Below are 57,671 nucleotides of genomic sequence, written 5' to 3' on the forward strand. Positions count from 1 at the left end.
ATAATGCTGACTCATTGCAACTTTTGCGTTTTGTTTATTAAACTATTTTGTGAATAACTGCGTTCTTTTTATCAGCTTCCCGAAGTATTTTTCCTAAATATTTTTTGTAAATTCTTTGTGCTTTTAATGGTATAGCTATTACACAAAGTGACACAAAGAAAACACAAAGTTGCACAAGGATTTTATCGTGGCACAACAAAAAATGAAGTAGCCTTGATTTCCACAATCAGTGTTTAACCCCTTTACCTGAAAGAACCGAAATAAATGTGAGGCTGATGATTTTAAGATCGAACCAAATTGATTTGTAATCAAGATATTCTTTTTTCATAGCTACTTAGTCGACTTAGGATATTTCATCCCTGCCATTGATTTTTGTCCAGCCGGTGATGTGGTTCATTAAAAATTCTTTATACCTGTTAACACTTCATCAATAATTCTTTCTGCCGTTTTCACCGGAAAGGCCGTAAGTTTTGCTACATGGATGCAATCTTTTATATCCGGCTTTCCTTTTCCATTGATGGTTGTTGTGTGGTTATTATTGAATCCGGAGGAAGGCAAGAGGTCATAAGCCGGAGAGAGTTTCCAGGTGTTGGCATGGTATGTAAAGGAAAAGTTTTTAGCATGGTCATCTTTATTTCCAATTGCGACATTAAATACCATCAGTCTGAACATTTTTTCCACTTCGTTGAAATCTCTGGTTAAGGCCATTGTAGCTTTGAGGAGGTCAGTATAATCGAGTGCCGGTAAGCGGTGACTGGCGTATAGTAGTCCTGAGGCGGTATGCACATGGATTCGTGTGCCGGCAATGCGGTCGAATCGCTGCACACCAAAGTACTTTCCATCAAACAAGCGGGTTTCAGGCATTTCGATACCACATTTGCCGGCCATTTGTGCATGCTGGTATTCAATCATTCCTACCTCTTGTGGATCGGTACTTGCTTTAAATTTGATTAGCCAATCCGTTCCGTCAATCTTCAAAAGCACTTTTGGCCTTGCGCCACCCGAGGAACCTGCTTTATCAAAAATTTCTTCCAACGCAGCCGAAGCATCTGCCTGAAGAATTTTTGCAATCTCGTTGGCATAGTAAACAAGCTGATGGTTTGATTCGTCTTCGGGAATATGCTGAGCCGGTTGATATGAAAGTGCTCCCATCCCATGATGGCCCACGAGGCTGAGCCGATCAATGACCGTAAATTCGGACGGATTATACCCTTTGGTACTCAACCATCGATCGGTAAGCAGTGTACCCCAGCCATCAGAAAGGCTGTCATTAAAAACACCAAACAGCCCATTGAAAGGTTCTGACCTGGCTGTAAAAACACCACTTTTCAGGGGCAGATAGAAGGGGGATATGGAAAAGCCATTACTGAACCATCCGGATTCGTATTCAAACACACAACGCCTGTCGGGGGCAAGTGCCAACCTTCCTACCTTTTGTGATTGATAGTAAACATTCAGTGAAGTATGATGCTCAATCATTCCGTCTGCCTCTTTCACGCTTTTTTACGTTTGACAATTTCAAGACTTCTTCGATGCTTTCGTATTGCCTTTTGGTAAACAACAGCGCAAATTCCTCGGTGGCATCCATAACTACAGCAATCATTAAAAGGTGTTTAAGCGATATTTCATGACTGTTTTCAAAACGTTTGAGTGTCCCCAAACTCACACCGGCTTTACTTGCAAGTCCTTTTTGTGTGAGGTTGAGTTCGAGCCGGCGAGCACGCATCCGAACCACTATCCCTTTAACGATGGAAACCGGGTTAAAAGTATCAAGGGTAAAATTATTATCGGCTATCATATTAGATATTAATGTTAATTATCTTGATTGAAGCTAAAATAGTAGCTAATACAAAAGTAATCATTATTGTTAATGAATAAGTTGTTATGCAGGTATTTATTTTAGTAACCGGGAAACAAGGCGAGGGGGCGTCTTGGCGTGAACTTGTTTCTTGCAGCTAACACGTACCCTGAATATTCGGGGTTTCTCTTTGAGATCAGAGATCAGAGATCAGAGATCAGAGGTCAGAGGTCAGAGGTACGACTTCTGACTTCTGATGTCCGATGTCAGGTTTTGGATGATTTTTTGATTAAAAAAGGATTCGGATTATTTAACATCGCGCCCAACATTCTTCCAATCGACTCATTTTTTTCATTTAATTTCTTTTTGTCTTCTAGCGTAATATAACCACAATCGTATGCAAAATTGATGGATGAGTTTGTTTCACTGTTCTCTCCGTCACAATCGGTTAATTTACTGATGAAATGCGCTTCATAGCGTCTTTTTGCCCAGGCCTCACGAAGATTAAGACAAACTGATCTGGACGACCTTCTTATTTGACTTGTAAGCGCATACTTTTCTTCCGGTGGGAATGCTTTGGAAAGTACAAATATCTCCATAGCCAGAGAATACGCCTTTTTATAAGCCTCAAGTTCCTTTGCCGAATCAATTCTCATTCTATTTTAATTTAACCAATTTCCCTTTCCAACTTCCGTCTTCCGGCTTCCGACCTTCTACTCCCTCTATCTCGCAGCAGCACGTACCCTGAATATTCGGGGTTTCTCTTTGGGATCAGAGGTCAGAGAGCAGAGATCAGAGATCAGAGATCAGAGATCAGAGGTCAGAGATCAGAGGTCAGAGGTCAGAGATCAGAGGTCCGACCTCTGACCTCCGACCTCCGATATTCACCCATCAGACAGATCTTGCCCATTCGAAAAAAGGCAACACCTTGATTGTATTTTTATCAAGCCTAAACGTATCTGTTTGATTCACTGTTATAATCAATCCCTCGTTCAAACCAAAATACGCCATAGCCTCTGTTAAACCTGCCAATTCTCTATTTGTGTTTTCCTCATCGAGTTGCCAGCAAACCTGACACAGGGTTTTAACTTTTTTCTTTTCAAATATTACAAAGTCGCATTCATTTTTTTCTGAAAAATAGTAGATCTCCTTAGCGGTTCTTCGCAAGTGCAGAAAAACCATATTTTCGAATAACCTGCCATTATCGTCACTAAACGACACCGAATTGGTTTTAATAAACCCATTATCTATGCAATATATTTTTTTGGGATTTACGAGCTGTACTTTACCGGAATAGCTAAAACGTGGAATAAAGAAAAACAGGTATGCGTCAGAAAAGTAAGACAGGTACTCCATGATGCTCGCTGAGGAGCCAATTTGAAATAGCTTTCGCAGACTGTTGCCGGTAAACAGTTTACAGCAGTTTGATACCAGCCAAACGGCAAGTTGTTGCAAAAGTGTAGTGTTTTTAATATTGTACCTCAGGGCTATGTCCCTGATGATAATATCGTTGAAGGTTTGCATCAGGACTTCTGGAAGGCCGGTTTTCAGAAACTCCGGAAAACCACCACTGTTCAGGTAGTTTTTCGATGATTCATCACCAGGCTGCTGATTGGTAAATGAAAGAAACTCCTGATATGAAAAAGGGAAAAGCTCTTTTGAGATGTGCCTGCCGGTTAATTTGGTGCCCAATTCTTTGCTTAACATATTTGCGTTTGAACCACTGATATAAATCCGGTAGCCTTCATCCAGCCGGAAACGCACAAAATTTTCCCATTGCTTAACCAGTTGTATTTCATCGAAGAAAAACGATTCAATACTGTTATTTTCAGCGATTTCCTGCAAACGGTTAAAGTCACTTAGATCAAAGCCCGACAAACGGGGATCTTCAAAATTAAGATAGATAGATGCTTTATCCATATTGCTGTTCATCTGTTGCAGCAAAGTGCTTTTGCCGCAGCGTCTTATACCGGTTACAATAAAGGCGTGTGAAGAAAGGTTTTGAAAACCGGTTACACTGCGTGGCAATCCGGTATTCACTTTTAAAAGCCGCTCCTTTTGAGAATCAACAATATTTTCTATGGTAAGTTTCGATAACATACAATAAGGTTTTCGTTAGCGAAGATAACTATTTTTTGCTGACAACAAAAACTATCTTTTGTCAACACTCCCGCCCGAACGTTCCGTTCGGACCGGGCGGGCATCACTCATCTCTCATAACCCATAACCCATAACCCATAACTCATAACTCATAACTCATAACTCATAACTCATAACTCATAACTCATAACTCATAACCCATAACTCATCTCTTAACTCTTTCTAATCCTATCCCCGAATCCCTTTCCGAATACCGTAAGGAAAATGAATTTGAAATAGCTCACGGTATTGAACCCTTTAATCATCCTGGCATCTGTTTCTGCCAGTAAATGTGGGGTAGACATGTCAATTTTATTGATTTGAGCTAATCCTGTAATTCCGGGGCGAACTGAATAAACGCCTCGGGAATCTCTTTCCTGAATCAATTCTTCCTGGTTGAACAAATTGGGACGGGGTCCCACCAAACTCATGTCTCCAAGGAGCACATTCCATAATTGAGGTAATTCATCCAACTTTGACCTACGCAAGAAACCACCAAAAGGTGTGATTAATGAAGCATCAGCCAGATGCGTGGCCACTGATTGGGCATTGACATTCATGGAACGGAATTTAGTCAGGTAAAAAGGCATCTTGCCCTTTCCTACCCGTTCCTGGCGAAAAATTGGAGATCCTGTGTCAAAAAACCCAATGATAATTAATACTATTATGATCGGGCTCAATACCAGCAATCCGATGAATGAAAAAACGATGTCAAATAGTCGTGTCATAGTTTGTTGAATGATTCAAATGTTTTTAACAGACCCTCTTTGCTGGATACGGGTAGTGGCTTACCAAGTGTATTTATAATCTTCTCATTGCTCACGACATATGACTCTGTCAGCTTCTGAAGTCGTTCTGAATTCAACGGTAAGTGGAAAACATCACCCACTTTAGAAATTGTTCTGATCAACTTGTGAGATACATTCCAAATCAGGGCTTTCCGATTCTGAGATTCTGCAATTAATCGAATAATATCATTCGTAGATATGCTCTCATCATCACAAATATTATATACCCCAGATGGGATGTTGTCGCGATGAATTAGTTCCCTAATGATCATGTTTAAATTATCGATGCTGCAAAATGATCGTTGATTATCAAATTTACCTAGAGGCCACGGGATTCTTTTTGAAACCATTTTGTAAAGTAAATTAAGGTTCCCCTTATTTCCCGGACCGTGGATCATACAAGGACGGAGGATATAAAGAGTGCGAAGTTCGGAGTTCGGAGTTCGAAGTTGGGAGTTTGGAGATGGAAAACAATTGAGAATGTAGTTTTCCGCCGCTAACTTACTTTCTCCATAAGGACCTTTGGGAGAAGGGACAACATCTTCGGTTAGGATATCCCCATCTAACTGATCCGCAACTGCTTTTACAGAACTAAAGAAAATAAACTTGCGGGCATCAGATTGCAAAAAATAATCAAATATCTTTTGGGTAAGCCCCAGGTTGATGTCAAAATATTCCTGTTTCGATACCGTATTCCTGATATCGTGTGCTTTTCCGGCCAAATGAATAACAGCATCCACCGATGGTATTTGTTCCAAATCATTCCACCCAAAAGAGCTTACGACACCTTCTTTTTGTGGCGAAACAATGTCTAATCCGTAAATCGTATGTTGCGCTTTTAAAGCAGCAACTAAGTTGCTTCCAACAAAACCATGGATGCCTGTGATGAGTAAGTTCATAATAATTGTAATTCAATAATTTTATTCGTGAGACTCAAATTTCAGGAGTAAGCGAACTGAAATTTGCAAGACGAACAATCCCGACGAAGTCGGAGGGTAATACCCCTCAACTCTGCTGCGGAATTAGTTTCTCACGAATTCTCGGGACTTTGGGGTTTCATACCCGTGATTGAATACAGAAACATGCATAGTGAGGTATTGATTTTATACCGTTTTCAAAATCAAAATTTTTGGATGAGATCCTGATTGAATAAGCTTCTTTTCTATCTTACGTTCCATAAAGTTTGTATGTAATCACATTATACGTTCTTTAAAATTTAAATATAATACATTATTATGAATGAATGAAAAACGCCCAGCACCTGACTGAGGTGGACAAAAAGTTCAACGACTCGAGGAGTGGTTAAGTAGTTGAGTAGGTGAGTGGGTCCTGAAACTTGGAATCTGGAACCTGAAACCTGAAACGAAACAACCAATTCACCAATTTACGAATCCACAAATTTACCAGCACTTATTACCATTGAATGTCAACCGAATGTTCATGAATGTTGATTTTTGATAGATTAAGGCTAAGGTTGAAAGTTGCATCAGATTTTAAAACCCAATCATGTATTTTTTGCGTTAGGCCGGTATTCATTTCAAAACAAGCTTCTGTATTGTTTTGTTTTTTTGATCAAGATGGCATTTGTTCCAACTCATTCCACCCAAAAGTATCTTATACCTATATGCTAAAAGTATAAGTATTACATTTTTTGATCCAGGTTTTTTCCTGTCTCAACATGATCAAAGTTAGGTAAGTATTGCTTAAGAATTTTCACAATAGATATTTTCGTTACATCCTTTGAATTAAACAATGTAATGAGTTGATCAATAATAATTTTTATCTCCTGAATGCTTCGCTTTTTTGAATTTTTGATAACACCTAGGTTTATAAATGAATCCAAGTCTAAAATTTCCTTTTCAGTATAAAATTCTTCAAATGTTTTTTCTCCTGAAGTATCAGAACCAAAGAAATAAATTGGATATGATTTTGACATAGGTGTCAATAAAAGTGCTTTTTGTCTTGCTTCCTCTTCACATTGACATATATCAGGTTCATATCCCAATTCATGTAATAAATTTTTTGCAATGACATCGAAAAGCATCATGTCCTTTTTTTCATTAAGTTTTGGAAAGAAAATATCACCGGAATCTCCCATGACAGTGGTAATCAAACACAATTCCCCAGATTCTTCCGGTGAAATAAAGAAACGCCGAATTCCTAGCGGGCAGGACCAAGGCTGTTTTTTGTTTAAGCGCTCCAAAAAACCCAATGGAAGACTTCCGGTTGAGAATGCTACATTGGCAAAGCGCGCTGTTGTGATATGAATTCTGGAGGAATAGGCCATTATTAACTCTTCCATCAATTTCTTGCTGGCGCCCATAATATTTATTGGATTGGCTGCCTTATCTGTTGATACACAGAAAAAGTGTTCGGGTGGGAATTCTAATAACAAATCCAGTAGTTTACAGGCTCGAAACACATTATTTTCAATCATGGCCTGAATCGAAAAAACATCTTTCTCACTACGTACGTGTTTATGAGCTGCAAAATTAGCCACTATCTCGAATGGTCCATGGTGCATAAAAATTTTTTCAAATACCTGATCACCGAAACTTACCGGATAAGTAATAAATTCATTCGGAATATTATAACCTGTTGAACTACGTATATCCCGAACTAATTCAGTAAGCCCATTTTCATTAATATCAACAACTACCAATTTTTTAATTTTGAATTTTAGTATGGCTTTGATGTAGGAGGAGCCAATAGATCCTGCACCTCCAATAATTAATATTGATTTGTTATTAATACGATTTTTCAGCTCCTTATCATATTTCAAAAAATCAGCATTTAACAAGCTGTCCTTTCGGTTAGTTACAAATTTTTTTATGAAACCTTCAATGTTAAACTCGAAGTGCATATTTTGGGGTTTTTAATATAAAATCCAATTTGGTACGATTAAATTTAATCATACTATAGGGTATTTTTTATGCAGTCAATTGTTCTTATTGACATTTTTTTGATTCTCGTTTTTTAGTTTATTAAGATGACTTACCATTCTTACACTCCAAAATTCAAAAAACCCCGTTATATGGATATTCAATAACGAGAAATCTTTAATTTATTTATTATTTTTTTTAATTTCCTCAAGATAAAGACCTGGGATTAAGACGATATAGGATAATAGTCTGCGAATTAATTTTTTGGGTTCATTAAATAGTCTATTTAGCCAAATAAACCGCAAACCTCCAATTTTAAAACGCGGAACATTCAAATCTCCAATGTAAAAATTGAAAGCAGCTCCAATTCCAAACAATACACCGTGATTAAGCAAAGGTACAAGTTTATACATGAAGATTTCCTGTTTTGGGGCACCAAGCGAGACCCAAATGATATCATGTTCAATATTATTTATTTCGTTGGCAATTGACTGATAATCAAAACATTCAACAGGTACAAAGGGTAACGAAATAGTTTGAAGATTTAAAGCATTCATTTTTTTGCATATTAAAACTTCTTTTATCCGATCTGTTATTTTAGGAGTGCTTCCTAAAAGTAAATGTTTAAAATCTTTTTCAATATAATACTCAAAAATTTCTGGACCATTTAACGCCTTAAACTTTTGATGATGAGCCCAACCTGCTAATACGGCAATTGAACTACCATCACAAGTATTGATAAGGGAATTATTTAATATTTGTTGATAAGATAAATTCTTCTGAGCCATTGTTAAAACATTGGCATCAACGACACAAACGTAACCTTTGTTTCTATTTTTAATAGACTCTTCAATAAATCCATAAAACACACTATGGTTAAACTCTAAGAATACGTTAAAGTACTTTTGCATTAGAATTTGGTAAAAAAATATAATAAGACATCTTCACAATTTTCAAATGATAACATTTTTTATTCAGAAAATTAATGTGCAGGCTTGCTAAGAATTTTCATTAATTACCTGTCTATATATAGAAATTAATTGGTCATAATGAATTTCTGGAGAATATTTTTCTATAAGCTTCTGATAACCGTTTTCACCAAGTTGAAAACACAAATCCTTATTCAAAGACAGGATTTTGATTTTATGGGCAAGATCTATATAATCACCGGGACTAAATAGCAAACCGTTTACTCCATCTTCGATTATTTCAGAGTAAGCCCCTAATCTGGGGGCAATGACCGGCAAATGGTGTTTCATAGCTTCAAAAAAAACCATAGGCGCACCCTCATATGATCGACTGGTGAAAACTAAGAATCGAGCATTATGATAAATACTATCCATTTCTTTTTTGGGCACTATTCCTTTAAGTTGGATGCTTTCTGGAATTTTAAACTGGTTAATGAATGCTGAATCAATTTGTCCGGCTACCAAAATGGGAAGAACTTTATTTTGTGAATATTCTGTCTCTAAAAAATCCATTGCCATAATAATTAAATCGAACCCTTTTTGATTGTTAACACGACCTGAAAAGACGATATAACTTTTTGATGGTATAACACAATCTTCTTTAAACTTTGCATCTAAAAAATTTGAAAGAACAGTCATCTTCTTTTTACCGAAACCGTTTTTAATAAGTTTTTCTTTCTGAAAGTTAGTTAAACAGATGAATCTGGAAATATTTGAAGAAAAAAAATGCCTTTTCCGGGCATAAAAATTGCGTAATGCATAGCCCGAGCTTTTTGCAAATGAACCTTCGCAATTTCTTATGATACAGTTCCATTCATTTCCACCAGCACACCTCTCACAGATTTTTCCCTTAGTAAAAAAAAGTCCATTAGGACAAATTAAACGATAATTATGAACGGTCATAACTATGGGTGTGTTTTGTCTTTGAATAGTTAATAGAACTGTTGGAGAAATAAAAGGATAGAGATTATGAATATGGACAATATCAGGTTTGAAAATTAAAAGAAGTTTTTTAATTTCTAAAATAGATCTGTAATTATAAAACCCCGAAACGAATGCATTAACTTTTCCCCAGAACCCACCTATCTCTTCACTGCTTCTAGAATAGAGCAGAACTTCATTGCCTTTTTTTTCTAACAGTAATTTCTCTGCTTCAAGAACGGATTCTTCGCCGCTGAATTTTCCGTATTTATTGTGAATTTGTAGAATCCTCATAAAATTTGGTTAAATAAGGTTTATTCTACTGGTGTTAAATGAGATGAAATTAATTTTTTGGCCATTAAATTTAAAGACCAGGAAAGCCCAATAAGAAAAAAAACAACCGGATATGGAATAAAATCCGTGATACCTAGTAAAAGAAACCCAACTATAAGACCCATTAAGGCAACAGACCATGTTCTTATCTGTTGATAATCTTTAAGATGAATATATTTATTTGTCAAATGAATAGTTTTGTGTAAAAGATATATACAATGAATCATCACTCCTACAAGAAAGATTAAAAAAGGGATACCCCATTCCAGGGCAACCACCAAATAAAAACTATGTGCACTTTGAACAACCATTATTGATTTTCCGCCTTCATAAGAATATGAAACGCCTTCGATTAGCATCGAAACATATCCACCGGGCCTTAGTCCCACGTAAGGCGAAGCAAGAACGATAGGAATTCCAGTTGTATAAATTAAATCCCGACCTGACAAATTCAAGCTAGAAGAACTATCTGAAGAAACACTGCGTAAGACTAATTTATCAACAGCACCGCTAAAAATCAAGAATGAAATAACAATAAATAAAAATAATGACCCCTTTAGCATTATTCGAATTCTAAAATTATACAATACTATAACAATCATAACGATGACTGTAGAGGCCACAATTATACGACTGAAAGTTATAAAAAGAGAAATAATTATAAAAAAAAGAAGATATGCATCCCTACCTGATTTTTGTTTCGAAATTAGATAAGAAAAGATGAATGCTAAAGGTATTAGTAATGTTTTGCCATAGCCTATTGAGTCAGGATTCATGAATCCACTTAGCCTAAAACCATCATTACGAATAGATGCGATATAACCTTGCGGAATAAACTCAATTTGCGTAATGTATCTGATGAGTGAGCCAACAACAATTATCCATGTAAATACTTTAAGAATTTTATATAAATTCCCAAAATCAGTTCTATAGCTAAATGATTTTACTACTGCTATTGACAACACAGGGCCAATTATCATAGGTAATGCAAAACCAAGCATATGAGAATTTCTGTGATTGCTAATATAATTCTCCTCCGGTCCGGTAAATATTCCCCAATTTAAATACGTCTCAATTGGAATTGGTAAGTAAATTAATAGTGTAACAACAACAATGACAAACAGAACATACCTTTGCCAGGGCTTAACAATGATAAAGGAGTTTCTTTTTTTGAATGACATATACATCAGGGAAAAGATTGAAAAAACATAAATGGCCTTTTCAAGCCAAACAGTCTGACCAATGAAAGATATAGGGTATGGTACTAAGAATAAAAAAATATATGGAATAATAGACGATGTTTTTAAATAATAATTGTAAGATAGATATAAAAGACATGAATAGAAAACGAAAAATTGTATATTACCTGATGATAAAGATACCAATGCTAAAAAGATACTAAATAGCTTCATATTATTAGAAAAAATGTCTGATAAAACCTTGAAAACGTGTATGAAATGAAGTTATAATGAGTATTACTTGTTGCTATTCTAAAATATCTTCTATAAAATGTGTTGATGATTGGTGGCCCTTGTAATATGGACTTAAGAAATACCTTGGTTTCATATAAAGTTCATGAGGATTATAAATATCAAAAAACTTGGTTAAATCATTACGAATAAAAAAAGCGTTTACCCCATTTGAATTACAACATAATAGGGTATAGCTGTTTTTTAATAAGTTAATATACGATTGAAGGCTGGTACCAAAATAGTCATCTCCCTTCCAGAAATGGATTTCATTATATTTAACAATAATTTCCAAAGGCAATGGAAATTTTGCATTATATTCAACACAAATTAAGGAGGGATTTACTCCTAAGTTGATTATTTCACATAAAATATGATAATCATTACCATCTAAATCAATTGATAAAAAATCTAAACCTTGTTTATCGATTTGCAAGAATTCTAAACTCTTTTTAATTAGTTCATGGGTATTATCTTTTGTTACATATTCATCTAAAATCATTAAGTTTGATCTAGGTTCTTGACAATACTTTCTTTTAAATGCAGTTATGGCTTTGTCAATCCAAACACCCCTACTACCCTTTAATAAAAGGAGGCTGGTGTTATTCTCATTAGTTTCGACTCCAAACTCGATAAAATTAACTTTTTCTTTACCGATTTTCTTAAAAATAATTTGAATGATGCCATCCTCGTCATTTTGAGAGTAAACAGAGTAACCATAGTGAAGAAGTGAATTTGGCATCGATATCCTTAAGTCACTTAAAAAAATCGTCAATATAATTAATACAAGCAATTTCCTTTAACTGCTCGATATGATTAAACATTGTTTTTAGTCGATTTATAAGCGAAATAAATGATTTGTATCTCTTCATTATGCTTTTTGTACTTAATTGAATAAATGATATTTTTAGTTGTAATCTTAAATCTTTCCAAACACACTAATTTACAAAATATAAAAAGTATCCCCTGCTTTTTTAATATCTAAGGCTCTTCAAGATGTTCTTTAGTGATGCAACTATTATGTTTTTATTTCTTTATGCTTGCATGGTTCTAAAATATGTATCCAGTTTATGTTTCTTTAATATAACGAACTACTCTTTATCTTCTGGAGAGACATTTCTTCTAGAACCAATGGTGTTAATTACAATACTGATAGTTTAAGTATGAGCGGGATTTCATGAAAACATTTTTGAATCATTCAACTTATAACTAAATACATTTTCATTGTATAAGTAAGGATTTTTTATGAAAAATTAGGAGAAAAATCAATAGACTTTTAGAATGTATAGAAATTTATCGTCTCTGATCTTGCATAACTCATCTCTTTCTTTATTCCGATAATCATATTTATCCCCTTCTTTACCCAATTTTTTTTTGATCTTTGATACTAGAATTTTTTTTCTTATTCATCTAGTTGAATAGTTGTTGGATAACATTTTCTAAATTAAATAATCTGAATAATGATTATCAATATAGTCTCTCAGTGAAATCCTCCAGTTACACATCAAATTAAGATTACGAATATTAAGTTTTCTTGAAACTAATCTTTCTGATAATGGTCTAGGCGCATAATAGGTATCCTTAAAATAATCTGATGAAACAGGTATTAGTTTTATTTCCCGACTGAGATCCAATATTTTTAATAATTCTGTTGCAACCTCTATACGCGTTGTTTGACCTTCACAAACCATGTTGTATAAGCCCCAATATTCCTTTTCTATCAATGTCTTTACATTTCTTGCAAAATCGTAAGTATAAGTCGGGGTCCCGTCCTTGTCATCTACAATAAATAATTCTTTTCTGCCATTCTTTAATTGCTCCATGATTTTTTGAATGAATTTTTTGTCTTTTGTTGGTCCTGCACCCATCATCCAACCTGCTCGACAAACCAAATAGCGTTTTGCATTTTCAACTACAAATCGTTCACCCATATATTTAGATCTAGCATAAACACCTAATGGATTAGGTTGATCCCAATCATCATACAATGCCTTCTTACCATCAAAAATACCTGCTGAAGAGATGTAAAGCAATGGAATATTTAATTTATTTGCAATGTTTACAGCAGTTTCTACCGATATAGTATTCGTCGCATAGGTGTCATCTTCATTCTGCTCACAGAATTCCAGGTCTGTGTAGGCTCCTAAATGAAAAAGATAGTCGGGTTTAAATTCGATTACTTGTTTCATGTATTCATCTGAATCCCGAAAATCCAGAAAATTTAACCATACTGAATTTACATCTTTATCTGTGCATTTCAAATCATATTCGTTATTATATTCCCTATAAAAAGCTTCTCCAAGCATTCCGCCACATCCTGTAATAAATATTTTTTTCTTCACCATTAGTATTTATAGATTAGATTTTTAAAATTCTGAAATGAAAAAAGATTCATTAATAATTGTATATTGAATATTTTTGAGTTGAAAAAAATTAAGATTCTTTTTTTGAGAGGAATATTATTTTTATGAAAGCACACAATTATCCAGTATATTAAAATTACTTTACGAAGGCTATTTTCAGAAAGACTTTTTTCCCTCCTGTTAATCATTAGAAGCTTTAGGTACCATTTTTCTATGGCGTGAATATCAAACAAGCTAATATTTTTCGTAATGGGGAGTAAATTATGAATGCTTTTTTCTTCTTCGCTCAATTCAATTGAAAATGCCTGCTCTACTATCTTATGTCTTATTTTTTTAAATATTTCATTTTGAATATTTTCATTCAAATGACTAACATTACTGTTATGCCATCGAATTAAGAGTAAAGCATTAGGCAAATTTGCCAATTTGGCTTTTGTTGAAATTTTAAACCACAGATAATAATCTTCTGCAGGATAATAAGACAAGTCATATTTCATACTATTATCTTCTAAAAGCAAACTCCTCCTAATCATGACAGATGAATGAATGAAAGGATTTCGAATAATCATATTTGCCCTTATATCCTGATCATTTAATGGCATAGAAGTATGCCAATGTTTCTTGCCGAAAAATATTGCATTTGTACCACAAATTCCGACATCTAAATTGTTTTCCATATACCGAACCTGCAACATCAATCTATCAGGCAGTGATATGTCATCATGATCCTGTCTTGCGATGTATTCTCCTTTTGAATGTGTAATTAATTGATTGAGAGAATGAACATACCCTTGGTTAATTTTATTTTTAAAAACTTTTATACGGCCATCTTTGTAGCTTGAAATAATTTTATGGGATTTATCATTACTACAATCATCGATAATTAAAAATTCAAAATCAATAAATTTTTGATTTAAAATACTGTCCAGGGTCTTACAAATAAACTTTTCAGCGTTGTAAACAGACATTATAACAGACACTTTGGGATTACTCATATACTATTTTTTGTAATCATTAAATCGAGTAATTCAAGGTCACTCCTTTTAATTTGTAAAAGAATGAACTTATTATGCAGATTTTGATGGGGAGAAAATAACTTTGCATTTTCCAACAGGTATTGTTGAGAATTTTGAAATGGTTTTTCCAAAAACTTGCTTGACAATGGAACTTTATCGCAAAGGGATTTGTAGGAATTTTTTAAAAATTCTTTCTGACCGGATCTAAGGTGACCTCTATTATAATAAATTGCAATGAATAACATATGGATAATATCATAGCCCCAATACTCTGCTTCGGATTTATGGAAATGCTCCCAATCAATTAAATAAATAACTCCTCTATTAATTATTATGTTACTTATAACCAAATCCCCATGAATGGCAATTCTACCTTCTTCCATCTTCCATAAATTCTTGTAAAGGTCAATAACACTTTCAAAAATTCCTTCATTTCCTTTGATGCCACTTTCTGATTTTTTATTCCATCCATTATAATACGGAATTTTTATTTTGCAATAATAATCATTGTCAAAAGAAATGTTATTAACCCACCCATTTCTAGAATAATACCATTCATACCCATTCAATTCATTCTTTATGAAAGTGTTCCCAATTTCAGATACCGCAACCTTTAAATAGTATTTAATGGATGTGTCAAAGCATCTGAAAATAGCGATACCATTGTTATGATGATTAACATTTACTAATTCGTAATTCATGCTTGTGATTTTATTGGACTTAACACAGTACTAACAATAAATGTGAAACCAATTATTAAAGATCTCTGAATCTTTAACTATTACTGTTTTTTTTATAGGCAATTATGATAAATGCGGGTGCCAATGAGAAGATTTTTAATTTTTTAAATATTATAAAATCCATTATTTTTATTATTTTAAAAACAATTTTTGCCCATAAGTCAGTTCTCTTTTTCCAATAAAAAACTGTTTTAAAGTGGTCAAAATATTTTTTTTCAGCCGGAATAATTTTAAGAGGGAAATGGTAATCAGGGAAAGCGACAGAAAACTTGTATCGATCAAACCCCGCCTCACTCAACAATTTTTTTAATTCTTTAATTGAATATATATAATTGACATATGGCCGACCGTACCAAATATTTGAAATAATATTCGCAAAAAATCTTGGCAAAATAGTAGTAAAATAAAGATTTGAATGCGGATCTCTTTTCCATAAAAAATGTTTATAATCGTATCTGTTTTCTATAGCCAAGTAAAGCCTGCCATTACTTTTTAGGGTTTTATTCACATTTTTTAAAAATGCCAATTGCTCTAATCGGGGATTTGTTTCAGGAGTAACAAATTTTATTCTTTTCTTTTTGAAATGATCTTTTAGGTCGACTGCTTCCTGTTGAGGTATCCATTCCAAGACCCCGTTGACAATTGAAAAATCAAATACTCCTTCAATATTCAATCCATTTCTCAAGTTTGCATTCAACAAATAACAATTATTTATTTTTTCCTCTTCTATTCTTTTCTTCAAAAACTTTAATGAATCAATTGTTTGATCAACACCCAGCATCGCCTTACATTGACGAGCTGCAACCAGCATTAGATTTCCCCACATACACCCATAATCAATTCCTATTTCATTTTTTTGTATCTCAAGAAGCTGCAACCCAACAGCTCTTGTCTGATCAAATATCATATTATAATACTGAGAAAAATTCTCTTCTATTGCTTCTTTTGTTGATTTAGTCTCTAAACTTAAGAATAGAGTTTCTTGATCTTTTTGAGAAAAATTACTCCAATACCCTTCAGTAGATGATTGGTGATAAATTGCATTATAATAGTCGAATTTTGACATCAACATATCTCTTAATTCATTCATATTTAAATGATTTATGATATTAAATCGTGGAAATTATATGCCATTTTTAGAGCATTGAATTTTTGGATATGTTCTTTTGCTTTATATGCCATTTTAGAATATTTTGTGGGATTATTATAGAAATCAATAATGGCCTCACAAATCATATCTGGAGATTCTGGTGAAATTATTCTGGCGATGTCAGAATTATAATACTCAGGAATAGCTCCAACATTAGTAATAATAGTAGGAATCCCTATACTCATCGCTTCAGCAATTGTATAGTTAAACGCTTCAAAATCTTTTGTCAACATTAATAAGACATCAAAGCAATTTATTATTTCATCCGATTTGTTTTCAATAAATCCAGTAAAAATAACCCGATCTTGCAAATCATATTTTTTAACCAGAGACTTAAGTCTAAAAATCTCTTTCTTATTACCTCCGCCAACAATTAAGACTTTAAATTTTATCTTTATTTCTTTCGGTAAACGGGATAGGGCAATGATTATATCTTCCTGCCCTTTGTACCTTTCGACTCTGCTAATAATTCCAAGAATAAACTCATCCTTTGTTATGTTATATCTTTCTCTTAAATTAATATCAGCAAGCCCTAAACCGTTTATTAAATTAATGCCGTTGGGTATTACACGTATCGGATTTATCATGGTATTGAAATGTCTTCTTTCCACCAGGGTGGTTCTTGTAGCCAAAGAAACAGTTACCAAATCAGTGGCACATTTTTGTAATCCAATAATTTTAATAGAGTCCAACAATATAAATATTGGAATTCTCGGCATCGCTGCATGATGGATCAGCAAAACACGTTTAGGGATTTTTAAAAAAGTTGAGCTAAAAATAATTGTAGTACAGCTCCTGGCACCAGGAAATCCACCATTATCAGATATTAAGACATCGAATTCCCCATGAATTTTTAATAAAAAAACCCCTCTTATAAACTCATAGAAAAAAATGAGCCAAGCAAAAAAGAAAGAAAATAAATAAAATCTGTCCCAATTAAATCGTTTATATTGAACCAACTTTAAGTTTTGAATTCTTTTTAAATACACAATGTTTTTTTTAACCCCATCATTATCATGATTGTAAAAAAGAATAAATTGGTCCTCTTTATCTGGCCAGTTTTGGAGTAAACATAATAGATGAGTGTCAACACCGCCATGTTCTTTAGAATCTAAATATATTGCAATTTTCATAAGATTATTTTCTAAATATTGTATTAAATAACAAAAACTTAAATCGTTTTTTATATCTCGTAGTTATGGAGTTATTATCAGAAAACCATCCAAAAAGACGACTTTTAATTTGAAAGAAGTTTCCTGTTAAAGAAATTAAATAACCCAATTTCTCAAAAAAAACATTGTTAAAAAGAAAAACTCTTATAGAACCTAACTTCGTGTATTTATAAATACAATCCTTTATTGTTTTTTTTTCTTCTGAGCTCAAATTCGAATCCGGATGCAATGCAAATTCCAAAGCCAAATCAAATTGTCCATAGGCGCACAAAATCAATACAATTTTCCAAATCTTTGTATGCTTAATTTGATCTTCTAATTTTTTATTATAAAAATGATCAATAGAAATGATAAAAAATGTGTCTGCGAACATTATTTGACCTCGGGTTGAGTTGGATATAGGTAAGTTTTTCTGTTTTGCATAATAATTACATACATCTATTAATACAAAGCCATTTTCATACATTAGGTTATAAATTTCCGGAAAAAAATGTTCCCCCTTATACATCTCATTGTATTCAACTTCAATCTCAAAAAACAAACTATCAGAAATAAATTCATTGCCCATTCCTATTAATACCTGAAAAGCCAATCCTTGAACATCAATTTTTACAATGTCAGGTAAAATATTATTGGTAACTAATATTTTCTTTAAGGGAATCGTTTGAATTTTTATTTGCTTTTCGACTTCCCACCTCTCAGATAAATAGAATTTTGAAAGAAACTCATTGTTGGGACAAAGGATTGAAGAACATCCTGGCTCATTTGTTAAATATAAGCTAGACTCACCTTCAATATCAGATATGGCAATTGGGAAGTAGGTAATATTTTTAGTAGTGTTTTTATTTAATAAGGCACACTCTTCTTTATCTGGCTCAAAACCATAATAGATTATAAATTCGCTATCAACTCCATCCCAAGGTGGGTTTACACCCCATCTAGCACCAATATCAATCAGCGTGATTTTTTCACTTTTAGGGAATGGCAATGATTTTAGTAATTTTTTCATCTAGCACCTTAAAAATTTTGGAATGTACTATTTTAAAGATATTAACTTAATAATTATTTTTTTGCTTGTTCAATAAGGAAATCTACAATTCGCTCACCTGATTTACCGTCTATTTGACCAATATACTTATTGCCATATTTTTCTAAAAAATTGGTTAAAAAACCTGTTAATTCAGAGGCGTCATTAATATTGCGAAGAACTATATCCAATAGCTCTTCACCTTTGCTAAGCCTTATAACCTCGTCCCAGTTTAATCCAGAATATGGTAAACATAATGAACCCTCTATTAAATTTGGTTCAAAGAATATTGTTGGAATTCCGGCTGCCTGGGCTTCAAAAAAACAAGATGAGACATTACAAACCAACAAATCCATAGTACCAATAATTTCAGAGAAAGGGATTGAAAAGAAGCTATTGAATTTTAGGCTATTTTCTTTAACTCCCACAAATTCAAATATGTATTTGAAATATTCAGCGGATTCATTGTGAGGTCTAAAATAAACTTCAATACCTTTCTTAGCTAATTGTGGGAATAAGGGGATGATTTCTGCTAAATATTTTTCGCGAAATGCAAAACGATCCATGCGGGCAAAATGGTTATCTTCAAATGAGAGAAACAATACCCTATGAATTTTTTTAATCTCCTTTTTGGAAGTTTTGAAATAAGGATCGATACAAGGAGAACCAGTAACGCAATGAATGTCATTTTTATTGTAGGGATCATATGATCCTGCTAAAAAACGGATATCATAATCAGGTATTTGTGCTATTGAGCTACTCGCACGAAAACCCTGAATTCCATGATCAACAAAAGCATATAAAATATCATTTCTTTTGCAGATATCCTTTCTAAGTTGTGCATTTTCACCTTCAGACTCAATGTCTATCATTATTTTAATTTTATTTTTAATTAATGCCCATTCTAATTTATTACGTGATAACAGCAAATTAGGAATCTCATTACTTGTTAGTTGTATAGCAACACGCTGATAGAAAGGAGAATAGTCAATACCATGATAGCAATATGAATTGTTTGATTTGTTTTTAATTCTTGCACTTAAGGCAGTTAAAAATTGATCATCAAATTTAGAAAGAGGAGTCTTGGTCGTTTCAAGATTTATAAAAGACGTGTGAAAATGATTAATCAATTTTTTTACATACAGATTGGGTATAAATAGGTGAGCCTTTTGATTTTCAATTAGTGATATTAGGTTTGGATAATTATTAATAAAGATTCTAGTTTTGCCACGATGTCGTAAAATATTTATTTTATTGATGGTATATTCTAAAAAGGTTATCAAAATTTTTCGAATTAATTGTTGGATTATTCTTTTTACAGAAGTTTTTGATTTTATTTGTAATTTTTGATTTGCAATTATCCCAGAGGGAATAACCTGATTGCAAGGAATAAAGGTTAAGGTAATATCTAGCTGTTTGCAAACCAATTCTGCAAGTTCAACTTTGCTAAAGATTCGTTCCACATCATTACCATTCTTGTAAAAAGTGTTTTCATTATCTGAAAAGTCACAAAATACATGTTCCGGTTTGAATTGAGATACCGCCCAGCGTATAACCTCTCCGTATTTAACCAAGATATTTAATAAATAACTTTTATTAATCAAGATACGTGATATCTCCCCAAAAGAAAAACCATTATACTGTGAAATATCACCTTCGGGTTTATTATACCAATAAGAAGTAAACTCATCTGTAATTTCTTGTAGATTTGAGAAATCTTTACCTGAAAATAGATCATCAATGAAAAAGACTTCTTTACATTGCTCGCTCTTACTCAAAGATAAGTATGGGAGATAATTAAAACAAATAACAACATCATTGTTGTGTAGTAGCTTAGCTATAACACTTTTATCGTTCTCTATTAGAAAAACATTCATTAAACTTAAGCGCTGAAATTCATTAAGAATAACTTATTGTTAATTTGTTAAATAATAACTGGAAAGTAGAGATTTTTTGTTCTTTCCTCTCATTTTATTTGTTCACTACCTTCTGGTAGTATCTTAATCCGAATTAATTCCTCAATGAAATCTAATAAAATATAATCATCCCATTTTCTAGAAATGAATTGTACACCGAAAGGCATGTTTTCCGGACAACGAAATTTTGGAGCCGAAACTGCAGGAATGTGTGCCATTGTCCATATAAGTGATGGATCTGAAAGCTCTAAACTACCCCTTTCAGGTGCTGAGCTCGAAGTTGAAAGAGAAATTCCAACATCAAAAGGGGTTAGTAATTGATCTACCTCAGCAATTATTCTCTGTTGTTGGGAAAGAGCATGTTTGAAAGTGTCTAACGAAATCTCCTTTCCTCTCTCAATCATTTCATACATAATAGGCGAAATCTCAGTGGCTCCTTGATTAATCTCATTTTGAAAATAATATGATAATGATTTGGAATAAATTATTTCATGTATAAAGTGTGTTTCTGATAGACTGGATGGCCAGTTAATCTCTGTTACATTTATGTCGTGTTTGCTATCAAGTTGGTTGACAAAGTTTTGTAGCGATAATTTAGCATAATCTTTTGCTGAATCCCAAGTGTGAGTTTTAATTAATGCAACTTCCCAATGTTCCTTTCTCTTGTTTTCAGCGAGTTTTTTATCAATATTTTGAAATACAAACGGATAATTAGGACCTTTGACTCGTAATTGATTATATATAGGCCGAATGCTCATGCCATTAGCAGACAGAAAGCCTACTGTATCTAGGGTATCCGTAGTTTTTAGAATTCCCGTTCTTGGTATTGTGCCAAAAGAGGGTTTAAACCCCCAGATTCCACAAAAACTTGCAGGTCGCATAATCGATCCTGCTGTTTGGGTACCCAGCGCAAAAGGTACCATTCCGCAAGCAACTGCTGCAGCTGATCCACTTGATGATGTTCCGGGTGTTTTTGAATTATTATGTGGATTAAGTGTCTGGTTTAATTGATGAACCGCAAACTCAGCAGTCACAGTTTTACCAGCCACGATACCTCCACTATTACAAATCGAATCAACAACTCTGGCATTGTTGCCAGGAGTAAATCCTTTCCATAAAACCGAACCCATCTGTGTTGGATACTCACGGGTATTGAAAATATCTTTAACTCCAAATGGAATTCCTTCAAGTTCGAGAGCATGACCACGACGTTTATAAATTGAAGCGGCAATTTCACTGGCTTGAATAAGCCTGTCGGGGTCGAATACCTCCCATGCTAAGCATTTTTTCTCATGGATAGAGAAAGCATCAATTGTTTCATTTATCAACTCAGTATGAGAGAGACTATGATCCTTGATTTTATCAACGAGCTCTGAAATTGAGTAATTAAGGAAAAGTGAATTCATTTTGAGTTATTTTCTTTTTCGATTAAACGTGGATCGGGAGTATTTAAATGTTTTGCTATAATTTGTTCTACAAAAGGAATAATTACTTCGGCATTTTTTCCAGATTTTTTAAGTATAGGTAGTAAGGTCTCTTTTAATTGTTCTAATTTCATGCCATTCAGGATATTAAAAAATTCATTTTCATCCAGGCCCGTAATTTTTAAATAGTAATCAAGGGCTTCAGGTCTCTCCCGATCATGTTTGCTTATTAGTTTAAATCCTTCGTCTCTTGTGAGTAGGCCGTTTCGAATATCAACTGAAGCCTGCCATGTTGATCTTCCAAAGCCACGTTTTAGATAGCAAGTGAAATCATGCATGCCAGCCATTATACATTCGGCACTTTTATAACCCTTGTATGCATTTTCCATTTCTGTTTCCCTCCATCCATAGGTGTCCCTTATCCACTCCGTTTGGCGCTCGTCATCCCAGAAAATGTAATCACCAAGGTGAATTCCCCAAACACCGGTCTCTTCAATTTCTTCATAAGAAGGAAGTTTGAAACCGTTCAAATCTTTTAAACTTAATCCATCACCAATCATTTCTTCCGGCGTTTTCTTCGCGGATACTTTCGTAAAGTAATCTCGATCAAATTTGTGAACCGGACATTGATAGGTGGCTCGGCCATCATTTTCAGCTATAGACTCTCCCCATACTAACAGAGGTATTTTGAACTTCGTTGCAATCTGCAATGGGAAAGCTCCAACACCTGAGTGACAGTGCCAGCAAGAATCCCCGATAGCTCCAATTGATTTTCTTGCCAGTTTATTTACGGTCCCTCTTGCTGGAGTAAATTGAATATGATCAAGATTAAAAACCTCCAGACATCTTTGTAAATTGTAAAATCCTGTCTCAGAGAACCAATTATGACTAAAAGTCACAGCTAGTGGTCTTAATCCATAAATCTTAACTAATACATGAGCTTGAAAAAAACTATCTTTTCCTCCTGAAATGGGCAAAACACAGTCATAACCATCTCCGGCCTTTTGTTTAGCATCACTCAAAATTTTTTGCAGTTGCTCTTCGCGTACCTGCCAATTTATATGCATCTTTTCTTCAGAAGAACGGCAAGCTGTGCAAACTCCCAATTCATCGAAACTGACTCCTTCCTGAGTCTCCGGTGTACAGCATCTGATACAGTACCTAATTCCAGGAATTTGATGGTCGTTTTGTTGCATAAAATAATTATTCTATTAGTTTGATAAAATTATATTGCTTTAAAAATATTGACCGGGTAATAGGATGCAGCAACAAGCCCGACTTGCTTATTCTCATAAACAAATCGATTTGGTAAAATTGCATCAATTTTCATCCCGGAACGATTCATGAGTTTAATCATCGGTATATTAGTTTCCATTGTTCCGGCAGTAACAAGTCTAATGCCTAGTTCTTGTACCAAAACATTCATTACCAGAGCCCATGCCCGACTTGCAGCACCTGATCCCCAAACGCTTTTCTCTCCAATCATTATTGATACATCTGCTTTATTATTAAACAGATCAACTTCTACACCCATATTTCCAATGTGCAATATTTTTGAGTCAACTAACTCGATAGCCAGAAAATAGTTTGGAGACCTTTTTTGAGACTCAAAGTACTCGATACAGGTAGCTAAAGTGTGTTTGTGATGACGTTGTTCAGAATACCGAACAACTACCGGATCATTGAGCCAGCCTACATATAGCTCTGTTAAATGTCTTTCAGAGAATTCCACGATTCTGACCTTATCATCATTACATTCAGGAAATCTCGGTTTATTCGGCAATGATTCTAGTAAAGACATATATTAAATTCTTTTAATGTTATTCCATACTTTCCGAAACGCCTGCACGATTAAATCTACATCTCCATCGGTAAGTTCATAACTGCAGATCTCAATACCAAAGTAACTTTCATCATGGAACTTTTCAGCAACCGGACAAATTCCTTTAGCGTAATCGACCTCGCGGTGGCAGATGTCGGATGACCATGGAAATCCTTTTGAGCCGTAAGCAATCTTCTTTTGATAAATTGGCAACAAATGCACGTTAGCATAGCCAGATGCCAAACCGATTACTCCTTCGGATTCAAGTGCTGCTTGAATGCGCTCTCTGGATACACCAATTTGTGCAATATCCAGTACCATAGGGTAAATATAATAGGCATGAGTGCAGTCGGAATTAACAATTGGTGTTTGTAGTCCAGGAAGATCTTTAAGACCAGTTGTTAAACGTTCAGCAGAATGTTGTCTTTCAGATACTAATCTCTTTAGCTTTTTCAATTGCTCAATGCCGATTGCCGATTCTATTTCACCTAACCTAAAATTGTGCCCTATCATATTGACAAGATTTGTCACACCCTTGTCACTCACTACGGCCTCAGCATGGTTACGAATTAGTTGCAAACGTTCAAAAATGTCATCATCGTTAGTAACAAGAATTCCACCCTCACCCGTGTGAATATGCTTGTGATAATTTAGGCTATACCCACCTACATGGGAAGATGTTCCCGTAATTCTTCCTTTATAGAAAGTGCCTGGTGCCTGAGCAGTATCTGTGATTACTTTTAAATTATAACGGGCTGCAATGTCCATCAGAGCATCGATATCGCAGGAATGCCCAAATATATCAACTGCCATAATTGCTTTAGTGAAAGGTGTAATATTTGCCTCTACTGATTTTGGATCTATATTGAAGGTTCTAGGCTCGATATCGGCAAAAACAGGTATAGCATTCCAATGCAGGATGGCAGTGGCACTGGCGCACATGGTCCAGGGCGTGACAATTATTTCATCACCAGGCTCAATACCAATGGCACCAACCGCTGTAATGAGTCCGGATGTCCAGGAATTGACAGTAACAGCGTGTTTTACTCCTAAGTATTCTTCGCATTGACGCTCAAAAGCTTGTACTTTTGGACCTCCATAAAAATCAGGGTCCCAACAGCCCAGAAATTTGGAAAGTACCCCAGATTCCATGACTTCTCTTACAGCTTGAATCTCTTCATTTCCAATTGGATTATAACGTTTAAAAGACTTTGTAATCGTCTTGGGACCTCCATTAATAGCTAATTTTTCATATCTCATATTAAAACTATTTTATTTAATAGACTATTAATCAATTATTTCATGCATCGTTTTAATTGTATCAAATGCTTCATGACCACTGCACAATGAGGCTTCCTTACCTTCTAATGCCCGTGCAAGTTGATCAGCAACATGGTATTGATATTGGTACATTCCATTTTGAATAATTTCAGGATTCGGATTCAAGATGGTGTAACCGATAAAGTGCGGATCGATAATAGTGGACTGCCATTGAATGAGTTCTCCTCCGCGATCATAATGCAAACGACCTGTTTGACTGACAAGTTCAACTGTATAATGGGAATAATATTCTTCCCAGGCAGCAAGAAAAACGATATGACCATGTTCAAATTCGACATAGACATCAGGCTCCGGATCAATGTTATTCCAAAGACGACCTTTGCTGATAATGGAATGCCGTTGATATGATCCCAGCCAGAATTGGATGAGATTAAAAAGATGTGATCCGTTATGTAAAAACCCCTTTGAATACCAAACTGTTCCTTTAATTGGATTCGCAATACTTCCAGTCATGATTCTTTTTTTAACCTCGATTGCCCCTGGATCGGATCGGCGCATATAATTTACATACAACATTACACCGCAACTATCACAAGATTGAACTATTTCTTTGGCTTCTGCCAGATCATAGGCCAAAGGCTTTTCACACAGTATAGCTAAGGGCTTTGAAAGTGATAACACAATTCGTACATGCATACTATGAAAGGCTGTAGGGCTGGAAATCACAACTACATCGAACTTAAGTCCCTTGATAGCAGAAGGAATATCACTAAAAGCCGGTTTCCTAAAAAGTTTCTCAAATGTGGAACGCTGCGCTGCAGAAGGATCAACGGCACCCACTATTTCGAACGAGAGATGTACAGAGAAAGCTTTTGAATGTGTAAAAATCTCGTTTTTAGGTGAATTTAGATCATAACTCATACCGATCTGTCCAAGCCCAATTATTAAGCAACTATATTGCATGATTCATTTCTGTATTTTGTGATACAATATTTTGAAGGTGTTCGATCTCTTTTTGAGGTAAGCTGCAGGCTCTTCCTCCTGGAGGAATGCTGCTGATAACTCTTTTCTTTGCAATTAAGCCAATGACCATTGCCATGGATTCGCAACCAACAATTATGTCGGCTTCAGAAATCTCCTCTATTAAAGTTTGATTTCCATCACTGACAACAATCAAATCAGAATAGTCTCTGGTCCAATCATATTTGTCTCTTTTCTCCGAAGGATGCGGACGAATTGTAATCTTGTGAACAGGATATTCCAGCAATCCTCTGTTTTTTAAGAAGAAATTCAAAGCTTCCTCTTCTGTGTATCCCCAGTACCTTTCGTCTCCGTGCTGCAGCAATGCATGCGCACGGATGGGCTCGCAAACGTAGAGAATTGACTTTTGATGCAATGAATTTATCAGAGGTTTGGCTTTTTTAATTTCGAGTACTATATCTTCAAAGTAAGGATTCGATAAACGAACCAAATGTGCAGATGGGAAAATATTTCGCGCGATTCTTTCTGCTATTTCATCTCCTACCCATATTTCATCGGGAAGAATTAATTCTCCATTATTAAGGAAGCGCTCACGATAGTTGACCCAATGATCGAGAAAAGCAATGACTCTCTTTCCGGATGACTTGCATAATCTGATGGCCCTGCTTTCAAGATCAGATTGCCAACTAGTACCGCATAGCACCCAATCGCTTTGTTGTATGGCCAATTCCAAAGGTAAATTTATTTGACAGTCTAGCTTTTTTCGGAATATTTCGATAGCCGGACCCTCAAGCACCAAACAATAATTTTTATTTTGATGCGAAGCCCAACTGCTCAGGATCTCAGCACCCCCGGCATCATGACTGACAATTGCTATGTTCATGTTTCTCAGGTATCACCTTTTCTAATCACATTACTATTGATTGCCAACCATTCAGGATGCTCGCGCAAAAATCTGATAACATCGGCACATCCAAAAAGTGGTTTGATTGGCTCGAAGTGTTCAATTATCCGTTTCAGTAATTCATAATCAGCGGGTTCGTCCAGCGTTAATCCTAACTCAGGCCAGCATAGTTCAGGCGGGGCAACAAGGTGTACATGACTGAATACTTCAGGGTTATTTCTAATATGAAGTGTTACGTGTTCGTGATCAAGTCTGTTTTTTGTCATCATCGCGGAGCGTTTCAAGGTTTTAAGAAGAAAAACCTGAGTATCCATTCCATCAGGAAAGCTTCGAATATGTGCATTGCTAACATATTCGGCCCGATTGGCATAAAACATACGGATTGTTTGTTCAACGATTTCAGGATCAATAATTGGGCAATCTCCGGTGATTTCAACAACAAGTTCGGCACCTGCAAAATCAGCGGCACCGATCACCCTGGTCATCACATCATCTTCGCTTCCACGAAAACAAATGATGCCAGTCTTTCTTGCAAAATCAACAAGCAAATCATCTGTCGTGTTGGTCGTAGTTGCCAGAATTATTTCGTCTACTGATGGTACTGCTCGTAAACGGCGAATCAGGTGCGAAAGCATCGGCATGCCGGCAGCAGGTAAAAGCACTTTCCCCGGCAACCTCGATGAGGTCATTCGAGCTTCGATTGTTGCAACAATTTTCATTTTCTAAAATATTCGAATTAGACTAAAGCGTATCAATACATCCATAATTGTTTCGGATGTTTAAATGCCGATGAACACTAAACCCATTTTTATTTTTTCCTTCCGGATCAATATATCTGCCGACATATATCCTATCTCCATTATGATCTGTATCAATGCACCATATGTAATCGTTAACCCATAATATTTTAGTGTATAAGTGCCAGTAAGAAAATAGGGCAAATGCACATGATATTGCAGATGGCAATGAGATATTTTGCAGATAGAGTTCAGGGTTCTTTGACCGTGTTTCGTTTATAATGGACTTCCTTAATAAAAACCATTTGACACTTAATGAGGTTGAGAAAAAATCTTCTTTCAGATACCAATCCTGATTATAAAAACATGGTTCCGATACGTCAGGATTAATTCCAAAACGATCTCTCATAGAACTTAACGTCAGAGGGACTCCATTTGACATTTGCGATGTGCCTAAAATTAAAATGTAGTCTTTTTGTTTGTTAATTAGTTCTATTGGGCTAAAAGGGATGGGTGGGACATTTTCAGGAACACGGATATCCATTTTACTGCTAATGAGAGCCAGCTCGATGGGACCTATGAAATTAGTACCCATGATAGCTTTTGCTTCATCTATCGTTGTTGTTCTTTCCATTTTTGATATTCAATTGCTTCTTCAAATGAGGCTAAATGATTGTTTGTTTCATATTTATCCATACGGTCGAATTCAGATTCCAGCAAGTCAAATCGTTTACCCCAACCTGTTTCGGTGAACCAGTCTAATTTTTTTTCAGGGGCATTGTAAAGCAGCAAGGAGTTGTTTGAATCCAGAACTTCACGTAAAAAGGTTAAATATGCTCTGTATTGGTGATAATGCGAAGCTACCAAAATTAAGGACTGCCACTGGTTTGTTATTGCAAGTTTTATGACTCCTAATGCTTGTTCTCTTGTGTTTTGGGATCTATTTTCGTGAATAATTGAACTATCGGGAATGCCTGAATTTATTAATATTGGATGTACTTCAGAGAATGGAACACTTCCATAGGCAAGATTAGTGATTCCTCCACTGAAAACGATAGTTTTTGCGTAACCTAAATTGTATAGTTCAATCGCCTTTGAACATCTGTTCAGGCCATCTCCTTCCAGTAATATGATGGCATCTGAAATCCTAAGGCAATCATTGTCCACTAATGCAATTAGCTTCTCTCTATAAGTCATATTAAAAATTTTGCCAAAAAAGAGGCTGACCAGCTTCAATATATTCTTTTGAAGTTTTTCCAATGACTATATTCTTGAATTTTGGAGGAATTCCAAGAGCGGGTCTTAAAACATCGATGTCCTCTGCTTCAATTATCTTTCCAATTGGAATATTTCTTTTGGCATAAAGGCACCGACGTTGGACAAATACTGTTTCTCCTTCTTCTTCAACCACCTCTTTCCGGGTACTTCCCATAGCCCGTTCAATTTCACGAACATAATCAGCCATCTGTTTAAACTCATCTGGATTCATTGAATGCGGATGATCAGGCCCTTTATCTGCTTTATTTAAAGTAAAATGTTTCTCGATGACACAAGCCCCTAAAACAACTGAAGCCAGCGCAACTACAGGGCCTGGTGAATGATCTGAATAGCCTGTAAGTATATCAAAAGCAGACTGATATGTCTTTAGTACATTTACGTTTGCACTATCAAGTTTGGATGGATAATTTGTAATACATTGCATTAAAACCAAGTTTTTATTCCCGGTTGCTTCGATTGTGCGTACAGCCTCATCAATCTCAGACATTGTTGCATCACCGGTAGCCAACATCATTGGTTTTCCTTTGCGAGCAATGTAATCCAGCATTTCGAGCCAGGTAATTTCACCTGATCCAATTTTAATGAAAGGCACATCAAGTTCTACGCATAAGTCAACTGCCTCAAAATCGTATGGTGAGGTTGAGAAGTCGATCCCGATTTCGGCACAATAATCTGAAATTTCCTGGTGCCACTCCCTGGGAAACTCAGCATCTTTAAATACTTCGCTCACAGTTCTTCCCCACGAACCATGCACTCCCTCAAGCTTCATCCTGGAAAATCCACCTTCAGATACAATTTTTGGCGTGCAAAACGTTTGGAATTTTGCACAGTCAGCCCCGGCTTCTTTGGCTGCAATTATGAGTGCTTTCGCTTTTTCTTTGCTTTGATCAAAATTTGCTCCCATTTCAGCAATCAAATAGGCAGGATGTTCTAACCCAATCATCCTATTACCAATTTTAATTTCTTTTGGGAAAGATAGTTTTTTCATAAAAGAGTAGTTTAAATATTTTCTGGTTAACAATACATGAATGAGATAATCAGGATAATCTTTTGAATCCGGATTGGCAGACAGGTCCACTCAGATGCTTTTCAGGATTTCCTTCTTGTATTATTCGTGAAATAAAACTGAATACTTCGTCAACAGCATCTAAATATTTGTCAAGATGATCTTTTTTGTGCGCATAACAGGAGTAATAAGAATTAGTTGCAAGAAAACCCCTGATTAGCATCTCCTGAGTAAATAGTGTTTTCAAAATTAAAGGAGATTCAATAAAATCAAAATGACTTAAAGGATAAATGCCGCCAACTTTTATATTTATTGTGTATTTATCTGCCAGGGTTTTCCATCCCTTTTGTATCGTTTTACCACACTCCATCATGTGTTTCTGCACATTCAGCTTTCTCATCTTATTTATTGTCGCAATGGCTGCTGCCGGCCCAATCCGCTCCGTCCAATATGTACTGCTAATAAATGAATCCTGTGCTGCATCCATATATATCCTTTTCCCAATAACTACTCCCATTGGATATCCATTACTAATACCCTTCGCGAATACTGCAATGTCCGGTTCCAATCCAAGTACCAGATGTGCACCCCCGCAATTTATCCTGAATCCACTTGATACTTCATCAATGATTAACGGAATACCTAATTTTCTTGTTTCCAATCTAATGGTTTGAAGAAAAATCTCGGATGGTTCAATATTCCGGATTGCTTCAAGAACAACAGCCCCGATATTATCTTTGTGTTTTGCAACTAACGCAAGAAACTCATCGGTATTATTATATAAGAATGGATAAGATGTACCCTTCATACCCTTGGTAACTCCTGCAGGTTTCAGTCCGGGTAACAACTGTCCATCCAGGGCACTGTCGTCAGATAAATTTGCAGATAAGTACCAGTCGTGCCATCCGTGATATCCACTAAATAAAACTATGTCTTTGTGAGATGAAGCTCGTGCAATACGCACTGCAATCGCCATGGCATCACCACCCCCACGCGAATAGCGAACCATTTCGGCCCATGGATGAAGTTCAAGCATTAAAGATGCGAGTTTAACTTCCTCAGGCGCATTCAGTGTACACATGTTACCCCTTTGAATTGCTTCGTAAACCGCAGCATTTACGTCGTCATCTGCGTACCCAAGAGTGCAGGCGCCGATGCCCATAAAACTCATGTCAATGTATTTCTGCCCGTCCAGATCCCAAACTTCACAACCTTTCGCTTTGCTGTAATAAGCCGGCCAAAGATCCGGTAAAAACTGTTCCGGTCGTTTTGAAAGTAACTGAACCCCTCCGGGTATTAATTTTTTTGCTTTTGTATATAGATCTTGCCCTTTTCCCATGTGTTTGATTCTTAATTTACGGTCTGATCATTTTTCAGAGAGTTTAAATATCCTTCATTTCTGATAATATTTGAATTTATTATTTCCAGTGAGGGTTGCTTATCCAACAGATTTAATATATCTCTCATCCCAAAAAGGGGATTGGAATTATAAAGATTAGAAAAGACAGCTTTTAAGAACTTAAAGTCTGAATCAGTATCCAAAGTCCATCTCTTGTCTGCATAGTTTATCTCAGAGACAATCGATTTAATTGCAAACAAATCAGGATGCTTCTTGATATAAGGAGTAACATGTTCTCTTTCAGACGATAATTTTGCTTCAACCCAGGCTTTTTCAAGAGCGGAAAAGGAGAAAATTTCTGTATCAAGTCCATCGGGATATGAATCCAGAATTGTATTAGAGGTATAATCCGAATTGGAACTTAAATGATTTTCGATGATCAAATCAATTATTTCAGGATCAATAACAGGACAATCAGATGTTATCCTTACGATGTGGTCCGGATGAATCAGTTTTGCAAGTTGATAGAACCGGTCTAATACATCACCTTCGGATCCACAAAAAACACGAATGTTTTGCGATGAACAGAGTTGAATCAGCGGAAGATTGTTTTTGTCAATAGTGGTCGCTACAAAGACTTCATCGATATACCTGCTTGTACTAACTCTTGAAACAACATGCTCTAAAACCGTTTTATCTTCCAGATATTTCATCACTTTATTTGGAAGCCTTGAAGAACACGCACGTGCCTGAATAATAGATATGATCATTCCTAAGTGATATTGGGGTCAACATGTATTTTTATTAATTGGCGCATCTCTTCGACGTTAATCCAATCTTTATTTGTCCCGGAGTTATATCTGAATCCTTTTTGGACCTCCCAGCCATTAAAGTGGTTTAAAAATTTTTCTTTAGGAGCATCCGAAGGGAGGATTGCATAATACTTATCAAACTCGATGGTATTATAGGAGTCACTTTCGGTTATCATCTCTTCATGAAGCTTCTCCCCCGGTCTAATGCCAACGTCTTCAAGAATAGCATTAGGAGCAATTGCTTTTGCGACTGTTTCGATTTTATAGGAAGGGATTTTCGGAACGAAAATTTCGCCGCCCAGTGCGTTATTAATTGCCCAAAGTACCATTTCGACACCATCTTCCAGTGAAATATTAAAGCGGGTCATTTCTTTATGGGTTATAGGCAGAATATTCCCATTTTTTGCTTTTTGTAAAAAAAATGGAATAACAGAACCTCTGGAACCCATAACGTTTCCATATCTTACAACGGAAAAGCGAATATCTCTGTTCCCCTTGATATTATTTGCCGCAATAAACAATTTGTCTGACACCAACTTTGTGGCTCCGTACAAGTTGATAGGCGCAGCCGCTTTATCGGTTGAGAGGGCTATAACTGTTTTTACATTAGTAGATAAGGCTGCCTCTATAACATTTTGTGCCCCAATAATATTCGTTTTAATAAACTCATCCGGATTGTATTCGGCAGTAGGAACCTGTTTCAGCGCCGCAGTATGAATGATTAAGTCGATACCTTCCAACGCTCTTTTCAACCTGGAAAAATCCCTGACATCGCCGATAAAAAACCTGACCTGAGGATATTGATTTTCGGGATATAAAAGGGACATTTCATATTGTTTCATCTCATCTCGTGAGAAAATAACGAGCCTGTTGATGTCAGGATACCTTTTTAGGATAGTTTCCGTAAATTTTTTACCGAAAGAACCGGTTCCACCGGTAATCAGAATTGATTTATAGCTTAGCATATCTTTTTTTGATTCTATTATTCTTAGGGAAGTGTTAATCTGGATTAATTTATTAAATATCAATATAAGTGCCTAGTATAAGCAAATTTGGTCGTACGGAAGGCATTTATGCATCATTTTTAAATACTCATGATCAATAAACTCATGGTTTTCCTGGTAGATCTCCGGCGAATTAAAATACTCTTCAAAACAAACGGACTCAAAATCCGGACTTTTAATCCCTTTTGGAAAAACACACAGAATTTCAATCCCCTCAGCTATTCTTACTATACTATCACGATAGTCTTTATTATCGATCCCAATAAATGGCGCAGGATAAGCATAAAAATGACCTTCCATTTTGGGGCTTCCAAGATAATCGCAACCCAAAAGAATTGCTTTTGAGAAGCCAAGATACTTGGCAACACCTATCATAATGTGAAGAGCTCCAATACTTATGGCAAATTTTCCACCCAGATCACAACTTGTTGATGTTTTGTCTCCAAAATGATAAAAAAAGTTTAAGTTTTTTGGTGTTTTGAAAAACCCATAATAATTGGACAGACTAGTGAAAAAAGTTGTTCCCTTGTTTGTGAGAATAAGCTTTCTCATAATTGGGCCAATCATATTTCTTTGAAGCTTATGTTGTGCTTTACTGTGTCGTATCGGATACAGTAGATATGGATCTGATATAACGCAGTATTGCATATTCAGATGATTGGTTCTATTATCAGTCAACGTATAGCTGCATCCGATTGCAGGGACATTAGGTAAAGCAGAAAAGTCATAGTACTTCAGTGACCCTGCATTTCCAAAGATCAGACAGGTCTCTCCCTTGTGGATATCCTTGAATTTAATGTTTTTCTCTACGACCGATTTTTTTGAATTCCAAAGAATACGATCTGCCTTGCGAAGGAATTTAATCAGGTACCCCATTCAACTTAGTTTTAACTAACATCATTTTTTTAAGAATAAATATTTTCAGGATTAAAGTTCTAATAATCCAGCCTGTGTCCTGTCTAATCAGCAATGGCTTCACTAAGATCTTCGAATTTTCCAACGTCCCTCCATCGCTCATAAATAGGATAGGCGATTGTCCGTTTTCCTTTTTTCCTAAGCATCTCGAAAAGAGAAGGCATGTCACAATTTTCACCAGTTTTCAGTTGATCCAAACTCTCAGGATTCAGTACGTAAACACCGGCATTGATGCGTGACATTATTACGGGTTTTTCCTGAAAACCAATGATATCTACACCATTAGTTTCAACAACCCCAAAGGGCTGTTGCCATTCATGCAGGCTTACAGCCATCGTGGCACTTGATTCGAAACGATTATGGAAATCCAGTATATCGTTATATCGGATATTGGTCATAACATCGCCATTGCTTACGATAAAGGGTAGTGTGGGACGTGGATTCAATAGCGATAGTGCTCCTGCCGTTCCCAATGGAGTTTTTTCATGAAGGTATTCAATTCGAACCTGCCAGGGATCACCATTGCCGAAATAATCCTCAATTATATTGCCCAAATAATAAACGGCAAAAACAAAATGATTAAAGCCGTATGACTTTGCTCTTTCAATAATGTGCTCCAACATCGGTTTTCCGGCTATTGGCAACATCGGTTTAGGGCAGTTCTCCGTATGCGGGCGCAATCTTACCCCTATTCCTCCTGCCATGATAACCATGGTATTAGGTCTTTTTACCGGTAATTCATGGAATTGATCCCATAATAATAAGCCAACTACACATCTGTTTTCGTCAACTACAGGTAACTGCTGTATCCTGTTTGCCAACATCAAATTGATGGCCATTTCCTCTGAAATAGTCGGGGTCGCAACAAACGCCTTATAGTTTATAACCGACTGAATAGGACTGTTAAGATTCAATCCTCTCAATAGTCCCCTGCGTATATCTCCATCGGTTATAGTTCCTATTATGCGAGTATTCTCATCACATACTAATACGATCTGTAATTTGGTATCGTTCAGGTTTCGAACAGCCTGCTCAAGAGTAGAACTTAAAGGGAGTATTGTTTTGGCCCAATCCTGTTTCAATCTAATTGTTATACTAGATGGTGTCATTGTTTAATTAATTTGAATTAAGCGGCTTCGTAACTTTAAGGAACAATGTGTCTGCCTGACCGCTAGATTGAAGATAAATATTCCAAAGCGTATCAGCCTCATTCTCAATGCCCGGTAATCTATTGGTGTTGCCTGTAGGACGACGCTGGATCAGCCAGGATAACATGTTTGACATATTCATTGTGTGCAGATATCGTTCTGATTCAATGGTATAGCCTGATTCAATAGCACATCGTTTTAAACTTTTACAATCGAAGTACCAGCGGTGGACTATTCGGTAGAAAAACGCAGGGAATTCTTCGGGCAGTAGTTTCATCATAATATCATTCCGGTTGGGTGTGGCAATCAGTAATGTACCACCGGGTTTCAATAATGTAAAAATTTCGGCAAGAAAAGTTCGAGGATTTTGTACATGCTCAATTACCTGAAATGTAACTGCAAGGTCAACACTATCAGGTCTTATGGCAATTGCTTCGCTGGCATAGCTATATACTTCATAACCACGCTTTCGTAATGAATTCTGGTACATTGCCGTTGGCTCAATTGCAATGATTTTTTCGGCTAAACCGGAAATATGATCAATAAAGGAACCTGCACCGCATCCGATATCTGCAACTGTTTTACCGCGAAATGAGCCAGGCCAAGCTGCGGTTAGATGGTGAATCTGAATAGGATCAGCTTGATGAAAGAAATCTGCTACCTCTAAACCCTGATCAACGGCAACCCTATATTCCTTGGTTTCATACGCTTTTGCATCAATTGAATCGGACTCAGCCAACCTGCCAACTCCACAGCCGTTACAAATTGCAACAGTTCCGTCATTTTTAAAAGAGCCAAAGCCACCGGACCGTACCGGCCCTTCGTATATTGACACCCAGGAATCTGTACCACAGATTTCGCATGGACCAAATTTTTTATCAATTCTTATCATGAGTTATTATTGTCAGAAATGACCAGAAATGGTCAATATTAAGTTATAATTTCTCAGCGAATCCTTTACCATTCATTATGCCTGATCATACCAGGAATTGGTGGAAGCATTCGCCATGGTTGGAATGTCATTGGTATCGAGGCGAGGTAGTTCAAATCTTCGGTGTGGATTTATACTGGCAATGTCAACATTAGTTGTCAGTGCCAATTTACATCCTTTTTTGTTAATAATATGTATTGTATCAGCATTATAGCTTCCATAAGGATAGGACATTGTCCAGTTATCTAAATTAGCCCCAATTAATTTTAAAAATTCCAATGATTTATCAATTTCAGTTTCTTGTTTTTCCTTTTGTAAATCACTAAGCCAATTATGGTCAAAACCATGACTACCAATATGCATTCCGAATTGTCTCATTATCTTGATCTGGTCAATGCTCATATATAATTCATGGGCAAATGCACTCTCAGAAATCCCTATGAATCTTTCGAAAAGGATATTCGTAATAATTTTTCTTAATTTTTCTCCTAATCCTCTCTGCAACAATCTTTTAATGAAGATGGTGTCGGCAGTATCAAACCTGTCAGGAATGGCAAATTTCTTATAAAGGTATTTGTTCGATTCAAGTTTGAATTCCTCGCGATATTGATCCAGAAGATTAAATATTTCATTGATGATTTTGTCATTACCTGCGCCTGAAGCCAGTATATGATGTATTTTATTAACATCTAATACAATATGCTCTTCGATCGCCTTAGCCGGAGGATAAAATGAACCCTGAATATTATTTTTTACCAAAACCGGAAAGACCTGGGTAAAATGGTCAATATAAGCATCATCAAAAGTGAGTAAAGCTGATTTATCCGGCAATGGTGTTTTATTATCAATGGAATCAATTAATTGCTCCATTGTTATAATTGTATAATGATTCTTTATATAGGCTATCTGATCTTTGAAATGTTCAGTATCCAGACCTTTAATTCCGGGGTATCTGCTGTTCTTAAGATCCCTGACATAATGGTACAATATAATACTTACCCGTCTATTCATTTCCATCTTTTATGATGCTTGGCCTGTCCTGATCCGCATCACCCTTAAAAATAATGTAATCAGAATATTGCATTTTAATTGCAAAATTAATCGCCACATTTCGTTGTTCAAAAGGTTCGAAATAGTTGGGTATAATGGTGTCACCTTCAGGATCCAGTTTTACGAAACCCATTCTGGCAAATATTGCCTCATCTATTCCGTAATTGCAACAATCGATGTATTCTGATTCCTCCTTCATTATTAATTTCTGAAGCTGATGATAAGCTCTTCCAATGCTATTTATTTCACCATAAATGTCAACAAGCCTTAAACAGGATGAATTGTTTGCAAATTGTTTTCTTATAACGAAAATTGCAAATATGGCAGTCCCTTCATAAATGCCAAAAAAACGGTACTTATATATTGGGTGATTCTGGTATCTGTTTATAAGATAGGTGATCGATTTTTGAGGGTGAAATGGATGAGAAAGAGAAAAGTCAGATGACAACCGAATCTCCTTGATTAGCACCTCATCAGGTAACCTAATTTCTGCCTCATTTTTTCTTCCTGGTTTGGCAATAGTATACTGTTTTACTGAATCTGACAGGATATAATATTGGTTCAGATAACCGGTTTTTTGTCTGGTCAGTTTGTATAAATTCAAAGCTATATCTGTGTTAGATACCGAGACATGCGACAATGGTTTAACTTCATCGTGAAAAAACTGCATGATATTCATACCTAAACCGTAAGGGGCATCGTCTGTAACCTTCCAAATCGCACCCCAGGTATCTTTGTTTGTACTCAGATCTTTGTCAAATTGTGATGTTGGAATAAATCCAAAGATTCCGAGTATTCGGTTTGATCCGGTTTCTCTGGCTATGATGAAATTAATAAAACTACCATCCAGATGCTGCCATTTTAATAAGGCTGGACATTTAACAAATATATGATCGTCTTTCCAATATTTTTGGAGAAAATCGACGAGGTCACAAAATTCAGAGGCATTACACCGGCTTATCTTATATCTATTCTCTAATGTGTCAGCCATTTTCTCCTATTAGGTACTCCGTATCTTTTTAAACCTTTCATTATACTGGGTATTTTCGAGGATATTTATCTTAACTGGAATCATAAAGCTTTTCATCCTGCTGAAACAATGTTTTTTAAGCCGGGAAATGAATTCTTTCTTTTCTTCAGGTTCTTTTAAAGTGACATTTGCACAAACAATGTTTCCTATAATGGTATTTTTTTCACCATAAACGGTAACTTCACGTACATTACCCAATTCCAAAATAATATTTTCAACTTCCTGAGGATACACCTTTTCGCCCCCGACATTGATTAGTTCTGATTTTCTTCCCAGTATTTTGAGGTATTCTCCGTTTACTTCAACACTATCACCCGTAATGAACCATCCGTCATCTGTAAATGGACTAGGTGCATTTAAATATCCTAACATCGCGGAGTCCGCTTTAATTTGTAAAATGCCATCAACAACCCTTGTCTGATACCCACTGCCCCCCACTTTCACCCATAGGGAATCGTCACTCTTCGATTTTGTGCGGAGTACTCCCAATTCTATTAAACCATAGGTTTGCTGAAGTTTAATATTTGGAAAGATGCTCTTTAATTTCTTCAGTGTGAATTCCGGCATTGGTTCTGTACCATAGGACATTATCTGCAAACTACTTAAATCAAAATGAAGATAAGACTCGCTCATTAACATCAGGTTAAAGAAAGTCGGTGAGGCGGGCAGTAATTCGATGTGGTGTTTTTGAATAAAGGCACAGATGGCATCCGGTGACCGGTCTTTGGTTGTAAGTACAACCCCGGCATTGGAAAGTGTATGGAACATCGTGTTCAAACCTCCCCAATGATCGAACATTAAAAAATTGACGGTTTTTAATGCCCGTCTTGGCGTTTTGAATTTTTCGAGTAATCTGGTGAAATCGTGAACAGCTCCTTTGGGTGTACCTGAAGTACCTGAAGTGAATAATACCAATCCAGCCACTTTTCTTAATCGTAGTTCAGTGTAAAAAGGATGTTTAGCCTTTACATCGAAATTTTTAACACTAAATGTATCAAATTCGCTGATAAAAATTGCCTTTTCAGCCTGAGAAATCCGGTATTTTTCAGAATAATCAGATTTAGAACCGTTATTAAGCGGAATAATAATGTTTTCATTTTCAATTAGTGAAAGTAATACCGCCACACATTCTGGTGAAAAGTCTCCAATAAGTGCTACTAAATCGCCCGGTCTGATCAATAATTCAGCGAGTTTATCCTCCCAATAGGATATTCTGTTCAGTAACCATTCATAATTAAACTCCTGATCCTTCCAGATGATTGCAGTAGTGTTTGTGTTTTTCTCAAATATGTTAATCAGAAAATCTATATGCATAAGATAATTGAATGTTAGTATCTCATAATTATGGTACCCCATGATAAACCTACACCAAAACCCGAAAGGAGGATCAGGTCGCCATTTTTCAATTTTCCTTCATTTTCTGCATCTTTTAATGCCACAGGAATTGAAGCCGAGACCAGGTTGCCTTTGTTTCCGAGATTTATAAATACTTTCTCAATGTCAATTTTGACAGCATTTATCAATGACTCAATAGTCATTTTACTTGCTTGATGAAAAATGAACAAGTCAATATCATTGGCCGAGAAGCCATTTCTACTGAGGATTTCATTGATTTGTTTTGGGACCGTTGAAGCGATAAATTTCCAAACTCCGAATCCATTCATGTGAATATTCTCAGGAGAATGGATATTCCCGCTTGCATCAACTTCTGCAACAGATGTTTTCTGTGATTTCGGGATACGGCATCCACCTGAAGGTATATAAAAGAAATCGAAGTCCTTGCCCGAACTAGCAAGCATAACATCAATTATTCCTTCTGTTTCAGTTTTTGTAATTAACGAAGCAGCGGCTCCATCTCCGAATAATATTCTGGCTGATCTGTCTCCAGGATGTATATATTTTGAATAAGTGTCTGCAGTAATTAATAAAATATTTGTTGCTAAGGAAGTTGCAACAAAACCTCTTGCGATTGAAAGTCCGTAGATAAATCCTGAACAGGCAAGATTGAAATCAAAAGCAAAAGCAGACTGTCTGAGATTCAGGTACCTGTGAATTAAAAAAGCATTCGATGGCATAATATAGTCTGGACTTTGGGTACAGAAAATAACACCATCAATAGCTCCTTTTAAATCCTCATCGTTCAGAAATAATTTATCACAAGCAATACAGGCAAGGTCAAAAGCTGTTTCATTTACAGCTGCAATATGTCGACTGTATACACCTGATTTTTCAGAGAGTTTTTCCATATCCCATTCGGGATTCTCTTTCTGAAGATCGATATTCGTAACTATCTTCTCTGGTAAATGATAACTAATCTGTGAAATTTTAATATTCATCAGGTATTGATAATATTAATCAACTCTTTGTTGGAATTCTTTTCAGATACAAGCGTAGTATTTTCACTATGACCCGGGAAGATATTTATATCAATAAAAGTTTCGGTTATCCTTTTTAAGGAGTTTTTGATCTTGTCCTTATTTCCACCGGGCAGATCTGTCCTTCCAAGATGGTTCTTCATTAACACATCCCCTGTAAATAAATTATTATCAAAATAAAAACAAACTCCTCCCTCTGTATGACCTGGTGTATGGATCACTTTTATTCTTACAAATTTGAAATCAAGTGTATCAGCGTCGTTTATAAAAAAGTCGAGTGAAGGGATTTCTATTTTTTCAGAACCATTTATTATTTTCGAATAAAAGCCGGCATGCTTCACCAGTATTTTATCTGCTGGATGAATATAAACTTGTGTTTTATATTTACGTCTTAATTTTTCAACATTAAAGATGTGATCGTAGTGTCCGTGGGTTAGAAGGATTGCTTTCAATGATAGACCTGACAAATAGTTGATAATAGTTTCATATTCTCCACCAGCGTCAATAATAATAGCATCAATGCCATTTTCAATGATATAGCAATTTGAACCTACACCAGCACCAATTATTTTAATAATGTTTGTCATTAAAAAAAATAGGAATCTTTAAATTATAAAGATATAAGTTTAAAAAACCATATGTGGTCAAACCCCTCCCAAATAGATGTTTTGTCCTGTAACAAAGTCACTGCCTTCGCTTATATAAAAATCTATCACGTTAGAGATGTCCCTGAATTCACAATATCGCTTTATCGCCTGACGATTAATCATGTGTGAAAATTTCTCTTCTGGAATTCCTCTGATCAGACCGGTTTTGACAGGCGATGGGCCAACCGTATTAACAGTGATATTGTAAGATGCGAGTTCTCTAGCAATCACTTCAGTGAAGTTAACGATCGCTGCCTTAGACGCAGCATAAACTGCAGTGCCTTCTAATTTTAAAGGAGTATCGACAGAAACGACATTAACTATCCTGCCCCAATTCTTTTTAACCATTGCTTTGGCAGCTTCACGGCAAAAAAGAAAAGTGCCGATAAAATTAGTATTAACAATATTTTCAGCTGTTTTTGTTGGAAATAGTAATAAATGGTTAGTGGAAGCAAATCCCGCATTGTTAATAAGGATATCGATCCTTTTAAAGTTCCTCATAACGTGGTTGATCATTGCCTTAACATCTTTTTCAATAGATACATCAAGTAAAAAATGTGTATAGTTCTCATTTTCAATACTTGTCTCTCTTCGGCTGCATCCAATCACTTGGTATCCTTTAGATACATAGTACTCTGCCAGGTATTTCCCAATGCCTGAACTAGTGCCTGTAATAACCATTACTTTTCTGTCCACTATATATTTATTTCTATTATTTGCTTTTGGATTCAGCTATCAGCTTTTCAATAAACTCTGCCAGCGCACTTACAGTTCTGAAAGGACTGCTAGCCATCATCATTGCCCTTTCATCAGCTAAAGTTATTTCTACATTCAGTTCATCATTAACAGATTGTTCGAGTGAGACTATCAGGTTTATTAGTCCCAATGAATCAAGAACACCATTTTGCCCCAAGAACTTTGTATTCTCTGTTTTAGATATTTGCTCTTCAGATCCTCTATGCTCATTTATTTCATCTATTGTTTTATAAATTAATTCAACGATTTTATCTTTCATATAGTCAAAATTTCATGGTTTAAATTTAGAAATTGTATTATTGGAAATTCAGAAATCTATAAATATTATTTAATTAATCAGCATATATTACCAAGTTGTTAATCCACCATCCACTACTATATTTTGTCCGGTACAATATCGGGATGAGTCACTCAGGAGATACACAAGTATCCCGGTGATGTCTTCGCGGTCGGCCATACGCCCCATGGGAGTCCGGTTAATATAAGCCTCCACGAATTTTTGGTTGTGTCCATTGTATACACCTCCGGGCGAAACGCAGTTTACCCGTATATTTTCTTTTGCCCACCAGGTGGCCAGCCAACGGGTAAGGCCGATGATGCCTGCTTTTGTGGCAGAGTATGCCGGGAATGAACTAAATGGCTGGTCTTCATATATTCTGTGATCAGGTCCAACAACACCATAAATACTGGCAATATTAATAAGGCTTCCACCACCGCCTTCCTTTAATACTTTCCCAATCTCACGTGCAAAAAGAAAGGCTCCTGTCAGATTGATGTCTATCGCTTTTTGCCACAGATCTAACGGATATTCCTCGAATTTGGGAAAGGAACTACCCTCACAGGCAAGGGCTTCGCCTGTGATCGCAGCGTTATAAATGGCGCCGTCCAACCCATTGAAAGGAAGAGCAGCATTAGCAATGCCTGAGACTATCGATTTTTCGTCTGCAGCGTTAATCTCAAAACCCGGAATACCCATTCCTTTTGCATCTTCTAAAACAGGACTTCCCGGCCGGTCAGCAATAATAAGTTTAGCACCCTGTTCAACAAGTAGTTGTGTGTGAGCACGACCCAAAACACCACATGCCCCCATTAATAATACCTTTTTGCCAATTATTCCTGTATCAATGCTCATTTCAATAATCCGTGTTTAAGTTTCATGAGATATTCAATCAAAAGAAAGTCAAAATCGGAATCCACATCCAGACTTTTTTCGCTTCCTATATTATATCCTTCCGTATGCCCATCCAATAAATAGTTTGCGCTACGAATGTAATCAGGCGCAAGCGCATAAATACTTGCCACATGTTCGAACACTGCCGGAGCATCCTGCCTGCGTACGATGGTGCCAGGCAATTTTTTGCAAATTTTAAGTGCGCCTTCTTCATTCGTTTCCAATAAATTGAAATAGGGATTCTTACGTGCTTCACAAATAGAGAATACACCATCAACACCATGTTTGCGGCGCTCATGGTATTGGGCAATGCATGCAGAGATATCACTTACATCCCGAAGTGGGTTTGTACAATCCAGATCAACATAGAGGTTATAGGATTCACTATAATATTCTTCACATGCCTGAAGTGCATGTTTAAATACCCCAAATTTTCCTGCTTCCGAACCAGAGAGATATTCCGGCCGTATAAACGGCGTTTCTGCCCCGGCAGCGCGGGCTATTTCTGCAATGACTTCCAAATCTGTGGAAACTACTACCCTGTCAATTTCCTTTGTCGCAAGTGCCTGTTCAATCGACCATACGATCAATGGTTTACCCAACATCTGGCGGATATTCTTCCCAGGTAAACCACGACTTCCACCACGGGCGGAAATTACGCAAATTGTTTTCATTTGTCAATCATTTTTTATATGATAATTTTTTTACCACTTAGATTGGCTTCACGTGCACATATCGCAACCATCAATGCTGAAATGCCATCCTGAAGGGAACATAGCGGGGGAACTGAATTGTCTATAAGTCTCTCAAGGAAATGAGCCATATGTTTAATAAACAGATCATTCCTTACAAACTCTTTTGGGACCTGGTCAACGATAAGGGTTTCTTTATTCGTATGATTATACAAAATGCCTTGAGAATACGACCAATTGAAAATAGAATTGGTTGTCATTACTTCTGCTTCACACCGATAAACAGGACTTGCCATATCAAGTTGAATATGGCCGGTAAGGCCACTGCTGTGTGTGAGTAATAAATTAGTTACATCATCGCCTGAAATATCAAGTTCACTTCTTTTCGATAATATTGCATTTACTTCAGCGATAGGTCCAAAGAACCAAATAGCTAAATCAATCTGATGAATCAAATCAAAAAGTGCGCCTCCTCCACGCATTTCATCCACACTATATGACTCACGATAATCCTTCCCCTTTCTCCAGGCATCAAGCCGATACCCCATAGCAAAACGGTAAGTCAGAATATTCTTGCTACCGATTTGTTGAAGTAACTTTGCAAATGCAATAAGATTCTGATGCGTACGAAGCTGACAACCAACTTCGACGATTTTTCCAAAAGACAATTGATGTAAATCTTCAATGCCAATCCAATTATGCGAAAGAGGTTTTTCAATGAACAGTGCTTTACCAGCTTGCAAAGCCGTTATTGCAATGGGAATATGATTGTCTGTGGCAGTTGCAATTACAACAGCATCAGCTTTTTCAATCGCGTCATCCAGATTTTCATTTACCTCAACATTAAATTCATCATGAATGGCTTTTAACAAATGAACCTGCGAACGCCATACTGTAACTTCAGCACCTAGCTGTATCAGATTCGCAATATGCCTTTTGCCTATTGAGCCTGCACCACAAACAAGAATACGTTTAGCCATTTTAACGGAACCACCCATTTTCATGAATACCTTTCAGGTTCATCCCTTTTCGAAGAATGTGTTTAGGATTGAGATCTACAGTTGCGAGACTTTCGGCTATTAATTTTCCGGAGCTCCCTCCACCGTATGGATTTACTGTCGTCGCACAAACAGAACGAAAATTTTCATCATCAAGACATTTCATTATTGCAGAATAGATTTCTTCCTTATTATAATCTGCATCAATTACATTATCTCCCCGCAGTCTTCCTTGCTGTCTTGATCCGATATTTACAGTGGGACATCCGAAAACTGGAGTCTCTTTAATGCCGGAGGAAGAATTTCCAACGCAGGCAACACGCCAATCCTGTGTTTTAGCCAATGCAAGGATGCCGTGATAAACAAAACGGCCAAGTGATGTATATAATTGAATATTAGGATTTTTAAGTTCTGACAGCTTTTTTAGTCCTTTAGATATCTTTTCGCCACCTGCATCATTATTTGGATAGGTCATAATTATCTGAACCCCCTCATCTGCCAGTTTAGCCAGGGCCTCCAGAGATGGCTCCAATTGCCAGGTTCCATCCTCGAATTCTGTTGTGACAGAATGTTGGGTAAACAGAACTAATGGTCGTTTGGGATTAAGTTGTAATCGTTTGATAAGATTTTCCGGCGTTTCAAATGAACCATACTTGATGAGGTCAATAGCAGGAAAGCCAACATTATTTACCCTCCAGGGATCTTCTCCCATAGCCAGTATGCGATTTGCAGCCTGTAAATTAGTAGTATAATGTAAGTGTGCAAGTTTTGACATGGCATGACGAACTGAGTCATCCAGTGCTCCGCCTTCTGTAATATCCCCACCTTCAATATGTGCTGTTGGCATATTCATTTGTGTACTTGTAATCACTGCCGCAAATCCTTCAAACCGGTCAGCATAAACCACAAAAATGTCTGGTTTTAGCTGATCCAGAACAGGTGTCAGATTGCTGATCCCTGAAGCAATAGCAAGAGCGGTTGAGGTTCTTTTATCTCCACTCATCTCGATATTCACCTCAGCATAAATATCAAAACCATCCTTGCGGATCTCAGAGATAGTAGAACCAAAATTATTATCCAAATGTGCACCCGATACAATAAGTCTATATTCGAGTAAAGGATGATTTTTTATAGCCTGTAAAATTGGAAACTGCAATCCATATTCTGCCCTGTTTCCCGAAAATACGGCAATCACTCTTTTTTTATTCATTACTCATTTTTAGTTTAAGTAGATACGAAAGGCCTCCGGAAATATCCCATTCCGGTGACCAATTTAGTATATTTTGAGTTTGCGAAATATCAAGTACCAGATGTGATGACCGACCCAAATTGGTTTTTGATACTACTGGTCTAGTCTCTTCTCCTGCAAGATTTAGCGTTAATTCTGCAAGGTTCCCGATGGATATTCCAGTGCCACTACCCACGTTTAATAAGATGCCAGGTCTGACAATTGATGCTAATACAACACAGCGGACAGCATCTTCAATCCATACAAAATCGCAGATCGGTATTTTGTCTTTTACCATCAACGGACCAATGCCGGGAATCTGGCCTAAAATGTCAGCGATAACAGAATTTGGAGCCATACCTGGGCCATAAACATTTGCAAAACGCAAACAAGTGCCCCCCGCACTGGCAACTATGGATTCACACTCAAGTTTAACCATTGCATATTCGTTAACTGCTGTAACCTTTTCGTCAGGTCTGCGCAAATATCCCCTGGTATCGCCATATACAATCGAACTGGAAACGTAAATGATGTGTTGCCAGGATTTGGAGCAAAGTGACCTGCATAGCGCTATCTCATCCCCATCCGAAGGATTTGTGGCATTACGCGGTTGTGCCAGATGTATTAGAATCGCATCTTTTGATGATAGCCAATCCAAATAAGAAGATACAGTTGTCAGCCCTTCCACTTTTTGACGGGACAACCCTGTTGCCGGAATATTACTTTTACTAAGTTGGTTTAACAAAGCACCGCCAATAAACCCGGATGCACCAGTTACTACGACCTCATAAGCCATTACCTACAATTAAGCTTTGCTATTTCTTATTCGAATAAGCCAGAATTAATATGTTCCCGTTTGATCCTCAATCCACAGGGGATTTCAACAACCGCTTTTTTCCCCAATAACATATCGTATTCTGCTGCGGTGAAATCGCCTCCTCCCGGACGCTTCAGCCAGATATTATCCTCACTCAAAGCTTCTCCTTTAGAAATGTTTTTGATACTTATCACAGATGCAAATGCAAATGCGATTGTGGGAGCCTCAGCTAAAGTTGGCGCTTTTTCTCCACCACGGGCATAAAATATTGTTCTGGAACCGTAAATGAGTTCCCTTAGTGCAGTCGGGTCCATTGAACATACGATATCGGGTCCAGGTCGATTCATTTGATCAGTAAAATGTCTTTCAAGAATAGATGCACCTAATGCAGTTGCTCCGAGGCAGGGATAGTTTGAAGTGGTGTGATCCGAAAGTCCAATAATTGCATCAGGAAATGCGTCTTTCAAAATCCGCAAGGCACCTAATCTTACCAACTCAGGAGGGGTAGGGTAGACATTCGTACAATGTAAAAGTGCAAATGGAATCTTAGAGTTCCTTAAAATCTCAACAGACGGCCGAATTGTTTCAATTGAGTTCATTCCTGTGCTAATGATTATTGGTTTGCCAAACCGGGTTATGTATTTGATTAAAGGATAGTTGTTACACTCTCCGGAACCAATTTTGAAAGCGGGTACATCAAATTTAACCAATCGATCAATTGCTGCACGTGAGAAAGGGGTACTGATAAAAATAGCTCCCCTGTTTTGTACATGCTCCATTAACTTTCTTTCATCAGTCTCTGAAAGAGCACACCGTGCCATAATTTCATAGATTGACTCTATCGTATGCCCTGGGATCACAGATTTTGCTTCATCTGACATCTCGTCTTCAACAATGTGTGTTTGATGCTTGATGATTTCTGCCCCGGAATCAATCGCCGCATCTGCCATTGTAATCGCAGTTTCCAAAGATCCTTCATGGTTAATCCCGATCTCAGCAATTACAACAGGGGGATGATCATCCCCAATCCACCGATTTTGTATTTTAAATTCAGCCACTTTATTGTTATTTATTGAATTTCAAGTAAATAAATATTTATTGAAGCCAATTTTGGTTGTTACGAAGAAAGTATGCACCGAAGCTGGATCTGATTTCTCCGTGAAGGGGTCGCCCATTGTAACTGGCGACTGCCTTTGAGGGAAATATCTCCCAGAAACGGTGTTGAAGTTTTTCATCATCTTCCTCAGGTTTCCACGAGCCATCCAAACGCATAACCATTTCGATGACTACATCGCGAATCTCTTCCGGGGTATTCTCGATTAGCTTGATTCTATTTAATTCATAATCAGAAGTATTATTGAGAAAGCCACCACAAGCAAAGATTTCATTTAGTGTCAATTCCCGATTCTCATCTATAGCATAATAGTGCTTTGTGATGGCAAGGTATTGACTGCTATATGTGGATATAACTCCAATTGGTACCATGTTTACATATACAACAGGTCTTCGGAATATTTGAGGAATTGCATCGAAACCCGTACCGACTGAAATACAAAAATGACACTTCGCTCCAAGATAAATGTCCATAAAATCACTTCTCATTCCATTGGAAGCATAATCAATGATCATTGAATCCAGAGACTGCATAGCTTCTTCAACTTTAGCACCCATTCTAATGACATAATACCCTTGTGAAGTCAGCTCTTCTGCAGCCAAAATATAATTTTGAATATTACTATTCCGATAATCATTCTTAAAATCAGTACTGCATTCTGTCGAAAGATATTTTCCGTCCCTAACAATCATACAAACAAAAGGGTTCCCCCTTGGAATACCCAATTCCTGTAATTCTTTTTCACCCCTAATTAATTCTGACGTTGTAAATGAGATCTGAGCCGGATATTTATCATAAAGATTTAGTATGTCTCTGTCGAGATTCATTGTAGTTCCAACAAAAGAATGCAGGAATCCAATATTCCTTATTAAATAATCAAGAGGCCGTAAAAAGAAGGGTGGGAAGATAATTATCTTTCTCCTCCACATTTTAGCCAGTTGTTTATTGCATGCTGGTCTGGCAAAGTAAAAAAGAGACAATTCCTTTCTGTGTTGCTCTTTTTTCTCACAGATATGAAGCTCGATATCTGCAGCAAAGTGGCCAATTCTGTTTGACCTCATCAAATAGATACGTGTTCTGATAAAAGGCCTTATAAGAAGTATAATAACCAGCCAGATAAGAGATAACGGCAATGACAACAATAAATGAGGGTATGCCCTGAATATCTCGTAATAACGTTTCATTTGTTAATAATTTGTTTTTTAATGGCCAAATGGAATGCCCCTGAGGTTATTATCATTTCGATTGGTGATTCGCAAATCATTGGCATTTCATGCGTATATAATTTGTTTTTAAAGGTCACATGGAATAGCCATGACGAAAATATTCATTCCGGTTGGTGATTTTCTGATCATGGCTATTTCATGCGTTTATAATTTGATTTTAATTGCCGCATGGAATACCCACATAATCATTTTCGGTTGGTGTTAAATCCTTCTCGTGGGTATTTCATTATAAATTTAGTTTTTAATTACCAAGTCCAAAAATCTCATCCAAAGCTGTCCATGCGTCCGTTGGCAATATTTCCAGTTCGGCTAACCGACTACAATCGAGGGTGGTGTTTTTTGCAGCGTTGCTGATACCAGCATCCCTGAAAGAAATTGGCTGGATCAGTTCTTCGTCAAAATTTAACCTGTGCGCAAGGTGTATGGCGAGATCGGAATAGGTCATATCCTGGTATGAAGAGAGTTGAAAAATTCCCGGAACCTGTTTTTCAGCAATTTTTTGTATTGCTGAGAACGCCAATGAAATTGGAACGGGTGATATAACCATATCGGAAAATGGATGAATTACATTTCCCGCCTTCAACTCTTTAATCCAGCCTTTTAACAGTGGCATTTCAGGAGTTATAATTTTGCTAAAACGTATAATTGCTACTTTGTTACCTATTTTCAGGAGTTGTTCCTCCGCTTCAGCCTTCTGGCGACCATATTCGGTTTGAGGTCTGACTGGATCGTTCACTTTTGCAAAAGGGGTATTCCCATTGAATACCGCATTACTGGATAGAAAAATGACAAAGGCTCCGGCTTCAACCATCTGTTCAGCAAATGCAACAGTCCCTTCAACATTTACACGCCGACTGAATTCAGGATCATTCGCACATTGTTCCTGAGATGTTATTGCAGCACAGAAAACTACTGTTTTTATTGAAGCGGGAAGTTTTGGCCAGGATTTACTGTCGAGAGTCAAATCGAGAAAAAGGCATTTTTCATTTACATTGGCAGAAAAACAAGTAGTGCTTAATGCATTATTTCCATCAGCCCCGAATGACGCTACCAAACGACTACCTATTGTTGAGTCACCTCCAATAATTAGCACTTCATTCATAAAAAATACAGCTATAATCTCCTGAATACCCACATTTATTAAAAATCCACTCCCACTCTTTTGGGGTATAGAAACATTCACAAGTAAGTTGCCAATACATCAGATTTACTTTTTCTTCTTCTGTTCGGTAAGAATCTAAAACAATGTATTTATTGACCTTCCCAACACGTTCAATTTCTTTTAAAGCCTTTTCTATATCTGGGAGATCCAAATTGTGCAAAGTATTAATTGAAAGAACAAGATCAAAACTCTTGTCTTTATATGGTAACTCAATTGCATTTCCTAATTTCAGAAACGGCATCATTTCCTCTTTTGCGTTGTCCAAAGCATATTTTGAAATGTCAAGACCGAAAACTTCAATCCCGGGGATGGACTTACTGAATTCAAATAATAAATATGCTTTTCCACATCCCACATCTAAAATTTTTTGACCAGATTTTAGATTATAATGTTTTACTATTTGATCAGCCACAGGTCGCCATCGACCATCATATTGAAATCCTCCATAGCCATACTTTCGATCACCATCCCAATAGTTAAAATCAAACTTTTTGGCAATTTTTGCACATTCTGCTTTATTAACTCCAATAACACGCTCACCCAGATAGTCACGAGTGGTCTTTTTATGAATTTTTTCAATAAAATCGATATAAGCCATTTTATCGCAGTTTATAATTAAAAGGGTCCTTTAAATTCTTTATTGGGAATATCAAGTGGACTTTTCTGAACAATGCCAAGTTCCTCCTCAGTTTTCTCAGTTTTACCGAGCATTTTTAATACTGAGTTTATAATGTTGATGGCTCGTGGATGATAGTATTTCGTTAGCCCGGGACTACTCGGAGATGGAAAGTCGGGAAGAGTAAGACGAACAGGATTTGCCTTAAGAAATCCAAATGCTTCCTCTGATGTTATTGCAATGATTTCGCCGGCAATACCACCAGTTTTCCAGGCCTGATCGGCAACTACCAAATGTCCTGTCTTTTTAACAGATTCAATAACGCAATATGTATCTAAAGGCCTGATTGAGCGCATATCGATCACCTCAACATCAACCCCAAGTTTTTCCAATACTTTTGCAGCAAATAATGATTCTATAACCATATATGAGAATGCAACGATAGTAACATTGGAGCCGGATCTGGCAATATTCGCCTTTCCAATAGGTATTCTAAAAATACCATCCGGCACATTTCCTGTAATGTTGTGCAACCACCTATGCTCCAAAAAGATAACAGGATTATTGTCTTCAACGGCAGATATCATTAGTCCTTTTGCATCATTTGGAGTTGCAGGCATTACAACTTTAAGTCCGGGTACATGGGCAAACAGTGCATGAAGGCTTTGTGAATGCTGAGGTCCCTGGCCCCATCCACGCCCAATAAACATTCTGATTACCAGAGGCATTGAGGATTTGCCCCCAAACATATAATACCAGTTTGCCGCCTGATTTATGATCTGTTCTGTGGACAGAAGGGCAAACTCCATCCGGTGATGTGCCATAATAGGTCGCATTCCGGTAAGGGCTGAACCGATTGCCACACCTGTCATTCCGTTTTCAGCGGTTGGCATATCCATTGCTCTCAACTTGCCATACTTTTCTTGTAACCCAATCGTTGTACCAAAAAATCCGGAGGGATCGGGGACTCCCAAACCCATAATATACACTGTATCGTCTTTTGCCATGCACAAATCAATGGCCTCAGATAGTGCCTTTGCATAGGTAATAATTCTTTCCATTTTACTTCTTTTTGACTTTAACTAGGCGTAAAGGTGAGTATAAAGCGATGCCTCTTCCGGATAGGGCGCTGATTTTGCAAAAGTAAAAGATTCGTCAATCTCCATATTTATTAGATTGGACATCTGCTGAATCTCAAATTCAAAATTTTCATCTGCAGCTAATTTCAATGCAAGCATTTTTAGCGGATCCCTCTCTTTCCAGGAATTGAATTCTTCTTCTGTCCTATACCCCAATTGATTGTCAAAATTGGGTCCGCAATGCTCATAATAGCGATAGGTTGAAAGCTCCAACAATGTCGGTCCACCACCCATGCGAGCCTTTTCAACAGCCTTTTTTGTAGCTTCATATACTGCTATAATATCATTCCCGTCACATTTATTTGCGTCAACTCCATGAGCTTTAGCAATGTCAATTAAATTTCGTTCTTGGGGTTGTCTGACATAAAGAGGGGAGTAAACGGAGTACAGATTATTTTCGCAAATGAAAATTACAGGTAGTTTATGTAAAGCTGCATAATTTAAGCTTTCTGAAAAAACTCCTTCTTCTGTTGCAGCATCACCAAAAAAAGCAACGCTAACCAGCGATTTATTTTGCATTTTAAAACCAAGGGCAATACCAACGCCTATTGGAATTGTACTTCCAACAATTGGTACTGCATAAAACCCAATAGTAGGATCAACAAGATGCATTGAACCCCCTTTCCCTCCGCAGCATCCAGTTACTTTACCATAAAGTTCGCTTATCATTGCTTTAAGATCACCCCCTTTTGCTAAATAATGTGCGTGCGAGCGATGGGTGCTTAAGGCAAAATCATTTTCTCCCAATGCATTACATACACCAACAGCTGTTCCTTCCTGCCCGACACTGAGGTGAACCGGGCATCTCATTTCCTGCTCAGGATAGATTTCAGCAATTTTTTCTTCAACTAGTCTGATTCGAAGCATTTTATAGTATAATGATTTCAATTCTTTATATTCCATAAGAGTTTTTTTAAATAAACAATAACATACAAATTTTATTAGAATTCTTTTTAAGTAAATGAATCATCGTTAAAGAGAATTATAAAATTTCTTTATTACAAAGATTGTATATGCCAGAAGATCTTCATTAATGTATTGGTGTGCGGGAAGAGTGAGTATCTCTTTTCCATATGTTTCAGATACCGGAAAATCCCCAATTTTATAACCAAGATTTTTGGCAGCTTCCTGCAAATGCAGTGGGATAGGATAGTGTATCTTTGCATCAATACCGTTTTCTATTAAATATGCTTTTAGTTCATCTCTTCTTTCAAACCGAGCCATATATAGGCTGTAGGTTTCTCTGTATCCATGTGGTCTGGGAGGAACTTTAACAAAGGGATATAATTGTTTTAACCCTTCATCTAATATTTTAGCATTATTATTGCGCATTACCACAGTCTCTTCTACTGTTTTTAGCACATGTCCTGCCACGATGGCCTGTAGTGGTTGTAATCTCATATTAACTCCCCATATACGATTATGATCTCTATCAACCATGCCATGGTTTCTATACATTCTCATCCAGTCTGCAAGCCTATCATCATTGGTACTTACCATCCCGCCATCACCCATTACGTTCAAGGGTTTTAAGGGGTGCATACTCCACGCGCTTATATGACCTATAGTGCCAGCGTGACAATTGTTTACAGTTCCACCTGGGGCCATACAAGCATCTTCAAGCACCTTAACACCATGGAATTGTGCGATTTTCATGATAGCCTGAATGTTAGGAGAAGCACCTCCCCAGTGAACAGGGAGAATTACTTTGGTTTTAGGGGTAATTGCATCAACAATCTTATTTTCATCCATCTGATAGCGATCGTCAATATCTATAAAAACAGGACGAGCGCCAACAGCAATAATAGCTCCGATAGTTGCATAAAAAGTAATCGGAACTGAAATAACTTCATCATCTGGACCAACCCCTATGGCTTTTAAAGCAAGAATTAATGCATCTGTTCCTGTATTTGTTCCGATCACATGCTTACATCCAATAAAATCAGCAAATTTCTTTTCGAATTTCTCCACATAAGGGCCAAGTGTAAATTCTGTTGAACAAATAAGATCTTTCCATTCAGTAAAGATTTCCTCATTATTAGCAAACTGCATCGGGAGGTAGTTGTACGGTACTTTCATTGGAATTTTATCTTTTTGTATAATAATTTTTAATCAATTCAGCAACCCAATCTTGTTGTTGATAAGTCATACTGGGGAATAGAGGCAAGCTTAGGATCCGATCAACATGTTTCATCGTTTGGGGAAAATCAGAAACTTTATATCCCAAGTATTTAGCAGCCGGTTGAAGATGAATAGGTGTTGCATAGTGAATCAATGCCTGAACTCCATTTTCAATCAAATAATTTTGCAAACCATCTCTTTGTTCCGCTAAAATAACATAGGTTTGATAAACACAATATTCACCAGGGCCTTCATCAGGGGTCTTAACATAAGGTTTTAATAAACGATTGTATCTTAATGCCATTTCTCTTTTGGCGGCATTATAGTTGTCAAGTTGGCGCAGCTGGATTCTCAAAAATGAGGCTTGTAATTCATCAAGCCGGGTATTATAACTCCAGAAGTCGCATTGTTCCCGATTGACAAGGCCATGATTTCTTGCGATCTTCAATCGGTTATAAAGAGCTTCATGTTTTGTAGTAATCATTCCGCCATCACCTATTGCTTTCAAATTCTTCAATGGATGCAGACTAAAACAAGCAGCATCACCCCAACTTCCCACACGTTTGCCATGTATTGATGCCCCAACAGATTGTGCCGCATCCTCTATAACGAATAGATTATATTTCTTGGCGATCTCAAGGATCTGAGGCATTTTTGCCGGCCTACCGGTTAAGTGTACAGCGATGATAGCTTTTGTTTTTTTGGTAACAACCGATTCAAGTTTATTGGGATCCATATTTCCATCCTCTCCAATATCAACAAATACAGGTTTGGCTCCTGCCAATGCAATTGAAGATGCTGAAGCAATAAATGAATTTGAAACTGTAATTACCTCCGCATCCTTCTTCAAATTTAAAGCTTGCATGGTCAGATAAAGAGCATCAGTTCCATTGGCCACACCCAGAGAAAACGGTGTCTGACAATAGGAGGCAAATTCCATTTCAAAATTTGACAATTCAGGTCCCAGAATGTATTGACCACTTAGTAACACTTTTTCAAAGACTTTTATATAATCTTCCTTAAATGCTTTTGCTTCTTCCCCAAGAGCCGCATAAGGGACCGTCCATTGTTTTTGTGTCATGATTTTTCGAAAGTTAATTTTGATACTTTTAGAGCCAAATCCCAAACATCAATTAAATATCCTGGAATATCATAGAATTTAGCCTGATCACGATTTATAAATTTCAGGTCTTGGCCTTCCATACACTTATAATTTTGAATTTCATCATAAAATGCCCAATAAACTGTTAACATATATGGATTCCAACCCTCAACGTGGTCTTCGAATTCAGTAAGTAATTTCAGATCAGGGCAGTCATAATTGGTTTCTTCAAGCAATTCTCTGCGTGTACAGGTTTTCATATCCTCATTTTGTTCAGCATGTCCTCCTGGGGGTACCCATTTTCCTGAATGTCTAAGGCCTTCTTTATGATCGCGCAGTTGCATCAAAACAGCCCCATCTTTACGAATGAGCATAACAGCCCCCACACGCCCAGATAATCGATTATCATTAAATGCCATTTGTGTTCAATTTTTAAGACTTAGATTTTAATCTCCTAAATGTCTTCTCAATACCATCGGCTAATGTTGTATATCTAAAATCAGGAAAAGAAGCTAAAGAGGCAGAATTATCAAACGGTCTGTATCCGTTATGAGGCATTGGCACTAATCTGGGTATGGTGTTTATGATTGTCGGAGGATTAAAATATTCTGAAACCATTTCAGCAATTTCCCGAAACGAAACAGCAGTACCTGTAGCGATATTTAAAACGCCTTCACTATAATGAAGAATAATAAGCCGTAAAAGATTTACCAAATCGTCAATATAAACATGATCGCGTCGTTCTTCCCCTTCTCCAAATAGCGTAATTTCCTTATTGGAAAAAGCAAGCCGAAGAAACTGATTAGGACCATATCCATTATGGGTATCTTCGGCACCATAAAGTAAACTTGGACGCAGTATAGCCATTGGAACAGAACAAACCTGTTTTAACATAATCTCTCTGCACAAATGCATAATACCATGTATTGAACCCGGTTCCGCATTTGAAGTTTCTGTCAGGGGATTAGGTCTATCAGCATAAACAGCATCAGAACTCAAATAAATAAGATGTTTTGGTTGTTTTTTTTCAATAGCGTCACATACTGCTTTCATCATAGAGATGTTTTGAAGAAGCATTTCATTGTTTTTACAGGGAGCAATGGCTGAAATTACAACCAGAGTATCGTATGGATGCAGAATATTTGACAAACGATCAGATGCCTCTGCATCAAACAGATTCATGTTTTTTTCCGTTAAGGCCAGAAAAGGAATTTTATTTTCATATAGATTTTTAACTAGGGAAGCACCGACAAATCCACCGGCACCCATTACAACAACTCTATTAGGAATTGTTTTTACAAAGGTGTTATGTTTAAGCATATGGTAGTTTTCATGATAATTAAGTCTTATTTCTTTTTGATATCAATGGGTGCACCGAGTGTAAAATAATCCAGCCCTGCATTTTTCACCTGCTCATAATCTAAAATACCATACGGATCAATAACAATCTTACCTTTCATCTTTTGTGCAAGTTCATTTGCAGAAATATCTTTGAATTCAGGCCATGCAGTCATAATTAATAATGCATCTGCATTAATTGCTACATCAATAGCCTTACTTGCATTAATTATATTTTTACCTGCAATTTCAGTTTTAACAATAGGATCATAAGCAGTAACCCGACATTTGTTAAGGTTATTAATTAAAATAATTGCAGGAGAGTTTTTAATGCTATGAGTATTTTCTTTGTAGGCCAAGCCAAGTATTCCAATAGTAGCATTTGGATTCTCTTTTAATAGTACTTCATTTAATATTTTAAAAGGCCAGTTTTTCCTGTAATTACTATTATACACCCAAGAGGCCACTATTCCTCCATCTGTTTCATTTTTTTTTGCTAATTCTAGCACTGTAATTAGGTCTCTTTCTAAGTTTCCACCTGAAATTCCTAAACCCGGTTGAATATAACTATATTGTCCAATACGGCGATCTAGTTTGAGAGCCGGAATAATTTCTGACCATTTTGCACCAATTTTTTCGCAAATTTCAGCCATTGTATTTGCGGCACTAACTGATGCCACCAAGCATACATTAATAGAAATTTTTGCTAACTCGGCACTTTCATAGCGCATAGCCAAAATGGGACAATCAAAGGCCTTTAAATAGTTTTCAAAAATTACAGGTAATGGTAATTGAGGGTTCGCACAGCCAATGATATATCTTTCA

55 protein-coding genes and 1 pseudogene (1 of these 56 running past the window's edge) are annotated in these 57,671 nt (G+C 36.5%); all 56 read right to left on the bottom strand.

The window, feature by feature from the left end:
• Positions 1 to 396 precede the first annotated feature (396 nt).
• Positions 397 to 1,497, bottom strand: coding sequence for a type II toxin-antitoxin system HipA family toxin (locus tag KKG99_05905; protein ID MBU1012519.1), 1,101 nt, complete (start codon positions 1,495 to 1,497; stop codon positions 397 to 399).
• Positions 1,472 to 1,798: a helix-turn-helix transcriptional regulator gene (locus tag KKG99_05910; protein ID MBU1012520.1), complete on the bottom strand. Its 327-nt coding sequence runs from the start codon at positions 1,796 to 1,798 to the stop codon at positions 1,472 to 1,474. Before KKG99_05910 ends, KKG99_05905 begins: the two co-directional genes overlap by 26 nt.
• 266 nt (positions 1,799 to 2,064) lie before the next feature.
• Positions 2,065 to 2,454, bottom strand: coding sequence for a four helix bundle protein (locus tag KKG99_05915; protein ID MBU1012521.1), 390 nt, complete (start codon positions 2,452 to 2,454; stop codon positions 2,065 to 2,067).
• Between the two features lie 235 nt (positions 2,455 to 2,689).
• Positions 2,690 to 3,898: an ATP-binding protein gene (locus KKG99_05920; protein MBU1012522.1), complete on the bottom strand. Its 1,209-nt coding sequence runs from the start codon at positions 3,896 to 3,898 to the stop codon at positions 2,690 to 2,692.
• Positions 3,899 to 4,110: 212 nt separating this feature from the next.
• Entirely contained in the window at positions 4,111 to 4,665 is a 555-nt protein-coding gene (locus KKG99_05925) for a sugar transferase (GenBank protein MBU1012523.1), read from the bottom strand.
• Complete coding sequence (locus KKG99_05930; protein ID MBU1012524.1) at positions 4,662 to 5,624, bottom strand: NAD-dependent epimerase/dehydratase family protein; 963 nt, start codon at positions 5,622 to 5,624, stop codon at positions 4,662 to 4,664. Before KKG99_05930 ends, KKG99_05925 begins: the two co-directional genes overlap by 4 nt.
• Before the next feature lie 743 nt (positions 5,625 to 6,367).
• Positions 6,368 to 7,588 carry a polysaccharide biosynthesis protein gene (locus KKG99_05935; GenBank protein MBU1012525.1) on the bottom strand — a complete coding sequence of 407 codons (1,221 nt, stop codon included), beginning with the start codon at positions 7,586 to 7,588 and terminating at the stop codon, positions 6,368 to 6,370.
• Between the two features lie 201 nt (positions 7,589 to 7,789).
• Complete coding sequence (locus KKG99_05940; protein MBU1012526.1) at positions 7,790 to 8,518, bottom strand: WecB/TagA/CpsF family glycosyltransferase; 729 nt, start codon at positions 8,516 to 8,518, stop codon at positions 7,790 to 7,792.
• Positions 8,519 to 8,605: 87 nt separating this feature from the next.
• Complete coding sequence (locus KKG99_05945; protein MBU1012527.1) at positions 8,606 to 9,790, bottom strand: glycosyltransferase family 4 protein; 1,185 nt, start codon at positions 9,788 to 9,790, stop codon at positions 8,606 to 8,608.
• A 20-nt stretch (positions 9,791 to 9,810) separates the two neighbouring features.
• Complete coding sequence (locus KKG99_05950; protein MBU1012528.1) at positions 9,811 to 11,241, bottom strand: O-antigen ligase family protein; 1,431 nt, start codon at positions 11,239 to 11,241, stop codon at positions 9,811 to 9,813.
• 73 nt (positions 11,242 to 11,314) lie between these two features.
• Entirely contained in the window at positions 11,315 to 12,040 is a 726-nt protein-coding gene (locus KKG99_05955) for a hypothetical protein (protein ID MBU1012529.1), read from the bottom strand.
• 697 nt (positions 12,041 to 12,737) lie between these two features.
• Positions 12,738 to 13,640, bottom strand: coding sequence for an NAD(P)-dependent oxidoreductase (locus KKG99_05960; protein MBU1012530.1), 903 nt, complete (start codon positions 13,638 to 13,640; stop codon positions 12,738 to 12,740).
• 2 nt (positions 13,641 to 13,642) lie between these two features.
• Entirely contained in the window at positions 13,643 to 14,656 is a 1,014-nt protein-coding gene (locus KKG99_05965; GenBank protein MBU1012531.1) for a glycosyltransferase, read from the bottom strand.
• Positions 14,653 to 15,378, bottom strand: a complete 726-nt coding sequence (locus KKG99_05970; GenBank protein ID MBU1012532.1) for a hypothetical protein — start codon at positions 15,376 to 15,378, stop codon at positions 14,653 to 14,655. The genes KKG99_05965 and KKG99_05970 overlap by 4 nt, the downstream gene beginning before the upstream one ends.
• 73 nt (positions 15,379 to 15,451) lie before the next feature.
• Complete coding sequence (locus KKG99_05975) at positions 15,452 to 16,507, bottom strand: class I SAM-dependent methyltransferase (GenBank protein ID MBU1012533.1); 1,056 nt, start codon at positions 16,505 to 16,507, stop codon at positions 15,452 to 15,454.
• An 11-nt stretch (positions 16,508 to 16,518) separates the two neighbouring features.
• Complete coding sequence (locus KKG99_05980; GenBank protein MBU1012534.1) at positions 16,519 to 17,700, bottom strand: glycosyltransferase family 4 protein; 1,182 nt, start codon at positions 17,698 to 17,700, stop codon at positions 16,519 to 16,521.
• 4 nt (positions 17,701 to 17,704) lie between these two features.
• Positions 17,705 to 18,748, bottom strand: a complete 1,044-nt coding sequence (locus KKG99_05985) for an FkbM family methyltransferase (protein MBU1012535.1) — start codon at positions 18,746 to 18,748, stop codon at positions 17,705 to 17,707.
• Positions 18,749 to 18,801: 53 nt separating this feature from the next.
• Positions 18,802 to 20,643, bottom strand: coding sequence for a hypothetical protein (locus tag KKG99_05990; protein ID MBU1012536.1), 1,842 nt, complete (start codon positions 20,641 to 20,643; stop codon positions 18,802 to 18,804).
• 89 nt (positions 20,644 to 20,732) lie between these two features.
• The gene (locus KKG99_05995; protein MBU1012537.1) at positions 20,733 to 22,088 is read right to left on the bottom strand and encodes an amidase; all 1,356 of its coding nucleotides are present in this window, start codon (positions 22,086 to 22,088) and stop codon (positions 20,733 to 20,735) included.
• Positions 22,085 to 23,302, bottom strand: a complete 1,218-nt coding sequence (locus KKG99_06000) for an N-acetyl sugar amidotransferase (protein ID MBU1012538.1) — start codon at positions 23,300 to 23,302, stop codon at positions 22,085 to 22,087. The genes KKG99_05995 and KKG99_06000 overlap by 4 nt, the downstream gene beginning before the upstream one ends.
• Before the next feature lie 29 nt (positions 23,303 to 23,331).
• On the bottom strand, positions 23,332 to 23,907 hold the full coding sequence (locus KKG99_06005; protein MBU1012539.1) for a GNAT family N-acetyltransferase: 576 nt from the start codon (positions 23,905 to 23,907) through the stop codon (positions 23,332 to 23,334).
• Between the two features lie 3 nt (positions 23,908 to 23,910).
• Complete coding sequence (locus KKG99_06010) at positions 23,911 to 25,188, bottom strand: DegT/DnrJ/EryC1/StrS family aminotransferase (protein MBU1012540.1); 1,278 nt, start codon at positions 25,186 to 25,188, stop codon at positions 23,911 to 23,913.
• 27 nt (positions 25,189 to 25,215) lie between these two features.
• Positions 25,216 to 26,172, bottom strand: coding sequence for a Gfo/Idh/MocA family oxidoreductase (locus tag KKG99_06015; protein ID MBU1012541.1), 957 nt, complete (start codon positions 26,170 to 26,172; stop codon positions 25,216 to 25,218).
• A complete protein-coding gene (locus tag KKG99_06020; GenBank protein ID MBU1012542.1) occupies positions 26,162 to 27,073 on the bottom strand; it encodes a hypothetical protein in 912 nt (303 codons plus the stop codon). Before KKG99_06020 ends, KKG99_06015 begins: the two co-directional genes overlap by 11 nt.
• 5 nt (positions 27,074 to 27,078) lie before the next feature.
• Positions 27,079 to 27,813, bottom strand: coding sequence for a glycosyltransferase family protein (locus tag KKG99_06025; GenBank protein ID MBU1012543.1), 735 nt, complete (start codon positions 27,811 to 27,813; stop codon positions 27,079 to 27,081).
• 22 nt (positions 27,814 to 27,835) lie between these two features.
• Positions 27,836 to 28,465, bottom strand: coding sequence for a hypothetical protein (locus tag KKG99_06030; GenBank protein MBU1012544.1), 630 nt, complete (start codon positions 28,463 to 28,465; stop codon positions 27,836 to 27,838).
• The gene (locus KKG99_06035) at positions 28,444 to 29,028 is read right to left on the bottom strand and encodes a YdcF family protein (GenBank protein MBU1012545.1); all 585 of its coding nucleotides are present in this window, start codon (positions 29,026 to 29,028) and stop codon (positions 28,444 to 28,446) included. The genes KKG99_06030 and KKG99_06035 overlap by 22 nt, the downstream gene beginning before the upstream one ends.
• A gap of 1 nt (position 29,029) precedes the next feature.
• Positions 29,030 to 30,097, bottom strand: a complete 1,068-nt coding sequence (locus KKG99_06040) for an N-acetylneuraminate synthase family protein (protein ID MBU1012546.1) — start codon at positions 30,095 to 30,097, stop codon at positions 29,030 to 29,032.
• Positions 30,098 to 30,146: 49 nt separating this feature from the next.
• Positions 30,147 to 32,224: pseudogene (locus KKG99_06045) on the bottom strand (aminotransferase class III-fold pyridoxal phosphate-dependent enzyme).
• Positions 32,225 to 32,226: 2 nt separating this feature from the next.
• A complete protein-coding gene (gene pseB / locus KKG99_06050; protein MBU1012547.1) occupies positions 32,227 to 33,231 on the bottom strand; it encodes a UDP-N-acetylglucosamine 4,6-dehydratase (inverting) in 1,005 nt (334 codons plus the stop codon).
• A 72-nt stretch (positions 33,232 to 33,303) separates the two neighbouring features.
• Positions 33,304 to 34,146 (bottom strand): hypothetical protein, encoded by an 843-nt coding sequence (locus KKG99_06055; GenBank protein ID MBU1012548.1) that lies wholly within the window; start codon positions 34,144 to 34,146, stop codon positions 33,304 to 33,306.
• An 83-nt stretch (positions 34,147 to 34,229) separates the two neighbouring features.
• Positions 34,230 to 35,294, bottom strand: coding sequence for a nucleotidyltransferase family protein (locus KKG99_06060; protein MBU1012549.1), 1,065 nt, complete (start codon positions 35,292 to 35,294; stop codon positions 34,230 to 34,232).
• A gap of 7 nt (positions 35,295 to 35,301) precedes the next feature.
• Positions 35,302 to 36,225, bottom strand: coding sequence for a class I SAM-dependent methyltransferase (locus KKG99_06065; GenBank protein ID MBU1012550.1), 924 nt, complete (start codon positions 36,223 to 36,225; stop codon positions 35,302 to 35,304).
• Between the two features lie 75 nt (positions 36,226 to 36,300).
• Positions 36,301 to 37,281: a polysaccharide deacetylase family protein gene (locus KKG99_06070; GenBank protein ID MBU1012551.1), complete on the bottom strand. Its 981-nt coding sequence runs from the start codon at positions 37,279 to 37,281 to the stop codon at positions 36,301 to 36,303.
• On the bottom strand, positions 37,268 to 38,305 hold the full coding sequence (locus KKG99_06075; protein MBU1012552.1) for a hypothetical protein: 1,038 nt from the start codon (positions 38,303 to 38,305) through the stop codon (positions 37,268 to 37,270). The genes KKG99_06070 and KKG99_06075 overlap by 14 nt, the downstream gene beginning before the upstream one ends.
• 9 nt (positions 38,306 to 38,314) lie before the next feature.
• Positions 38,315 to 39,658, bottom strand: coding sequence for an AMP-binding protein (locus tag KKG99_06080; protein MBU1012553.1), 1,344 nt, complete (start codon positions 39,656 to 39,658; stop codon positions 38,315 to 38,317).
• Positions 39,659 to 39,672: 14 nt separating this feature from the next.
• Positions 39,673 to 40,680, bottom strand: a complete 1,008-nt coding sequence (locus KKG99_06085; GenBank protein MBU1012554.1) for a ketoacyl-ACP synthase III — start codon at positions 40,678 to 40,680, stop codon at positions 39,673 to 39,675.
• Positions 40,680 to 41,306 carry an MBL fold metallo-hydrolase gene (locus KKG99_06090; protein MBU1012555.1) on the bottom strand — a complete coding sequence of 209 codons (627 nt, stop codon included), beginning with the start codon at positions 41,304 to 41,306 and terminating at the stop codon, positions 40,680 to 40,682. Before KKG99_06090 ends, KKG99_06085 begins: the two co-directional genes overlap by 1 nt.
• 57 nt (positions 41,307 to 41,363) lie before the next feature.
• Positions 41,364 to 42,047 (bottom strand): SDR family oxidoreductase, encoded by a 684-nt coding sequence (locus KKG99_06095; protein ID MBU1012556.1) that lies wholly within the window; start codon positions 42,045 to 42,047, stop codon positions 41,364 to 41,366.
• A 31-nt stretch (positions 42,048 to 42,078) separates the two neighbouring features.
• Positions 42,079 to 42,381, bottom strand: coding sequence for a hypothetical protein (locus tag KKG99_06100; protein MBU1012557.1), 303 nt, complete (start codon positions 42,379 to 42,381; stop codon positions 42,079 to 42,081).
• An 87-nt stretch (positions 42,382 to 42,468) separates the two neighbouring features.
• Positions 42,469 to 43,254 carry an SDR family oxidoreductase gene (locus KKG99_06105; GenBank protein ID MBU1012558.1) on the bottom strand — a complete coding sequence of 262 codons (786 nt, stop codon included), beginning with the start codon at positions 43,252 to 43,254 and terminating at the stop codon, positions 42,469 to 42,471.
• Positions 43,251 to 43,967: an acylneuraminate cytidylyltransferase family protein gene (locus tag KKG99_06110; protein MBU1012559.1), complete on the bottom strand. Its 717-nt coding sequence runs from the start codon at positions 43,965 to 43,967 to the stop codon at positions 43,251 to 43,253. The genes KKG99_06105 and KKG99_06110 overlap by 4 nt, the downstream gene beginning before the upstream one ends.
• Before the next feature lie 14 nt (positions 43,968 to 43,981).
• Positions 43,982 to 44,989 carry a Gfo/Idh/MocA family oxidoreductase gene (locus tag KKG99_06115; GenBank protein MBU1012560.1) on the bottom strand — a complete coding sequence of 336 codons (1,008 nt, stop codon included), beginning with the start codon at positions 44,987 to 44,989 and terminating at the stop codon, positions 43,982 to 43,984.
• Entirely contained in the window at positions 44,967 to 46,193 is a 1,227-nt protein-coding gene (gene neuC / locus KKG99_06120) for a UDP-N-acetylglucosamine 2-epimerase (hydrolyzing) (GenBank protein ID MBU1012561.1), read from the bottom strand. Before neuC ends, KKG99_06115 begins: the two co-directional genes overlap by 23 nt.
• Positions 46,186 to 47,007, bottom strand: a complete 822-nt coding sequence (locus tag KKG99_06125) for an NAD(P)-dependent oxidoreductase (GenBank protein MBU1012562.1) — start codon at positions 47,005 to 47,007, stop codon at positions 46,186 to 46,188. Before KKG99_06125 ends, neuC begins: the two co-directional genes overlap by 8 nt.
• 26 nt (positions 47,008 to 47,033) lie before the next feature.
• Positions 47,034 to 48,086 carry an N-acetylneuraminate synthase family protein gene (locus tag KKG99_06130; protein MBU1012563.1) on the bottom strand — a complete coding sequence of 351 codons (1,053 nt, stop codon included), beginning with the start codon at positions 48,084 to 48,086 and terminating at the stop codon, positions 47,034 to 47,036.
• Positions 48,087 to 48,123: 37 nt separating this feature from the next.
• Positions 48,124 to 49,326 (bottom strand): TIGR04372 family glycosyltransferase, encoded by a 1,203-nt coding sequence (locus KKG99_06135; GenBank protein ID MBU1012564.1) that lies wholly within the window; start codon positions 49,324 to 49,326, stop codon positions 48,124 to 48,126.
• Positions 49,327 to 49,609: 283 nt separating this feature from the next.
• Positions 49,610 to 50,470 (bottom strand): sugar nucleotide-binding protein, encoded by an 861-nt coding sequence (locus tag KKG99_06140; protein MBU1012565.1) that lies wholly within the window; start codon positions 50,468 to 50,470, stop codon positions 49,610 to 49,612.
• On the bottom strand, positions 50,463 to 51,128 hold the full coding sequence (locus KKG99_06145) for a methyltransferase domain-containing protein (GenBank protein ID MBU1012566.1): 666 nt from the start codon (positions 51,126 to 51,128) through the stop codon (positions 50,463 to 50,465). The genes KKG99_06140 and KKG99_06145 overlap by 8 nt, the downstream gene beginning before the upstream one ends.
• A 17-nt stretch (positions 51,129 to 51,145) precedes the next feature.
• On the bottom strand, positions 51,146 to 52,207 hold the full coding sequence (locus KKG99_06150) for an alpha-ketoacid dehydrogenase subunit beta (GenBank protein MBU1012567.1): 1,062 nt from the start codon (positions 52,205 to 52,207) through the stop codon (positions 51,146 to 51,148).
• 21 nt (positions 52,208 to 52,228) lie between these two features.
• On the bottom strand, positions 52,229 to 53,188 hold the full coding sequence (locus KKG99_06155) for a thiamine pyrophosphate-dependent dehydrogenase E1 component subunit alpha (GenBank protein ID MBU1012568.1): 960 nt from the start codon (positions 53,186 to 53,188) through the stop codon (positions 52,229 to 52,231).
• Between the two features lie 69 nt (positions 53,189 to 53,257).
• Entirely contained in the window at positions 53,258 to 54,364 is a 1,107-nt protein-coding gene (locus KKG99_06160) for a DegT/DnrJ/EryC1/StrS family aminotransferase (GenBank protein MBU1012569.1), read from the bottom strand.
• Between the two features lie 7 nt (positions 54,365 to 54,371).
• Complete coding sequence (locus KKG99_06165) at positions 54,372 to 55,487, bottom strand: DegT/DnrJ/EryC1/StrS family aminotransferase (GenBank protein ID MBU1012570.1); 1,116 nt, start codon at positions 55,485 to 55,487, stop codon at positions 54,372 to 54,374.
• Positions 55,484 to 55,927: an NUDIX domain-containing protein gene (locus KKG99_06170; protein ID MBU1012571.1), complete on the bottom strand. Its 444-nt coding sequence runs from the start codon at positions 55,925 to 55,927 to the stop codon at positions 55,484 to 55,486. The genes KKG99_06165 and KKG99_06170 overlap by 4 nt, the downstream gene beginning before the upstream one ends.
• Positions 55,928 to 55,940: 13 nt before the next feature.
• Positions 55,941 to 56,828: an NAD(P)-dependent oxidoreductase gene (locus KKG99_06175; protein ID MBU1012572.1), complete on the bottom strand. Its 888-nt coding sequence runs from the start codon at positions 56,826 to 56,828 to the stop codon at positions 55,941 to 55,943.
• A gap of 26 nt (positions 56,829 to 56,854) precedes the next feature.
• Positions 56,855 to 57,671: the 3' portion of a nucleotide sugar dehydrogenase gene (locus tag KKG99_06180; GenBank protein MBU1012573.1), read on the bottom strand. The gene runs 470 nt beyond the window's last position; 817 of the gene's 1,287 nt are visible here — the last part of the coding sequence; its start codon lies beyond the right edge, outside the window — the gene reads right to left on this strand; the stop codon is at positions 56,855 to 56,857.

The sequence above is a fragment of the Bacteroidota bacterium genome, assembly GCA_018816945.1.
GTDB lineage: Bacteria > Bacteroidota > Bacteroidia > Bacteroidales.

Coding starts and splice junctions, on each gene's coding strand:
- KKG99_05910 (MBU1012520.1), bottom strand. CDS start 1,798: ATGATAGCCGATAATAATTTTACCCTTGATACTTTTAACCCGGTTTCC.
- KKG99_05915 (MBU1012521.1), bottom strand. CDS start 2,454: ATGAGAATTGATTCGGCAAAGGAACTTGAGGCTTATAAAAAGGCGTAT.
- KKG99_05920 (MBU1012522.1), bottom strand. CDS start 3,898: ATGTTATCGAAACTTACCATAGAAAATATTGTTGATTCTCAAAAGGAG.
- KKG99_05925 (MBU1012523.1), bottom strand. CDS start 4,665: ATGACACGACTATTTGACATCGTTTTTTCATTCATCGGATTGCTGGTA.
- KKG99_05930 (MBU1012524.1), bottom strand. CDS start 5,624: ATGAACTTACTCATCACAGGCATCCATGGTTTTGTTGGAAGCAACTTA.
- KKG99_05935 (MBU1012525.1), bottom strand. CDS start 7,588: ATGCACTTCGAGTTTAACATTGAAGGTTTCATAAAAAAATTTGTAACT.
- KKG99_05940 (MBU1012526.1), bottom strand. CDS start 8,518: ATGCAAAAGTACTTTAACGTATTCTTAGAGTTTAACCATAGTGTGTTT.
- KKG99_05945 (MBU1012527.1), bottom strand. CDS start 9,790: ATGAGGATTCTACAAATTCACAATAAATACGGAAAATTCAGCGGCGAA.
- KKG99_05950 (MBU1012528.1), bottom strand. CDS start 11,241: ATGAAGCTATTTAGTATCTTTTTAGCATTGGTATCTTTATCATCAGGT.
- KKG99_05955 (MBU1012529.1), bottom strand. CDS start 12,040: ATGCCAAATTCACTTCTTCACTATGGTTACTCTGTTTACTCTCAAAAT.
- KKG99_05965 (MBU1012531.1), bottom strand. CDS start 14,656: ATGAGTAATCCCAAAGTGTCTGTTATAATGTCTGTTTACAACGCTGAA.
- KKG99_05970 (MBU1012532.1), bottom strand. CDS start 15,378: ATGAATTACGAATTAGTAAATGTTAATCATCATAACAATGGTATCGCT.
- KKG99_05975 (MBU1012533.1), bottom strand. CDS start 16,507: ATGAATGAATTAAGAGATATGTTGATGTCAAAATTCGACTATTATAAT.
- KKG99_05980 (MBU1012534.1), bottom strand. CDS start 17,700: ATGAAAATTGCAATATATTTAGATTCTAAAGAACATGGCGGTGTTGAC.
- KKG99_05985 (MBU1012535.1), bottom strand. CDS start 18,748: ATGAAAAAATTACTAAAATCATTGCCATTCCCTAAAAGTGAAAAAATC.
- KKG99_05990 (MBU1012536.1), bottom strand. CDS start 20,643: ATGAATGTTTTTCTAATAGAGAACGATAAAAGTGTTATAGCTAAGCTA.
- KKG99_05995 (MBU1012537.1), bottom strand. CDS start 22,088: ATGAATTCACTTTTCCTTAATTACTCAATTTCAGAGCTCGTTGATAAA.
- KKG99_06000 (MBU1012538.1), bottom strand. CDS start 23,302: ATGCAACAAAACGACCATCAAATTCCTGGAATTAGGTACTGTATCAGA.
- KKG99_06005 (MBU1012539.1), bottom strand. CDS start 23,907: ATGTCTTTACTAGAATCATTGCCGAATAAACCGAGATTTCCTGAATGT.
- KKG99_06010 (MBU1012540.1), bottom strand. CDS start 25,188: ATGAGATATGAAAAATTAGCTATTAATGGAGGTCCCAAGACGATTACA.
- KKG99_06015 (MBU1012541.1), bottom strand. CDS start 26,172: ATGCAATATAGTTGCTTAATAATTGGGCTTGGACAGATCGGTATGAGT.
- KKG99_06020 (MBU1012542.1), bottom strand. CDS start 27,073: ATGAACATAGCAATTGTCAGTCATGATGCCGGGGGTGCTGAGATCCTG.
- KKG99_06025 (MBU1012543.1), bottom strand. CDS start 27,813: ATGAAAATTGTTGCAACAATCGAAGCTCGAATGACCTCATCGAGGTTG.
- KKG99_06030 (MBU1012544.1), bottom strand. CDS start 28,465: ATGGAAAGAACAACAACGATAGATGAAGCAAAAGCTATCATGGGTACT.
- KKG99_06035 (MBU1012545.1), bottom strand. CDS start 29,028: ATGACTTATAGAGAGAAGCTAATTGCATTAGTGGACAATGATTGCCTT.
- KKG99_06040 (MBU1012546.1), bottom strand. CDS start 30,097: ATGAAAAAACTATCTTTCCCAAAAGAAATTAAAATTGGTAATAGGATG.
- pseB (MBU1012547.1), bottom strand. CDS start 33,231: ATGCTAAGCTATAAATCAATTCTGATTACCGGTGGAACCGGTTCTTTC.
- KKG99_06055 (MBU1012548.1), bottom strand. CDS start 34,146: ATGGGGTACCTGATTAAATTCCTTCGCAAGGCAGATCGTATTCTTTGG.
- KKG99_06060 (MBU1012549.1), bottom strand. CDS start 35,294: ATGACACCATCTAGTATAACAATTAGATTGAAACAGGATTGGGCCAAA.
- KKG99_06065 (MBU1012550.1), bottom strand. CDS start 36,225: ATGATAAGAATTGATAAAAAATTTGGTCCATGCGAAATCTGTGGTACA.
- KKG99_06070 (MBU1012551.1), bottom strand. CDS start 37,281: ATGGAAATGAATAGACGGGTAAGTATTATATTGTACCATTATGTCAGG.
- KKG99_06075 (MBU1012552.1), bottom strand. CDS start 38,305: ATGGCTGACACATTAGAGAATAGATATAAGATAAGCCGGTGTAATGCC.
- KKG99_06080 (MBU1012553.1), bottom strand. CDS start 39,658: ATGCATATAGATTTTCTGATTAACATATTTGAGAAAAACACAAACACT.
- KKG99_06085 (MBU1012554.1), bottom strand. CDS start 40,680: ATGAATATTAAAATTTCACAGATTAGTTATCATTTACCAGAGAAGATA.
- KKG99_06090 (MBU1012555.1), bottom strand. CDS start 41,306: ATGACAAACATTATTAAAATAATTGGTGCTGGTGTAGGTTCAAATTGC.
- KKG99_06095 (MBU1012556.1), bottom strand. CDS start 42,047: ATGGTTATTACAGGCACTAGTTCAGGCATTGGGAAATACCTGGCAGAG.
- KKG99_06100 (MBU1012557.1), bottom strand. CDS start 42,381: ATGAAAGATAAAATCGTTGAATTAATTTATAAAACAATAGATGAAATA.
- KKG99_06105 (MBU1012558.1), bottom strand. CDS start 43,254: ATGAGCATTGATACAGGAATAATTGGCAAAAAGGTATTATTAATGGGG.
- KKG99_06110 (MBU1012559.1), bottom strand. CDS start 43,967: ATGAAAACAATTTGCGTAATTTCCGCCCGTGGTGGAAGTCGTGGTTTA.
- KKG99_06115 (MBU1012560.1), bottom strand. CDS start 44,989: ATGAAAATGGGTGGTTCCGTTAAAATGGCTAAACGTATTCTTGTTTGT.
- neuC (MBU1012561.1), bottom strand. CDS start 46,193: ATGAATAAAAAAAGAGTGATTGCCGTATTTTCGGGAAACAGGGCAGAA.
- KKG99_06125 (MBU1012562.1), bottom strand. CDS start 47,007: ATGGCTTATGAGGTCGTAGTAACTGGTGCATCCGGGTTTATTGGCGGT.
- KKG99_06135 (MBU1012564.1), bottom strand. CDS start 49,326: ATGAAACGTTATTACGAGATATTCAGGGCATACCCTCATTTATTGTTG.
- KKG99_06140 (MBU1012565.1), bottom strand. CDS start 50,470: ATGAATGAAGTGCTAATTATTGGAGGTGACTCAACAATAGGTAGTCGT.
- KKG99_06145 (MBU1012566.1), bottom strand. CDS start 51,128: ATGGCTTATATCGATTTTATTGAAAAAATTCATAAAAAGACCACTCGT.
- KKG99_06150 (MBU1012567.1), bottom strand. CDS start 52,207: ATGGAAAGAATTATTACCTATGCAAAGGCACTATCTGAGGCCATTGAT.
- KKG99_06155 (MBU1012568.1), bottom strand. CDS start 53,188: ATGGAATATAAAGAATTGAAATCATTATACTATAAAATGCTTCGAATC.
- KKG99_06160 (MBU1012569.1), bottom strand. CDS start 54,364: ATGAAAGTACCGTACAACTACCTCCCGATGCAGTTTGCTAATAATGAG.
- KKG99_06165 (MBU1012570.1), bottom strand. CDS start 55,487: ATGACACAAAAACAATGGACGGTCCCTTATGCGGCTCTTGGGGAAGAA.
- KKG99_06170 (MBU1012571.1), bottom strand. CDS start 55,927: ATGGCATTTAATGATAATCGATTATCTGGGCGTGTGGGGGCTGTTATG.
- KKG99_06175 (MBU1012572.1), bottom strand. CDS start 56,828: ATGCTTAAACATAACACCTTTGTAAAAACAATTCCTAATAGAGTTGTT.